The sequence below is a fragment of the Merdimmobilis hominis genome (assembly GCF_900104615.1).
Classification (GTDB): domain Bacteria; phylum Bacillota; class Clostridia; order Oscillospirales; family Ruminococcaceae; genus Merdimmobilis; species Merdimmobilis hominis.
In genome coordinates this window covers 1,178,172-1,233,716 of sequence record NZ_LT629939.1, presented here as the reverse complement: position 1 = coordinate 1,233,716, position 55,545 = coordinate 1,178,172, and the positions used below count along the sequence as shown (strand labels likewise).

Annotated in this window: 57 protein-coding genes; 34 read left to right on the top strand and 23 right to left on the bottom strand. The window is 58.6% G+C overall.

Translation table 11 applies throughout. The features are described 5' to 3' along the window. Positions 1-195 precede the first annotated feature (195 nt). Positions 196-1,140, top strand: a complete 945-nt coding sequence (locus tag BQ5353_RS06005; RefSeq protein WP_231358814.1) for an AEC family transporter — start codon at positions 196-198, stop codon at positions 1,138-1,140. 92 nt (positions 1,141-1,232) lie between these two features. Here the strand turns inward: BQ5353_RS06005 and BQ5353_RS06000 are convergent, their stop codons facing one another. Both BQ5353_RS06000 and BQ5353_RS05995 read right to left on the bottom strand, forming a co-directional pair. Further along, positions 1,233-1,946 carry a response regulator gene (locus tag BQ5353_RS06000; RefSeq protein WP_071427482.1) on the bottom strand — a complete coding sequence of 238 codons (714 nt, stop codon included), beginning with the start codon at positions 1,944-1,946 and terminating at the stop codon, positions 1,233-1,235. Beyond that, the gene (locus tag BQ5353_RS05995) at positions 1,939-4,623 is read right to left on the bottom strand and encodes a sensor histidine kinase (RefSeq protein ID WP_071428427.1); all 2,685 of its coding nucleotides are present in this window, start codon (positions 4,621-4,623) and stop codon (positions 1,939-1,941) included. Before BQ5353_RS05995 ends, BQ5353_RS06000 begins: the two co-directional genes overlap by 8 nt. A gap of 421 nt (positions 4,624-5,044) precedes the next feature. Between BQ5353_RS05995 and BQ5353_RS05990 the strand changes: the two genes are divergently transcribed. From BQ5353_RS05990 to BQ5353_RS05940, 11 genes are all read left to right on the top strand, one after another. Continuing rightward, positions 5,045-5,449, top strand: coding sequence for a DUF3842 family protein (locus BQ5353_RS05990; protein WP_054332276.1), 405 nt, complete (start codon positions 5,045-5,047; stop codon positions 5,447-5,449). Between the two features lie 230 nt (positions 5,450-5,679). Then, entirely contained in the window at positions 5,680-6,888 is a 1,209-nt protein-coding gene (locus tag BQ5353_RS05985; RefSeq protein WP_054332275.1) for an ABC transporter substrate-binding protein, read from the top strand. Between the two features lie 46 nt (positions 6,889-6,934). Further along, the gene (locus BQ5353_RS05980; RefSeq protein WP_054332274.1) at positions 6,935-7,963 is read left to right on the top strand and encodes a FecCD family ABC transporter permease; all 1,029 of its coding nucleotides are present in this window, start codon (positions 6,935-6,937) and stop codon (positions 7,961-7,963) included. A 1-nt stretch (position 7,964) separates the two neighbouring features. Further along, entirely contained in the window at positions 7,965-8,723 is a 759-nt protein-coding gene (locus BQ5353_RS05975; protein ID WP_054332273.1) for an ABC transporter ATP-binding protein, read from the top strand. Between the two features lie 22 nt (positions 8,724-8,745). Then, positions 8,746-9,462 carry a class I SAM-dependent methyltransferase gene (locus BQ5353_RS05970; RefSeq protein WP_071427481.1) on the top strand — a complete coding sequence of 239 codons (717 nt, stop codon included), beginning with the start codon at positions 8,746-8,748 and terminating at the stop codon, positions 9,460-9,462. 45 nt (positions 9,463-9,507) lie between these two features. Then, complete coding sequence (larE, locus tag BQ5353_RS05965) at positions 9,508-10,251, top strand: ATP-dependent sacrificial sulfur transferase LarE (RefSeq protein ID WP_071427480.1); 744 nt, start codon at positions 9,508-9,510, stop codon at positions 10,249-10,251. A gap of 17 nt (positions 10,252-10,268) precedes the next feature. Continuing rightward, positions 10,269-11,027 (top strand): nickel pincer cofactor biosynthesis protein LarB, encoded by a 759-nt coding sequence (larB, locus tag BQ5353_RS05960; RefSeq protein WP_054332269.1) that lies wholly within the window; start codon positions 10,269-10,271, stop codon positions 11,025-11,027. Beyond that, positions 11,024-13,042, top strand: a complete 2,019-nt coding sequence (gene larC, locus BQ5353_RS13440) for an ATP-dependent sacrificial sulfur transferase LarE (RefSeq protein ID WP_071427479.1) — start codon at positions 11,024-11,026, stop codon at positions 13,040-13,042. Before larB (BQ5353_RS05960) ends, larC (BQ5353_RS13440) begins: the two co-directional genes overlap by 4 nt. Positions 13,043-13,059: 17 nt before the next feature. Beyond that, entirely contained in the window at positions 13,060-13,818 is a 759-nt protein-coding gene (gene larB, locus BQ5353_RS05950) for a nickel pincer cofactor biosynthesis protein LarB (protein WP_054332269.1), read from the top strand. Next, positions 13,815-15,095, top strand: coding sequence for a nickel pincer cofactor biosynthesis protein LarC (gene larC, locus BQ5353_RS05945; RefSeq protein WP_054332268.1), 1,281 nt, complete (start codon positions 13,815-13,817; stop codon positions 15,093-15,095). Before larB (BQ5353_RS05950) ends, larC (BQ5353_RS05945) begins: the two co-directional genes overlap by 4 nt. Before the next feature lie 167 nt (positions 15,096-15,262). Next, on the top strand, positions 15,263-16,243 hold the full coding sequence (locus tag BQ5353_RS05940; RefSeq protein ID WP_054332283.1) for a DUF3658 domain-containing protein: 981 nt from the start codon (positions 15,263-15,265) through the stop codon (positions 16,241-16,243). Between the two features lie 43 nt (positions 16,244-16,286). Here BQ5353_RS05940 and BQ5353_RS05935 read toward each other — a convergent pair whose 3' ends face one another. Both BQ5353_RS05935 and BQ5353_RS05930 read right to left on the bottom strand, forming a co-directional pair. Further along, entirely contained in the window at positions 16,287-16,673 is a 387-nt protein-coding gene (locus BQ5353_RS05935) for a MerR family transcriptional regulator (RefSeq protein WP_054332267.1), read from the bottom strand. Positions 16,674-16,788: 115 nt separating this feature from the next. Beyond that, positions 16,789-17,937, bottom strand: coding sequence for an aldo/keto reductase (locus BQ5353_RS05930; protein ID WP_054332266.1), 1,149 nt, complete (start codon positions 17,935-17,937; stop codon positions 16,789-16,791). Positions 17,938-18,135: 198 nt separating this feature from the next. Between BQ5353_RS05930 and BQ5353_RS05925 the strand changes: the two genes are divergently transcribed. Next, positions 18,136-18,702: a hypothetical protein gene (locus BQ5353_RS05925; RefSeq protein WP_054332265.1), complete on the top strand. Its 567-nt coding sequence runs from the start codon at positions 18,136-18,138 to the stop codon at positions 18,700-18,702. A gap of 154 nt (positions 18,703-18,856) precedes the next feature. Here the strand turns inward: BQ5353_RS05925 and BQ5353_RS05920 are convergent, their stop codons facing one another. The 5 genes from BQ5353_RS05920 to kdpA form a co-directional block, all read right to left on the bottom strand. After that, positions 18,857-19,732 carry a hypothetical protein gene (locus BQ5353_RS05920; protein WP_071427478.1) on the bottom strand — a complete coding sequence of 292 codons (876 nt, stop codon included), beginning with the start codon at positions 19,730-19,732 and terminating at the stop codon, positions 18,857-18,859. Positions 19,733-19,734: 2 nt separating this feature from the next. Next, a complete protein-coding gene (kdpC, locus tag BQ5353_RS05915) occupies positions 19,735-20,337 on the bottom strand; it encodes a potassium-transporting ATPase subunit KdpC (RefSeq protein ID WP_054332262.1) in 603 nt (200 codons plus the stop codon). A gap of 91 nt (positions 20,338-20,428) precedes the next feature. Beyond that, positions 20,429-20,569 (bottom strand): hypothetical protein, encoded by a 141-nt coding sequence (locus BQ5353_RS12885; protein ID WP_154667584.1) that lies wholly within the window; start codon positions 20,567-20,569, stop codon positions 20,429-20,431. 101 nt (positions 20,570-20,670) lie between these two features. After that, positions 20,671-22,740: a potassium-transporting ATPase subunit KdpB gene (kdpB, locus tag BQ5353_RS05905; protein ID WP_054332260.1), complete on the bottom strand. Its 2,070-nt coding sequence runs from the start codon at positions 22,738-22,740 to the stop codon at positions 20,671-20,673. Positions 22,741-22,758: 18 nt separating this feature from the next. Further along, the gene (gene kdpA, locus BQ5353_RS05900; protein ID WP_071427477.1) at positions 22,759-24,582 is read right to left on the bottom strand and encodes a potassium-transporting ATPase subunit KdpA; all 1,824 of its coding nucleotides are present in this window, start codon (positions 24,580-24,582) and stop codon (positions 22,759-22,761) included. A gap of 292 nt (positions 24,583-24,874) precedes the next feature. Here kdpA and BQ5353_RS05895 point away from each other — a divergent pair, with 292 nt between their 5' ends. The 3 genes from BQ5353_RS05895 (at position 24,875) to trhA (ending at position 27,309) form a co-directional block, all read left to right on the top strand. Next, positions 24,875-25,114 carry a hypothetical protein gene (locus BQ5353_RS05895; protein WP_054332259.1) on the top strand — a complete coding sequence of 80 codons (240 nt, stop codon included), beginning with the start codon at positions 24,875-24,877 and terminating at the stop codon, positions 25,112-25,114. 163 nt (positions 25,115-25,277) lie between these two features. After that, on the top strand, positions 25,278-26,135 hold the full coding sequence (locus tag BQ5353_RS05890; RefSeq protein ID WP_071427476.1) for a cache domain-containing protein: 858 nt from the start codon (positions 25,278-25,280) through the stop codon (positions 26,133-26,135). Between the two features lie 523 nt (positions 26,136-26,658). Next, on the top strand, positions 26,659-27,309 hold the full coding sequence (gene trhA / locus BQ5353_RS05885; RefSeq protein WP_054332256.1) for a PAQR family membrane homeostasis protein TrhA: 651 nt from the start codon (positions 26,659-26,661) through the stop codon (positions 27,307-27,309). A gap of 58 nt (positions 27,310-27,367) precedes the next feature. Here trhA and BQ5353_RS05880 read toward each other — a convergent pair whose 3' ends face one another. The 6 genes from BQ5353_RS05880 to BQ5353_RS13395 form a co-directional block, all read right to left on the bottom strand. Continuing rightward, positions 27,368-29,422: a bifunctional diguanylate cyclase/phosphohydrolase gene (locus BQ5353_RS05880; RefSeq protein WP_054332255.1), complete on the bottom strand. Its 2,055-nt coding sequence runs from the start codon at positions 29,420-29,422 to the stop codon at positions 27,368-27,370. 28 nt (positions 29,423-29,450) lie between these two features. Then, positions 29,451-29,807, bottom strand: a complete 357-nt coding sequence (locus BQ5353_RS05875) for an Hpt domain-containing protein (RefSeq protein ID WP_054332254.1) — start codon at positions 29,805-29,807, stop codon at positions 29,451-29,453. A 438-nt stretch (positions 29,808-30,245) separates the two neighbouring features. After that, positions 30,246-31,700, bottom strand: coding sequence for a GntR family transcriptional regulator (locus BQ5353_RS05870; RefSeq protein WP_071427475.1), 1,455 nt, complete (start codon positions 31,698-31,700; stop codon positions 30,246-30,248). A gap of 173 nt (positions 31,701-31,873) precedes the next feature. Continuing rightward, positions 31,874-32,710, bottom strand: a complete 837-nt coding sequence (locus tag BQ5353_RS05865; RefSeq protein WP_054332250.1) for an Mrp/NBP35 family ATP-binding protein — start codon at positions 32,708-32,710, stop codon at positions 31,874-31,876. Continuing rightward, complete coding sequence (locus BQ5353_RS05860; protein WP_204211284.1) at positions 32,703-33,080, bottom strand: DUF134 domain-containing protein; 378 nt, start codon at positions 33,078-33,080, stop codon at positions 32,703-32,705. Before BQ5353_RS05860 ends, BQ5353_RS05865 begins: the two co-directional genes overlap by 8 nt. Positions 33,081-33,250: 170 nt before the next feature. After that, entirely contained in the window at positions 33,251-33,373 is a 123-nt protein-coding gene (locus tag BQ5353_RS13395; RefSeq protein WP_267888276.1) for a hypothetical protein, read from the bottom strand. 212 nt (positions 33,374-33,585) lie between these two features. Here BQ5353_RS13395 and BQ5353_RS05855 point away from each other — a divergent pair, with 212 nt between their 5' ends. The 11 genes from BQ5353_RS05855 (at position 33,586) to BQ5353_RS05805 (ending at position 42,312) form a co-directional block, all read left to right on the top strand. Beyond that, on the top strand, positions 33,586-34,407 hold the full coding sequence (locus BQ5353_RS05855) for an epoxyqueuosine reductase (protein ID WP_054332248.1): 822 nt from the start codon (positions 33,586-33,588) through the stop codon (positions 34,405-34,407). Between the two features lie 92 nt (positions 34,408-34,499). Next, positions 34,500-35,555, top strand: coding sequence for a lipid II:glycine glycyltransferase FemX (locus BQ5353_RS05850; protein WP_071427474.1), 1,056 nt, complete (start codon positions 34,500-34,502; stop codon positions 35,553-35,555). A gap of 156 nt (positions 35,556-35,711) precedes the next feature. Next, entirely contained in the window at positions 35,712-36,035 is a 324-nt protein-coding gene (locus BQ5353_RS05845) for a cyclic-di-AMP receptor (RefSeq protein WP_054332247.1), read from the top strand. Between the two features lie 24 nt (positions 36,036-36,059). Next, positions 36,060-37,025 (top strand): DNA polymerase III subunit, encoded by a 966-nt coding sequence (locus BQ5353_RS13390; protein WP_054332246.1) that lies wholly within the window; start codon positions 36,060-36,062, stop codon positions 37,023-37,025. Positions 37,026-37,152: 127 nt separating this feature from the next. Beyond that, a complete protein-coding gene (locus tag BQ5353_RS05835) occupies positions 37,153-38,019 on the top strand; it encodes a PSP1 domain-containing protein (RefSeq protein WP_071427473.1) in 867 nt (288 codons plus the stop codon). A 202-nt stretch (positions 38,020-38,221) separates the two neighbouring features. Further along, on the top strand, positions 38,222-38,392 hold the full coding sequence (locus BQ5353_RS05830) for a DUF362 domain-containing protein (RefSeq protein ID WP_054332245.1): 171 nt from the start codon (positions 38,222-38,224) through the stop codon (positions 38,390-38,392). Between the two features lie 222 nt (positions 38,393-38,614). Beyond that, a complete protein-coding gene (locus tag BQ5353_RS05825; protein ID WP_054332244.1) occupies positions 38,615-39,343 on the top strand; it encodes a tRNA1(Val) (adenine(37)-N6)-methyltransferase in 729 nt (242 codons plus the stop codon). Positions 39,344-39,347: 4 nt separating this feature from the next. Next, positions 39,348-40,169 (top strand): 16S rRNA (cytidine(1402)-2'-O)-methyltransferase, encoded by an 822-nt coding sequence (gene rsmI, locus BQ5353_RS05820; RefSeq protein ID WP_071428426.1) that lies wholly within the window; start codon positions 39,348-39,350, stop codon positions 40,167-40,169. Between the two features lie 86 nt (positions 40,170-40,255). After that, the gene (locus tag BQ5353_RS05815) at positions 40,256-41,248 is read left to right on the top strand and encodes an inorganic phosphate transporter (protein WP_054332243.1); all 993 of its coding nucleotides are present in this window, start codon (positions 40,256-40,258) and stop codon (positions 41,246-41,248) included. 77 nt (positions 41,249-41,325) lie between these two features. Continuing rightward, positions 41,326-41,763 carry a GNAT family N-acetyltransferase gene (locus BQ5353_RS05810; protein ID WP_054332242.1) on the top strand — a complete coding sequence of 146 codons (438 nt, stop codon included), beginning with the start codon at positions 41,326-41,328 and terminating at the stop codon, positions 41,761-41,763. 18 nt (positions 41,764-41,781) lie between these two features. After that, the gene (locus tag BQ5353_RS05805) at positions 41,782-42,312 is read left to right on the top strand and encodes a hypothetical protein (RefSeq protein ID WP_143117171.1); all 531 of its coding nucleotides are present in this window, start codon (positions 41,782-41,784) and stop codon (positions 42,310-42,312) included. 63 nt (positions 42,313-42,375) lie between these two features. Here the strand turns inward: BQ5353_RS05805 and BQ5353_RS05800 are convergent, their stop codons facing one another. After that, positions 42,376-42,858: a GNAT family N-acetyltransferase gene (locus BQ5353_RS05800; RefSeq protein WP_054332282.1), complete on the bottom strand. Its 483-nt coding sequence runs from the start codon at positions 42,856-42,858 to the stop codon at positions 42,376-42,378. Between the two features lie 746 nt (positions 42,859-43,604). On the opposite strand from BQ5353_RS05800, the gene BQ5353_RS05795 reads away from it, so the two are divergent. From BQ5353_RS05795 to BQ5353_RS05785, 3 genes are all read left to right on the top strand, one after another. Continuing rightward, positions 43,605-44,159 (top strand): pyruvate kinase alpha/beta domain-containing protein, encoded by a 555-nt coding sequence (locus tag BQ5353_RS05795; protein WP_054332240.1) that lies wholly within the window; start codon positions 43,605-43,607, stop codon positions 44,157-44,159. Positions 44,160-44,485: 326 nt separating this feature from the next. After that, positions 44,486-45,103 carry a potassium channel family protein gene (locus tag BQ5353_RS05790; protein ID WP_071427472.1) on the top strand — a complete coding sequence of 206 codons (618 nt, stop codon included), beginning with the start codon at positions 44,486-44,488 and terminating at the stop codon, positions 45,101-45,103. A gap of 17 nt (positions 45,104-45,120) precedes the next feature. After that, positions 45,121-45,777 carry a potassium channel family protein gene (locus tag BQ5353_RS05785; RefSeq protein WP_054332238.1) on the top strand — a complete coding sequence of 219 codons (657 nt, stop codon included), beginning with the start codon at positions 45,121-45,123 and terminating at the stop codon, positions 45,775-45,777. 86 nt (positions 45,778-45,863) lie between these two features. Here the strand turns inward: BQ5353_RS05785 and BQ5353_RS05780 are convergent, their stop codons facing one another. The 6 genes from BQ5353_RS05780 to BQ5353_RS05755 all read right to left on the bottom strand — a co-directional run bounded on the left by BQ5353_RS05780 (position 45,864) and on the right by BQ5353_RS05755 (position 51,105). After that, entirely contained in the window at positions 45,864-46,646 is a 783-nt protein-coding gene (locus BQ5353_RS05780) for a 4Fe-4S dicluster domain-containing protein (RefSeq protein ID WP_054332237.1), read from the bottom strand. A gap of 157 nt (positions 46,647-46,803) precedes the next feature. Further along, positions 46,804-47,208: a hypothetical protein gene (locus BQ5353_RS05775; protein WP_054332236.1), complete on the bottom strand. Its 405-nt coding sequence runs from the start codon at positions 47,206-47,208 to the stop codon at positions 46,804-46,806. Between the two features lie 22 nt (positions 47,209-47,230). Then, positions 47,231-49,045 carry an ATP-dependent zinc metalloprotease FtsH gene (gene ftsH, locus BQ5353_RS05770; RefSeq protein WP_071427471.1) on the bottom strand — a complete coding sequence of 605 codons (1,815 nt, stop codon included), beginning with the start codon at positions 49,043-49,045 and terminating at the stop codon, positions 47,231-47,233. A 4-nt stretch (positions 49,046-49,049) separates the two neighbouring features. After that, a complete protein-coding gene (locus BQ5353_RS05765) occupies positions 49,050-49,520 on the bottom strand; it encodes a MarR family winged helix-turn-helix transcriptional regulator (RefSeq protein WP_054332235.1) in 471 nt (156 codons plus the stop codon). A 168-nt stretch (positions 49,521-49,688) separates the two neighbouring features. Further along, positions 49,689-50,501, bottom strand: coding sequence for a glycosyltransferase family 8 protein (locus BQ5353_RS05760; RefSeq protein ID WP_054332234.1), 813 nt, complete (start codon positions 50,499-50,501; stop codon positions 49,689-49,691). A gap of 256 nt (positions 50,502-50,757) precedes the next feature. After that, positions 50,758-51,105, bottom strand: coding sequence for a winged helix-turn-helix transcriptional regulator (locus BQ5353_RS05755; RefSeq protein WP_054332233.1), 348 nt, complete (start codon positions 51,103-51,105; stop codon positions 50,758-50,760). 117 nt (positions 51,106-51,222) lie between these two features. Between BQ5353_RS05755 and BQ5353_RS05750 the strand changes: the two genes are divergently transcribed. From BQ5353_RS05750 to BQ5353_RS05735, 4 genes are all read left to right on the top strand, one after another. Continuing rightward, positions 51,223-51,816 carry a flavodoxin family protein gene (locus BQ5353_RS05750; RefSeq protein WP_054332232.1) on the top strand — a complete coding sequence of 198 codons (594 nt, stop codon included), beginning with the start codon at positions 51,223-51,225 and terminating at the stop codon, positions 51,814-51,816. A gap of 122 nt (positions 51,817-51,938) precedes the next feature. Beyond that, positions 51,939-52,766 carry a TraX family protein gene (locus tag BQ5353_RS05745; RefSeq protein WP_071427470.1) on the top strand — a complete coding sequence of 276 codons (828 nt, stop codon included), beginning with the start codon at positions 51,939-51,941 and terminating at the stop codon, positions 52,764-52,766. 60 nt (positions 52,767-52,826) lie between these two features. After that, positions 52,827-53,747 (top strand): helix-turn-helix transcriptional regulator, encoded by a 921-nt coding sequence (locus BQ5353_RS05740; RefSeq protein ID WP_054332230.1) that lies wholly within the window; start codon positions 52,827-52,829, stop codon positions 53,745-53,747. Between the two features lie 210 nt (positions 53,748-53,957). Next, a complete protein-coding gene (locus BQ5353_RS05735; protein ID WP_054332229.1) occupies positions 53,958-55,058 on the top strand; it encodes a tetratricopeptide repeat-containing glycosyltransferase family 2 protein in 1,101 nt (366 codons plus the stop codon). A gap of 71 nt (positions 55,059-55,129) precedes the next feature. Here BQ5353_RS05735 and BQ5353_RS05730 read toward each other — a convergent pair whose 3' ends face one another. After that, a complete protein-coding gene (locus BQ5353_RS05730; protein ID WP_054332228.1) occupies positions 55,130-55,405 on the bottom strand; it encodes a zinc ribbon domain-containing protein in 276 nt (91 codons plus the stop codon). Positions 55,406-55,545: the final 140 nt, after the last annotated feature.

The window sequence follows — 55,545 nt, the reverse complement described above, 5'->3', positions numbered from 1 at the left end:
TATAACACAAAATGCCCAGGTCTGGAAAATCCATCTGTCAATTTGCAGTGGAGAGGGTTCCCTCAAAAAATAAAACGGCACCTTTTTCATTGTGTTCTGCCGCCGGGAGTGCTACAATAATTGGGTAATGTGAGCCTGAAAGAGCGCGCCCAGTGCGCCGGGTATTTTTGAAGGAGGGTACAACGATTGGAACAGGTGATTTTAAGTTTTAACACCATCATGCCCCTGTTTATGGTGGGTGCGCTGGGTTATGTATTGATGCGGGTGAAGGTCATTGACCAGCATTTTGTGGATGTGGGGTCGGGCCTCTGCTTTAAGGTGCTGCTGCCCATTCTGTTGTTTAAGGAGCTGTACACCTCCAAAGTGCTGGACAATTTCAACACCAGGCTGGTTCTCTTCTCTCTGGGCGGCATGGTGGCCATCCTCGTTGGGTGTATTGTGCTGACTCCCATGGTGATGAAAGGGAGCTCCAAGGCGCGGATTGGCGCCGTTGCCCACGGCATTTACCGCAGCAACTTTGTGTTTATCGGCCTGCCCATCATGGAGAGCATGTTCGGTGCAGAGGGCACTGCCAACGCCTTGGCGGTACTGCCCTTTGCGGTCGCCCTTTTCAATGTGGGCGCGGTGATCATCTTCACCATCTTCGCGCCGGAGGATTCCGGGGTGGAGGGGGTCAGCCTGAAGAAGATCCTCAAAAGCATCGCCAAAAACCCGCTGATTATCGCCTTGGCCATTGCAGCGGCGTTTGTGATCACCGGGATCAAGCTGCCGGTTTTCCTGGAGAAATCCATCGTCAACATCGGCGCCACTGCCACCCCTATGGCCCTTTTGACCTTGGGCGCCCAGCTGGATTTCAAGGCGGCGGCCAAGAATTTAAAGGTCTCCGGCGCGGTGACCTTCCTGCGGCTGGTGGTGCTGCCCGGCGTCATGGTGGCCTTGGGTGCGCTAGTCGGTTTCCGGGGCGCAGAACTGGGCCTGTTGCTCATCCTGTATGGCGCGCCCTCGGCGGTGTCCGGCTTCGCCATGGCCAAGAGCATGAAGAGCGACGCCGCCCTCACCAGCGAGATCACCATCCTGACCACCTTTTTTTCCACCTTGTCCCTCTTCCTGGGGATTGTGGCCATCGGGTTTATCCAGTAAGGGGAGCGAAGTCTTCCCCGCGCAGCCTAGTATTTGCAGAAAAAGAGAAGGGGGAACAACGTTCCCCCTTCTCTTTTTTTGTGGTGCAGGGACTACAAATCCTCCCCTTGCTGGCGGATCATCCGGTAGCCGACCCCGATGTGGGTTTGAATGTATTGGGGATGGCTGGGGTCTGGCTCGATCTTTTTGCGCAAGGTCGCCATGAACACCCGCAGGGATGGGGTGTCGGACAATGTCGGGCTGCCCCACACTTCGTTTAAAATATAATTGTGGGTCAACACCTTGCCGGTGTTTTTGCACAGCAGGCAAAGGAGCTTGTACTCGATGGGAGTCAGGTGGATTTCCTGACCGCCCCGGTAGACGCAGCCGGCGGCGTAATCGATTTTCAGTTCTCCATTTTCATATACCGAACTCTGTGCATCTACCTTCCCGCTGTCGTACCGCACCCGGCGCAGGGCGACCCGCAGCCGGGCCAGCAATTCATCCACCGAGAAGGGCTTGGTCAGGTAGTCATCCGCCCCAGCGTCCAAGGCGAGGACTTTGTCGCTGTCCTCGTTGCGGGCGGAGATGACAATGATGGGCATGTTGCTCCAAGAGCGCACTTTGCGGATGATGTCCACCCCGTCTATATCGGGTAGGCCCAGATCCAGGAGCATGACGTCTGGGCGGTAGGAGACGGCGTCCAGCACCGCCCCGGCCCCGGTTTTGGCCCGGTGGAATTGGTAGTTTTGGGTTTCTAAGGTGGTGGCGATCAGGTTGCCGACGGCCACGTCGTCCTCCACCACCAGGATTTGCGGTTTATTCATGTGGATTCACCTCCGATGAATGCAGGGTAAAGGTAAAACGGCAGCCCTTTGGCAGGTTGTCCCGGACGTGGATTTCCCCGCCGTGGGCATGGATAATGGATTTGCATAGGGAAAGGCCCAAGCCCATCCCCCGGCGGCTGTCGCCCCGGTCGTTGCCCGCCGTATAGAACATCTCAAAGAGTTTGGCTTTGGCCTCATCGGGGATGCCGGGGCCGTCGTCAGCGACCTCCACCAGAATGTTGTCTCCTTGGCGGCGGGCGGACAGCTGGATGTGGGAACCGGGCGGGGTGTATTTGATGGCGTTGTTGACAATGTTGATGACCACCTGGACAATGAGCCGGGCATCCATATCCGCCATGAGCAGGTCGTCGGGAAGCTGGACCGAGATGGTGTGTTCCGACGCCTTGCGGTCCAGGTGGGCAAGGGCTTCTTGGAAGACCTCCTCCAGAAGCTCCGGCTGCTTTTGAATGGCCATGGCGCCGTTTTCAATCCGGGTGACCGACAGGAGGTTTTCCACCAGGTTGACCAGCCACATGGCGTCGTCATAGATGGAGGCGTAGAGGGACTGCTTTTTCCCCTCGGTGAGGACGCCGCCATTTTCCATCAGAATGCCGGCATTGCCGCTGATGCTGGTGAGCGGGGTGCGCAGGTCGTGGGAGATGGCCCGCAGCAGGTTGGCCCGCAGAGCCTCCTGTTTGGCAGCCTCTTCCATTTTCTGCTTGGCCCGGCTCATCCGGTCCTTTTCCAAGGCCAGGCCGCACTCGTCCAGAATGGCAATCATCAGGTTTTTTTCAAAGGATTCCGGCGGGGCTTTCTCCCCGATGGCGATGCCTGCCACCGCCAGCACTTGGCCGGAACCCCGCACCGCCATGTATAGGCATTGGGCGCTGGGGAGGGTCCCAGTGGTGGCGCCGGCGTGCTTGTTGTTGATGAGGACCCATTTGGCTACCGCCTGCTCCGCGGGGGTGAGGCAAGAGGCCAGGGAATCCCCGGGGTTTACAGGGAAGACCATAGGTTCATGTAAATCCCCATCCTCTCCCGCAGGGTAGAGGAGTACCGGTCGCTCCAGCAGCTTGATCAGCTGGGTGGCGGTGACCGAGAGGATTTCCTCCTGCTGTTCGGCCTTTTGCAGCTTTTGGCTGGTCTCCAGCAAGATCTGGGTCCGGTAGGCTTTCCAGGCGCTTTGGACGGCCTGCCGCTTTACCCGGATGGTCAGGGTACTGCTGAGAAAGGCCACTAGGAACATCACCCCAAAGGTGGCGATGTAGCCGGGGTCGCTGAGCAGGGTGAAGTAGGGGTAGGTGAAGAAGAAGTTGAAGATCAGCACCGAAAGAAGGGAAGCCAACAGGCTGTAAATCCGGCCGGAGGTGAAGATGGAGACGCACAGCACCCCCAAAATGTACACCATGATGACGTTGGCGGAGGTGAATCCGACAAAATCAAATAGAAAACCCATCCCAGTGCATATCCCTAGAATGCCCAGCATTTTGAGAAAATCCCGCGGCGAAAAGGGTTCCCGTGCTGGATGGGCGGGGGATTTGCGGGGCACTGGCTTTTGCTGCTGATCTGGGATGATGTAGACATCCAAGTCTGGGGCCAGGTCGCTGAGCTGATCCACCAGTGATTTTTTGCCGGGGAACAGCCCCCGCTTCTGGACGCTGCGGCCTAAAATGATTTTGGAAATGCCGCCCGCCCTGGCATATTCGGCGATCTGGACAGCGGGGTCGTCGCCGTAGACGGTGGTGATCTGCGCCCCCAGTTCCTCCGCTAGGCGGACGTTTGCCCGGAGCCGCCGGCTGGAATCCTCCTCCAGGTCTGTATCGGAGGTCTTGACGTACAAGGCGGTGAATTGGCTGTGGAACGCCTCTGCCATCCGAGCTGCGGTGCGGATCACCTTGGCGTTGGAGGGGGCGCTGGACAGGCAGATCAGGATGTGCTCACTGCTTTTGGGACGGCCCTCCAAAGGGGCAACGGGGGAGCGGCCCAACCGGTCGGCGGTGCGTCGCAGGGCGATTTCCCGCAGGGCAGCCAAGTTTTTCTGGGAAAAGAAGTGATCCAGGGCTTGGCGGGCCTGTTTCTCTCGGTAGATTTTGCCTTCCTCCAGCCGTTCCAACAGTTCAGCGGGCTCGATGTCCACCAGTTCCACCTGGTCGGCGGCGTCGAAGAGGGAGTCAGGGATCCGTTCGGAGACGGTGACCCCGGTGATGGAGGAAACTACGTCGTTGAGGCTTTCCAGGTGCTGGACATTGACGGTGGTGTACACGTGGATGCCGGCCCGCAAAAGCTCCTCCACATCCTGGTACCGCTTTACATGGCGGCTGCCCTCGGCGTTGGTGTGGGCAAGCTCATCCACCAAAATCAGCCGGGGATGTCGTTGGAGCGCCCCATCCAAGTCGAATTCCCGCAGGGTGATCCCCTTGTAAGAGAGTTCCCGGAGGGGCAGCTGCTCCAGCCCCTCTAGCAGTTCCATGGTTTCGGGGCGGGCGTGAGGTTCGATGTATCCAGCCACCACGTCTACCCCTGCGTTTTTGGCCCGATGGGCGGCTTGAAGCATGGCGTAGGTTTTCCCCACGCCGGCAGCATAGCCAAAAAAGATTTTCAGTTTGCCCTTGCCAGGGGTTTCCCCCTGAATTTCCTCCCGTAGGAAGAGCTGTGGGTCTGGGCGCTTTTCTTCCACAGCAGGCACCTCCCCTCCCGATTTCTGGCTGTAATTATTTGATATAAACTCGCACAAATTGGAAAAAGCCTGTTGGCGCTTTGTGCCGGGAAGGGCCTCGCCCTGAGAAGGCTTTTTCACGAATAGTCGTTTCCAGCGACTATTATAGCATAGGCGCCATGAGTACAGTGTTGGTTTTGTCCCCTGCCGTGTTAAGATTCGGTTAAGCCGGCACCTTAAAATAGGTATACAGCCCGGGCTGCGGGGAGGATTTCCCCCTTTAGGAAGGGGGAGAAAGGGTTTGTAAAGTTTTCCCAAAAATGCTATAATAAACCCATAACTGTCATTGGTGGCAGCGGGATAAAAAAGAGAGGAATCCCTCTTGACTTGGAGTGGACTCCAAGTGTTACCATAGGGCCATAGCGGAAGAGGAGGAATGGGGATGACGGTAGTCGTCATGGACGGACAGGGCGGAAAGATGGGTTCCATGCTCATCGAGCGGATCAAGGCGGGGGCAATCCCCTGTGCGGTCACCGCCATCGGGACCAACAGCATCGCCACCTCCGCCATGCTCAAAGCGGGGGCCGACGCAGGGGCAACCGGGGAAAACCCGGCCATAGTCGCCTGCCGGACGGCGGATGTGATCATCGGGCCCATCGGCATCCTGGCGGCGGATTCCTTGATGGGGGAAGTCACCCCATCCATGGCGGTGGCCGTGGGCCAAAGCGGGGCTAAGAAGCTGCTCCTTCCGGTCAATTTATGCAACAACATCGTCGTTGGGACCCAGTCCCTCCCCATGGCCAAGCTGATTGGGGAAGCGGTGGAACTGTTGCGCACCCTCTGCTGACACAAACCCGGCCCAAGAAGGGCCGGCGGGTCCCACAATGGGGCTGGATTTTCGCAAAGGGCTTTGTCTTTACCAACCGTTACGGCCTGCCGGACTCAAGAAATCGAAAGAACGCAAAAACAAGACCATGAAGGGCTTATTCTCTCAAGAAGGGAGCCTTTTGTGGCCTTTTTTATTGGAATGGGGCACTTCCCAGGCCGCAATGGCTTCCATAGAAAGGAAGGAACAACATGATAAAAAAATGGATTGCACTCTGCCTTGGCGCCCTCCTTCTCGTGGCGGTATTCTCCGGCTGTGGGACAGGGGAAACCCCCTCTGGCTCCCAGGGAAGCTCCCCCCAAGGGGAGCCCGCAGCTGAAGGGGAGATCGTCACCCGGGAGGATGGCTCCATCTCCTTTACCGACCTCTCCGGCCGGGCCATCACCCTGGAAAAACAGCCCGAGACCATCGCCGTGGCCAACTACTTGGTCAACTTCATGCTGGTGGGCGGGTCCCAGAGCTTGGATAAGGTCAGCGCTTTGGCCATTGACGGATGGCAGGACACCCGGTACGGGGAATACACCGTCTTTACCGAGTCCTTCCCCAAGCTTCTGGAACTGCCCAGTGTGGGCGGCTACCACAACGATGTGCTGGACGCAGAGAAGGTGCTGGCTCTTGCGCCGGACGTGCTGCTGATCAACACCAGCCAATACACCGAAAACGAGGCGTCCATCCCCACCTGGGAGGCCGCGGGCATCCAGGTGGTGACGGTGGATTACCACAAAATGAGCCTGGAGAACCACCTGCGCAGCACCCGGATCCTGGGTGCGCTGCTGGGCCGTCAAGAGGTGGCGGAGGAGCTGTGCCGCCGCTATCAAGGCGGCATAGACCTGGTCAATGAACGGCTCTCCACCCTATCCCCAGAGGAGAAGGCGGCGAAAGTCTATGTGGAGCTGGGCAACAACGGCGCCGGGGAATACGGCAACAGCTATGCCGGTACCTTATGGGGCGGTATCCTGGACAACCTGGGGGTGATCAACCTGGCAAACGGCCGGCTGGAAGGCGCTTATGGGGTGCTGGACCGGGAGTACGTCATCTCCTCCAACCCAGATTACATCTTCATCGGCGGGGCGATCTGGTCGGGGGACACCGGCGGCGACCAAATGCGGATGGGCTTTACCATCGACGAGGCATTGGCCCAGGAGCGGCTCCGGGGGTTTGCGGGCCGTGAAGAATGGAAGGGCCTCACCGCCGTTCAAAACGGCGACGTCTACGGGGTGGACCACGGAAGCCTGCGCAACATCGCCGACTATGTGTTCACCGAGTACATGGCCAAGTGTATCTACCCGGATCTGTTTGCCGACCTGGACCCAGAGGCCGAGATGCACGACCTGTATGCCACCTATCTGCCGGAGCTCCGCTACACTGGGACCTTTATGATCCAGTGGGACCGGCAGTAACCCCCAAAATGGGGAGCAATTTGTAAAACCGGGGGAAAGCCGACCTATGGGAAATAAGCCATCCATCTACCAATCCATCAACAGGCGGCGCAGGGGGATTCTCCTGCTGGCAGTGGCCGCCACTGTTTTCGCCTGCCTTCTAGACCTGTGCACCGGCTCCTCCGGCCTCACCTTTGGGGAGATTCTCCCCCTGTTGTGGGAAGGACCCAGCGCCGGGGGAAGCCAAGGGGCCATCGTCTGGCGGATCCGCCTGCCCATGACTTTGACCTGCGTCTTTGTAGGCGGCAGCCTGGGCCTTTCTGGCCTTCAAGTGCAGACCATCACCGGCAACCCCTTGGCCAGCCCTTACACCTTGGGCATCACCGCCGGGGCCAGCTTTGGGGCGGCCATTGCCATCACGGTGGGGTTCACCCTCTTCGGCCTCCAGTGGGCGGGGACGGCGGCCTTGGCCTTCCTGTTTGCCCTGGGGGTTTCCCTGGCCATCTACGCCCTGGGCAAGCGGCGGGGGCTTTCCACCAGCACCCTGGTTCTCACCGGCATTGTGATGAACTTCTTCTTTTCCGCCCTCAAGGAATTTTTGCAGTACCGGGCCTCGGCGGAGATCGCCCAGATCATCGCCAACTGGTCCTTTGGCAGTTTGGGCCGCTCCACCTGGGCTAGCGCCTCGGTGGCGGCAGGGATTCTTGCGGCCAGCTTCCTCCTCCTCTTGGGGAAGAGCTGGCAGCTGACCGCCCTCACCGCCGGGGAGGAGCGGGCCCGGAGTTTAGGCATCCCGGTGGACCGGCTGCGGCTCCAGGTCTTTGTCATCAGCGCCTGCCTCATCGCCGGGGCGGTGGGATTCATCGGCACGGTGGCCTTTGTGGGCCTGGTGGCCCCCCACTGCGCCCGGATGTTGGCGGGGGAGGATCAGCGGTACCTGATGCCCCTTTCCACGGTGCTGGGGAGCTTTTTGCTTCTCCTTTCCTCCACCGTGGCCAAATGGATTTCCACCGGGGCGATGATGCCGGTGGGGATTCTCACCTCCATCGTGGGGGTGCCGTTTCTGTTTGTACTTCTGCTGCGGGAGGAAGGTTGATATGTGGAGATTATCCCTGCAAGACATCGCCGTCCGGTACGGCCAAAAAACCGTGCTGGACGGGGTGAGCGCCCAATTCTCCGGCGGGGAGATGGCTGGGGTCATCGGCTCCAACGGGGTAGGGAAAAGCACCCTGCTCAAAGCGGTGGCCGGCCTTCTGCCCCATACCGGTTCTGCCCTGCTGCGGGAGGACTCGGGGGAGGTTGGCACCCGGCGGGACATCGCCTATGTGCCCCAGCTGGGGGCGATGAACACCCGCCTCACCGTCTTTGAAATGGTGCTTTTGGGCCTGATCGGCAGCCTGGGGTGGCGTGTCACCCCGGAGCAGGCAGCCCAGGTGGAGGAAGTCCTAGAGGAGCTGGGCCTCTCTGCCATCGCCCGGCAGCCCTTTTCCACCCTCAGCGGGGGGCAAAGGCAGCTGGTCACCATGGCCCAAAGCCTGATCGGGCGGCCCAAGGTGCTGCTTTTGGACGAACCCACCAGCGCCTTAGACCTGCGCCACCAGCTGATCGTCATGAACCTGGCCCAGGATTACACCCGCAAGACCGGGGCTATCACCTTGTTTGTGGCCCACGATCTGACCCTCACCAGCCGGTATGGGGACCGCATCCTGCTGTTGCAAGGGGGGAAGGTGCGGGCTTTTGATTCCCCCCAAGAGGTGCTCCGGCCGGAGCCTTTGGAGGAGGTTTACCAGGTGGGGGTCAGCTTACAGGCCACCCAGATGGGCTTTTTGTCGGTCATCCCCACAAAGCCCCTATAACAACAAAAGGAGAATGAAGCCCATGGAACGGCAAAAAGAGCGCATCGCTCACTACTGGGGCCAGCGGAGCGAAGGCTTCCGCCAGGCCCATCAGGGGGAGTGGGATTCCCCCACGGCCTCCGTCTACCGGGAGGTGATTTCCTCTCACCTGTCAAAACCCGGGGCAGCCATCTTGGACGTGGGCACCGGCAGCGGTTTTTTCCCCCTGCTCTTGAAGGACTTGGACGCCCAAATTACCGGCATTGACCTGACGCCGGAGATGTTGGAACAGGCCAGGGATGCCGTAAAGGAGCAAGGCGCGTCTGCCCGGTTTTTGCAGATGGATGCGGAACACCTGGTCTTTGAAGGGGAGAGCTTCGACCTTATCCTCACCCGCAACCTGACCTGGAACCTCCCCCGCCTGGGACAGGCCTACCGGGAGTGGTTCCGGGTGCTGAAACCCGGCGGGGTCCTCCTCAACTTCGACGGGGATTATGTGGAGGCCGACCGGAAAAAATCCCCCCAAGAGCTGGATAAATTCCACGCAAGCCAACCCATCACCCAGGCGATGCAGGCGGAATACCGGGAGATTTTAGAGGACTTGGCCGGGGGGCACCACCCCCGCCCCCAATGGGATGAACAGCTTCTGCGGGAGGCGGAATTTTCAAAGGTGGAGGTGGACATGTCCTTTGGCCGCCGCCTAGGCCAGGGGCCGGAGGACACCCCTCTTTTCTGCATCACGGCATACAAGGGCCGATAGGCCTGCAAATATATAAATAGACACTCCAAACAAGGAGGGAACAACATGGAACTCAGTGAATTTTTCCGGGAGAATCCCCGGGCGGCCCTGGGCTTTTCCGGCGGGGTGGACTCCGCCTATCTCCTTTGGGCCGGCCTCCACTGGGGGGCGGACATCCGGCCCTATTATGTGAAAACCGCCTTCCAGCCCCAATTTGAGCTGGAGGACGCCCTGCGCCTCGGCCGGGAGCTGGGGGTAGAGGTCACCGTGCTGGAACAGGATATTCTCTCCCATCCCTTGGTGGCGGCCAACCCCGCCGACCGGTGTTACCACTGCAAATCCGCCCTGTTTGGGGCTTTGGCCCAGGCGGCAGCCCAAGACGGCTATTCCCTGATCATCGACGGCACCAACGCCTCTGATGACGCAGGCGACCGGCCGGGGATGCGGGCGCTGAAAGAGCTTTCGGTCCGCTCCCCCCTGCGGGAGTGCGGCCTCACCAAAGGGGTGATCCGGGAAAAATCCAAGGAGGCAGGCCTTTTTACCTGGGATAAGCCCGCCTATGCCTGCCTGGCCACCCGGATTCCCACCGGGGTGCCCATCACCGGGGAAATCCTCCGGCGGGTGGAACAGGCGGAGGACCAGCTGTTCCGGATGAGGTACACCGACTTCCGGGTGCGGGTGCTGGGGGATGCAGCCCGGCTTCAGTTCCCGGAAAACCAGTTGGAACGGGCGTTTGGGGAGCGGGAGGCCATCCGGCAGGCTCTTGCGGCGACCTTCCCAGAGGTGCTCCTCGATTTAAAAACCCGGTAAAAGGAGAGAAAAAGACGATGAACCAGCAGATTTTGGGGCTTTTGCGGCAGGTGGAGGCGGGGACCCTCTCCGCCGAGGAGGCCATGCTTCATCTGAAGATGGAGCCCTTCGAAGAGGTGGGAAACTTCGCTAAGCTGGACCACCACCGGGCCCTTCGCCAAGGGGCGGCAGAGGTGATCTACGGCGCGGGCAAGACCCCGGAACAGATCCAACAGATCGCCAAGGCCATGCAGGATAGCGGCCAATCCACCATCTTGATCACCCGGATGGCCCAGGAGGCCGCAGACTATGTGGGCAAATCCCTTCGCCTGCGGTACGACCCTCTCAGCCGGGTGGGCATCGTCGGGGAATTGCCGCCGGCAGACGGCGTGGGCAAAATCGTGGTGGCCACCGGGGGTACCAGCGACATGCCGGTGGCGGAGGAGGCTGCCCTCACCGCCGAGGCTTTGGGCAACCAGGTGGTCCGCCTTTACGATGTGGGGGTAGCGGGGCTGCACCGGCTTCTCTCCCACCTGGAGGACCTGATGAGCGCCCAGGTTGTCATCGCCATCGCGGGGATGGAAGGCGCCCTTTGCAGCGTCATCGGCGGCCTGGTGGATTGCCCGGTGATCGGCGTGCCCACCAGTGTGGGGTACGGGGCTTCCTTCCAGGGGCTGTCGGCCCTGCTTTCCATGCTCAACTCCTGCGCCAGCGGGGTGAGCGTGGTCAACATTGACAACGGATTTGGGGCTGGGTATCTGGCCAGTATGATCAATCATATGGAGGGAAAACGATGAAAACTTTGTATCTGGAATGCAACATGGGCGCGGCTGGCGATATGCTGATGGCGGCGCTGCTGGAGCTGATCCCCGACCGGGAGGCCTTTGTGGAGGAGATGAATGCCCTGGGCCTTCCCGGGGTGCATGTGGCGCTGGAGCCCGCGGTCCGCTGCGGGGTCACCGGTTCCCATGTTTCGGTCACTGTTCACGGGACGGAGGAGGAGAGCGTAGACGTTCCCCTTGCTCATGAGCATCCCCATGTCCATGAGCACCCCCACGACCATGAGCATCCCCACGACCACGACCACGAGCACCCCCACGATCACGGCCATTCTCATGACCATGATCACTCCCATAGCCATTCCCATTCTGCTTTGGGGGATATCCGCCACTGGATCAGTCATCTGCCGGTAAGCGACAAGGTAAAGGCGGATGCGGTGGGGGTGTATACCCTGATCGCCGAAGCGGAAGGTCACGCCCACGGCATGCCTGTGGAGGAAATTCACTTCCACGAGGTGGGCACCTTGGATGCCGTGGCGGATGTGGTGGGCGTCTGCCTTCTGATGGAGAAGATCGCCCCCGACCGTGTGGTGGCATCCCCCATCCATGTGGGCTGCGGCCAGGTTCAGTGCGCCCACGGCGTCCTGCCAGTGCCCGCCCCTGCCACTGCCTATATCCTGCGGGAGGTGCCCATCTACGGCGGCAGCATCCAAGGCGAGCTGTGCACCCCCACCGGCGCGGCGCTGCTCAAATACTTTGCCGATTCCTTCGGCGCCATGCCGGTGATGGAGATCGAAGCCACCGGTTATGGCATGGGGACCAAGGAGTTTGAAGCCGCCAACTGTGTCCGCGCCCATCTGGGGCACACCTCCGGCCAGGTGGGGGAGGTTGCGGAGCTCTCCTGCAACCTGGACGACATGACCCCGGAAGCCATCGGCTTTGCCCAGGAAATCCTGTTGGAGGCCGGGGTGCTGGATGTGTTCACCACTCCCATTGGGATGAAGAAATCCCGGCCTGGGGTGATGCTCACCTGCCTGTGCCGCCAGGAGGACGGGGAGAAGTTTGCCAAGCTGATGCTTCGCCACACCACCACTTTGGGCGTCCGGGAGCACACCTGCCGCCGCTATACCCTGGAGCGGGAGGAGACGGTGGAAGAGACTGCCTATGGCCCGGTGCGGGTGAAGCATGCTCACGGCGACGGGGTGGAAAAGTCCAAACCGGAGTATGAGGACGTGGCTAAAATTGCCCGGGAAAAAGGGATGNGACACTCCAAACAAGGAGGGAACAACATGGAACTCAGTGAATTTTTCCGGGAGAATCCCCGGGCGGCCCTGGGCTTTTCCGGCGGGGTGGACTCCGCCTATCTCCTTTGGGCCGGCCTCCACTGGGGGGCGGACATCCGGCCCTATTATGTGAAAACCGCCTTCCAGCCCCAATTTGAGCTGGAGGACGCCCTGCGCCTCGGCCGGGAGCTGGGGGTAGAGGTCACCGTGCTGGAACAGGATATTCTCTCCCATCCCTTGGTGGCGGCCAACCCCGCCGACCGGTGTTACCACTGCAAATCCGCCCTGTTTGGGGCTTTGGCCCAGGCGGCAGCCCAAGACGGCTATTCCCTGATCATCGACGGCACCAACGCCTCTGATGACGCAGGCGACCGGCCGGGGATGCGGGCGCTGAAAGAGCTTTCGGTCCGCTCCCCCCTGCGGGAGTGCGGCCTCACCAAAGGGGTGATCCGGGAAAAATCCAAGGAGGCAGGCCTTTTTACCTGGGATAAGCCCGCCTATGCCTGCCTGGCCACCCGGATTCCCACCGGGGTGCCCATCACCGGGGAAATCCTCCGGCGGGTGGAACAGGCGGAGGACCAGCTGTTCCGGATGAGGTACACCGACTTCCGGGTGCGGGTGCTGGGGGATGCAGCCCGGCTTCAGTTCCCGGAAAACCAGTTGGAACGGGCGTTTGGGGAGCGGGAGGCCATCCGGCAGGCTCTTGCGGCGACCTTCCCAGAGGTGCTCCTCGATTTAAAAACCCGGTAAAAGGAGAGAAAAAGACGATGAACCAGCAGATTTTGGGGCTTTTGCGGCAGGTGGAGGCGGGGACCCTCTCCGCCGAGGAGGCCATGCTTCATCTGAAGATGGAGCCCTTCGAAGAGGTGGGAAACTTCGCTAAGCTGGACCACCACCGGGCCCTTCGCCAAGGGGCGGCAGAGGTGATCTACGGCGCGGGCAAGACCCCGGAACAGATCCAACAGATCGCCAAGGCCATGCAGGATAGCGGCCAATCCACCATCTTGATCACCCGGATGGCCCAGGAGGCCGCAGACTATGTGGGCAAATCCCTTCGCCTGCGGTACGACCCTCTCAGCCGGGTGGGCATCGTCGGGGAATTGCCGCCGGCAGACGGCGTGGGCAAAATCGTGGTGGCCACCGGGGGTACCAGCGACATGCCGGTGGCGGAGGAGGCTGCCCTCACCGCCGAGGCTTTGGGCAACCAGGTGGTCCGCCTTTACGATGTGGGGGTAGCGGGGCTGCACCGGCTTCTCTCCCACCTGGAGGACCTGATGAGCGCCCAGGTTGTCATCGCCATCGCGGGGATGGAAGGCGCCCTTTGCAGCGTCATCGGCGGCCTGGTGGATTGCCCGGTGATCGGCGTGCCCACCAGTGTGGGGTACGGGGCTTCCTTCCAGGGGCTGTCGGCCCTGCTTTCCATGCTCAACTCCTGCGCCAGCGGGGTGAGCGTGGTCAACATTGACAACGGATTTGGGGCTGGGTATCTGGCCAGTATGATCAATCATATGGAGGGAAAACGATGAAAACTTTGTATCTGGAATGCAACATGGGCGCGGCTGGCGATATGCTGATGGCGGCGCTGCTGGAGCTGATCCCCGACCGGGAGGCCTTTGTGGAGGAGATGAATGCCCTGGGCCTTCCCGGGGTGCATGTGGCGCTGGAGCCCGCGGTCCGCTGCGGGGTCACCGGTTCCCATGTTTCGGTCACTGTTCACGGGACGGAGGAGGAGAGCGTAGACGTTCCCCTTGCTCATGAGCATCCCCATGTCCATGAGCACCCCCACGACCATGAGCATCCCCACGACCACGACCACGAGCACCCCCACGATCACGGCCATTCTCATGACCATGATCACTCCCATAGCCATTCCCATTCTGCTTTGGGGGATATCCGCCACTGGATCAGTCATCTGCCGGTAAGCGACAAGGTAAAGGCGGATGCGGTGGGGGTGTATACCCTGATCGCCGAAGCGGAAGGTCACGCCCACGGCATGCCTGTGGAGGAAATTCACTTCCACGAGGTGGGCACCTTGGATGCCGTGGCGGATGTGGTGGGCGTCTGCCTTCTGATGGAGAAGATCGCCCCCGACCGTGTGGTGGCATCCCCCATCCATGTGGGCTGCGGCCAGGTTCAGTGCGCCCACGGCGTCCTGCCAGTGCCCGCCCCTGCCACTGCCTATATCCTGCGGGAGGTGCCCATCTACGGCGGCAGCATCCAAGGCGAGCTGTGCACCCCCACCGGCGCGGCGCTGCTCAAATACTTTGCCGATTCCTTCGGCGCCATGCCGGTGATGGAGATCGAAGCCACCGGTTATGGCATGGGGACCAAGGAGTTTGAAGCCGCCAACTGTGTCCGCGCCCATCTGGGGCACACCTCCGGCCAGGTGGGGGAGGTTGCGGAGCTCTCCTGCAACCTGGACGACATGACCCCGGAAGCCATCGGCTTTGCCCAGGAAATCCTGTTGGAGGCCGGGGTGCTGGATGTGTTCACCACTCCCATTGGGATGAAGAAATCCCGGCCTGGGGTGATGCTCACCTGCCTGTGCCGCCAGGAGGACGGGGAGAAGTTTGCCAAGCTGATGCTTCGCCACACCACCACTTTGGGCGTCCGGGAGCACACCTGCCGCCGCTATACCCTGGAGCGGGAGGAGACGGTGGAAGAGACTGCCTATGGCCCGGTGCGGGTGAAGCATGCTCACGGCGACGGGGTGGAAAAGTCCAAACCGGAGTATGAGGACGTGGCTAAAATTGCCCGGGAAAAAGGGATGACCTTTGCTCAGGCAAGCCAATTGGTAAAATAAAAAAATGCCGCCCGCCGCAGATGCGGCGGGCGGCACTCTTTCATCGCCTATCCTTCCGGCAGGAAGGTGTGGTACAATAACTACAGACAAAACCTCACCGCCATTCTTAAGTCTTGTGCAGATTTTATGGGATACGAAAATCAATGGAAACCGAAGGGGGAAGCATCGTGTTAGAGATCGTTTTTGGCAGCAGTGCCCAGGGCAGCCTGCGGGCCGCCCAAAACTATGGAAGAGGGAAGCGCCCTGGAACCGCTGTGGGGATTGGGGTTCTGTATCGAGATGGGGAAACGCCTTCCCCTGAGGAGTTGGAGAAGGCGAGAAAGCAGGCAGAGGAACGGGAGCGCCAGACTTGGGAAAAGGGTGCTCCTCTCGGGGGGACGCCGCAGGACATTTTCTGCTTTGATCTTGCCCTGAGCGTGGGGGATATTACAGAAGAGATACCCGGTCCCCGCCGCCAGCAGGCGATGGAAGAACTGTACAGTGCCGCTGCTCCAAAAGATTGCCGCAAGGAGGTGGAGGCGCAGCTGCGGCGGGCCAATGAAGGGTTGGAAGCGGCAAAGAGGCGGGCTTCCCAGGGGGAAGCTGTCCGCATTTGGTACAGCAGCCAGCCCGATGAAGTCTGCGGGATGCACTGGTTTTTAAGCCAGCTGGCCCAATGGGGGAGGGGCTGCGGGCCGGTGGCCTTGATCCGGCTTCCCCCCTGGGTACAGCGGGAGGATGGGGTGGTAGTCCGGAAAAGCGGATGGGGCCAGGTAAGGCCCGAGGAATGGAGTGGGTATCAATCTCTAGCCCAAACGGCCCCTTCAGCCTTTATCCAGGGCTGTGCCGCCCGGTGGCGGGAGCTGCAAAAGGAGAACGGGCCTTTGCGGGGGATGCTCAACGGCCAGCTGGTCAGTTTGCCGGAGGATGTGTACGACAGCTTTATCTTCCGGGAGATCGAAGCGGAACCGGAGGTGTTCCGGGAGGCGGAGGTCATTGGGCGGGTTCTGGGAAAGTACCAGCTGGGCATAGGGGACGGATGGATCGCCACCCGCATTGAGGGGATGATCCGCGCCGGGATGCTGGAGCCGGTCACCCAGCCGGAGCAGGGGATCCCCTACCGGCGGCAGCTGCGAAAGCGCCCTGGCTCCTGCCGCTCATCGAAATAAAACCGCGGAGGGTATACCCTCCGCGGTTTTATTTCGATGAGTTTTACCCTTTAAACTGGGCCATGGTGTTCTCCCAGTGGGGGTTCCACTGATCGTAGCGCTCGATCTTGTTTTCCAAAAGCTGCAAGGTGGCAAGCATCTCCTCGGTTTTGGCCTTCAAAAGATCCCGCTGTTCTATGAGAAGCTGTTTGCGGGCCTCCTGGGTACCATTCCCCCGTTGGTATAGGGAGACATATTCGATCAGCGCTTCCACCTGGACCCCGGCACGGCGCATACATTTGATGAAGGACACCCAGTTGCAGTCCTCCTCCGAATAATCCCGGAAGCCGGACTTGTTGCGGGTCACACTGGGGATAAGCCCCACCCGCTCATAGTACCGCAGGGTGTCGGCGGAGATGTCATATTGTCTACTCACTTCGGCTATGGTCATAAATCCTTCTCCCTTCTCCGTTTTGTTACCGGCCCAACTCTTTTAGGGCCCGTTGCTTTTTGCCAAACGAGCACTCCGATTCCACGGAACTTTTTATTTTGCCACAGTCAGGTGGTTATTTGCCGAACAGCACTTTGGCCTCCTGCATGGATTGAATCACCGGCACACCGAAAGGACAACGCTTTTCACAGGCGCCACAGGCGATACATTCCCCGGCGTGGTGGGCAAGAACCTCATAATGCTCCCGCACCGTTTCGGGAACAGTCCCTTGGGCTTTAGCCAGGTTGAGGAATTTATTCACCATGGCCACATCGATGCTGCGGGGGCAGGGCGCACAGTGGCCGCAGTACATGCAGTGGCCTTCCCAGCTGATGTTGGGGAAGGTGGAGAAGGTAGCGGCGTAATCCTTTTCCTCCTCCGAAGCGGACTCATAGGCGATGCTTCCCCGCAGCTCCTCTACCGAGCGGGCGCCGGCCAGCACGGTGGCCACGCCAGGACGGGTCAAAGCGTAGTGAAGGCACTGTATGGGGGTCAGGGCCTTGCCCGCCGGGGATAGGGTCTCGCTGAGCAGATCCCCGCCGCCAAAGGCTTTCATCACGGTAATGCCTACCCCCAGCCGCTGGCAGGTCTCATAGAGGGCCACCCGGGAGGGGTCAAAATTGACCATAGGGGAGGTGTAGTTGTCGTTGCTGTACAGTTCGGTGAGTTCCCTTGTGCCGGGCTGCAGGTCATAGCAGGGGTTGACACTGAACATCAGCACATCGATGAGGCCGCTGTTCACCGCCTCTAAGGCGGCAATGGGGTTGTGGCTGCTCATGCCGATGCAGCCGATGGCCCCAGCGGCTTTCAGCTCCTTCGCGTAGGCCATGACTGGGCCGTTTGCCACCTCGTTCCAATCTTCCAGGGTATCCACATAGTGGATCATCCCCACATCAATATAGTCGGTGCCCAGCCGTTCCAGCATGTCGGAAAATCCGGCTTTTACTTCTTCTATGCGGCGGGTCCGCTTGTACTGGCCGTTCTGCCAAATGGTGCACAGATGCCCTTGCAAGATAAATTTCTCCCGTCGGCCGGCCAGGGCCTGGCCCAGGGTGCTGCGGGCCTCTGGGTTGGAGGTGTATAGGTCTATGTAGTTAATGCCGGCCTCTTCACAGAGGTCGATCAAATCTTTGGTGAGGGCCCCGCCCTCCTCGATAAACCCTTCGCAGCCAATGCCGATTTCACTCACCTGTAAGCCGGTGCGGCCAAGTTCCCGATAGTTCATAAAAATGCCCTCCTTATTCCTATTGTCTCTATTCTATATCTTGGAGTAGGCTCCAAGTCAAGGGGTGAAGCCTATTTTGGTGGGCTGCCCGCCAATTTCTGTCGGAATTGCCTCCCTTCCCCGGGAATATCCGGCAGATTACCCGTTGACAGGGGATCGTTTTGTTGCTACCCTATCCCCAAAAGGAGGGGTATCCATATGAAACGGTTTTGGCTCACTTTGCTGGCGGCGGGGATTTTGGTGCTGGGAGGCTGTTCGCGCCGGGGTGAGGATTCTCCCTCCTCCCAGGTATCCGGGGCCGCGCCTTCCGGGGAAGGGGTGATCCGGACGCTGTACATCGGCAGGGGGGAAGATTTCCAGCAAGTCCCCCACACCTTTGAGGGGGAACCTACCCCAGATGCACTCATCGCCGCCATCGCCGAAGAGACGGGGTGGAATCTGGCCTTGGCGGAGCCGGTGACCAGTGGCAAAGGCGGGATGAGCGTGCTGTTTTCCAAGGAGAGCGCCCTGTTCACTGGGTTTCCAGACCCGCAGAAGGAAGAATACGCCGTGGATGGTCCCCAGGATTTGGCTTTCCACATCCTGGACAGCATCCAGCGGACCCTCCAATGGAACACCATCAATCCCCAGCTGGGGGACCCAGCCAACCTGGATGTTTACTTTGCAGTTGGGGGGAATGAGCCGCTCTCTTGGCTGGAATGGGGGATCGAGCTGCCGCTGGAGGAACCTTACCCTGGTTCGGCGGCCCTACAGCGGGTGGAGTAAAGGGGTTCGGGATGATAAAACAAGCGTGTACGCTGGTATGCCAGCGTACACGCTTGTTTTTATACAAAAAAGAAGAAGGGGCAAAAAAGAGCCCGGGCTTGGTGCAAGCCCGGGAAAAAGACAGGATAAAATGGGAAGTGAGTGTGAGATCAGCTTATTTCCAGTCCAGGGGAAATAGAAGTTTTAAGAAAATTTTTTCCGCCGGGCCGCCCTTGACCAGGTCGAACCGGAGAATCTGTCCTTGGGCATCTGTCACCTGGAAAAAACCCTCTTGCCGCTGGATGGAAAAGCCCAGCTCCTCCAGCACAACCCGCAGGGCCATCTCCCACTCCAGGAGGTGTGGGGCCTCACCGGAGCAGTAGGCGTCCCACAGCCAGTCAAATTCCAACGGCTGCACCCCGTCGGCTAAAAACGTTTGCCAAAGCTGTTCCTTCTGGGCGGCGGAAAGCAGGCCCAGAAGAGCCGGCTTCTCCGCCTCCGACCAGGCCAGATAGCAGAAGGCGCTCCCTGTGGTGGGAAGAAGGGAACATCCTGTGAGGAAAGGTTCCAGCTTCCGGGAGAGGGCGGCCAGCGGCGCCTGGGGGGAAAGTTGGGAGCACACCTGGGCAAGGGAACTTGCGGTATCAGCGGATTCTGTTTCCAGCTGTAGGCAGAGCCCCTCCATGGAATCAAAGGGCCGGCCAGACACCGAATGAAGGCGGATGATCCCCCGGCCCCCCTCCCGCCGGATGGTCAGTTGGCCAGTCTCCCGGTCGCCGGTTGTCCCGTAGAGGGACAGCGGCCAGTGGTCGGAAACCGCGGCAATGGTGTCGCCGAAGGAATCCGCCAAGTCCTTCCAAGAATAGGCCACATCCCGGTAGAGCAGCAGGAGGGTGGGCCGCCCGTCCTTGTACAAGGGGAAGGGCTGGGTGGAGAACAAATCACTGACACTGCAGACCAGCCGGAGCAACCGGTCGGTGGGGGAGGCCTCCACAAGGGACGGCGAAAGTGGGAAGGTCTTTTCCAGAGCAAGGCGGTAGGGGTACAACATGGTTACCCCTCCTTCAGGATGCCGTCTAGAGCCAGGTTGACCTGAAGGACATTGACCCGGGGTTCCCCGAAAATCCCCAGGAAGCGGCCGGTGGTGTACTGGTCAATGATCTTCTGTACCTCTTCTTCCGAAATCCCCCGCGCCGCCGCGATGCGGGGCACTTGGTAAGCGGCGGCGGCAGGGGAAATCTCCGGGTCCAGGCCGCTGCCGGAGCAGGTGACCAGATCCACCGGGATGGGCTGGTCCGCCATGGCTGGGTTGGATGCCCGCAGGGCTTCTACCCGCTGAGCGACCAGTTCCTCCATCTCTTCCCCGGCGGGGCTCTTGTTGGAAGCCCAGGCATACATCACCGGCTGGCCGTCCTCATCGGTAAAAGAGCTGGTGTCCACTGTCATAATCCGGCCCCACAGGTGGCCTTCATCGGCAAACGGCTGGCCCAGCAGCTGGGAGCCGTAGGTTTTGCCGTCGATTTCAAGGATGCTGCCATTTGCCTGCCACGGAAAGAATACCTGGCCAATGCCGGTGACAAGCAGCGTGTAGGCGAGGCCGCAGACAACACTCATGGCGGCCAGCATACCGGTGGCGCGAATCAGGATTTGTTTCATAGGGAAAGAACCTCCTTTGGGGCCGGCCGTGGGAAAGAGGGCCGGCACACTGGTTGGGTGAATGGGTGGAAGGGGAGCTTGTACCCGTCGGTTACAGCAGGGCGGCAATCACGGTGAGAGGATATACTAGCACCATGGCAGCTGCGGTGAGGGCGGCTACGGTGCCGGAGCCCAGCAAGAGGAGCAGGGCGGGCAAGGTGATATAAGGGCAAACGTCCAGCCCCCGATTCACCAAGAAGATCCCCCGCTCTCTGCAGGTGCGGAACCATCCCCGTCTGGGACATTCCAGGGGCAAAGCGCAACCGTTGGAGTACATAGGAACAACCCCTTTCTTTACAGCACCCCCAGTAAGGGGGCGACGATACAGTCGATGAGTTTAATGGCGGCAAAGGGGACTAGGATGCCCCCCACACCGTAGACCAGCAGGTTGTGGCGCAGGAGTTTCCCGGCAGGGACCTCCTGATAGGCCACCCCTTTCAGGGCCAGGGGAATCAGCGCAACAATGATCAGCGCGTTGTAAATCAGCGCGGAGAGGATGGCGCTGGACGGGCTTTGCAGCCCCATGATGTTCAAGGCGGCAAGGCCGGGATACAGGCTCATGAAAATAGCCGGAATAATGGCGAAGTACTTGGCGATGTCGTTGGCGATGGAGAAGGTGGTCAGGCTCCCGCGGGTCATCAGCAGCTGTTTGCCGATCCGCACGATGTCGATTAGCTTGGTGGGGGAGGAGTCCAAATCAACCATGTTGCCCGCCTCTTTAGCCGCCTGGGTGCCGGAGTTCATAGCCACGGCCACATCGGCCTGGGCCAAAGCGGGGGCGTCGTTGGTGCCGTCACCAGTCATGGCTACCAAATGGCCTTGGGCCTGGTACTGGCGGATCATGTCCAGCTTGGCCTCAGGGGTGGCCTCTGCCAGAAAGTCGTCCACCCCCGCCTCCGCGGCGATGGCGGCGGCGGTCACCGGGTTGTCGCCGGTGATCATAATGGTGCGGATGCCCATCCGCCGCAGGTCGGCGAATTTTTCTTTCACACCGTCCTTGACGATGTCCTTTAAGTGGATGACCCCTAGGATCTTGTGATTTTTGGCCACTACCAGGGGGGTTCCGCCTTGGCGGGCCACCTGGTCTACCAGATTGCGGCATTCCTCGCTGTAGACCCCTCCAGCTCCTTCCACATAGGCCCGAACCGCGTCAGCCGCGCCTTTGCGGATCTCGCCGCCGTCGTAGTCCACGCCGCTCATCCGGGTTTGGGCGGTGAAGGGGACAAAGGTCAAGTGCTGGTCGGAGAGTTCCCGGCCCCGCAGGCCAAATTTTTCTTTGGCCAGGACCACCACCGACCGGCCCTCGGGGGTCTCGTCCGCCAGGGAAGAGAGCTGGGCAGCGTCGGCAAGTTCCTGTTCCGGGCAGCCGTCCACCGGTAAAAAGGCGGTTGCCTGCCGGTTGCCCAGGGTGATGGTGCCGGTTTTGTCCAGCAGAAGGACATCCACATCGCCGGCGGCTTCAATGGCCCGGCCGCTCATGGCCAGTACGTTAGCCTGGTTCAGGCGGCTCATGCCGGCGATGCCGATAGCTGACAGCAGGGCGCCGATGGTGGTGGGGGCCAGGCAGATCAGCAGCGCCACCAACCACACCACCGAGGTGGGATTGGCGATATCCGCCAAGGCGGCGGAGAAATGGGAATAGGAGTACAGGGATGCGGTGACCAAAACAAAGATGATGGAAAGGGCCACCAGCAGGATTTCCAGGGCGATCTCGTTGGGGGTCTTTTTCCGGTTTGCCCCCTCCACCATGGCGATCATTTTATCCAGGAAGCTCTGTCCGGCCTCCTGGGTCACCCGGACTACCAGCCAGTCGGAGAGTACGGTGGTGCCGCCGGTGACAGCGGAACGGTCGCCGCCCGCCTCCCGGATGACCGGGGCCGATTCGCCGGTGATGGCGCTTTCATCCACACTGGCGGCCCCGTCCACCACCTCGCCGTCTGCGGCGATCTGCTCCCCGGCGTTTACCAAGAACAAATCCCCTCGTTTGAGGGTGGCGCCAGGGACGTCAAAGAAGGTGCTGTGGTTGTGGACATCCTCCAATTTGTGGGCGGATACATCCTTTTTTGAGGCCCGCAGGGAATCCGCCTGGGCTTTGCCCCGGCCCTCTGCAATGGCCTCTGCAAAGTTGGAGAAGAGGCAGGTCAGCCACAGGATGACCGCAATGGCCAGAATAAACCCGCTGGTGACAATGCCGTCGGAGATACCGCCCAAGGAGAGGGCAAACAATACGGTGGTCAGCAGCGCGGAGAGGTATACAAGGAACATGACAGGGTTTTTGACCTGTTCCCGCGGGTCAAGCTTGGTGAAGGAATCCTTCAAAGCCCGCATCAGCATGGAACGGCGGCCGGATTTTGTCTCTTTCATAGTGGAATTATACCTCCCTTAACCGATCCCGATCATTTGGGTGAACTCGGCGATGGGCCCCAGGGACAAAGCTGGGAAGAAGCTCAATGCGCCGACAATCAGCACGATCAGGATGAGAAGAAATACAAACATGGGGTTGCAGGTGGACAGGGTGCCGGCGCTGGCGGCAACCTTCTTCTTTTGGGCCATACTGCCCGCGATTGCAAGGGTTGCCACCATGGGCACAAGCCGGGCGAAGATCATCACCAGCCCTAAGCTACAGTTGAGAAAGGGGGTGTTGCAGTTCATGCCGGCGAAGGCGGAGCCGTTGTTGCCGCCAGCGGAAGAATAGGCGTACAGGACTTCGGAAAAGCCATGGGCTCCGGCGTTGTTCAGGCTCTCTATGGTGGAGGGGAGCAGGGTCGCGATGCCGCTGCCCACCAGGATGGCGATGGGGGTGGCAAGGCAGACAAGGACGGCCATCCGCATCTCTTTGGGGCCGATTTTTTTGCCCAGGTATTCGGGGGTGCGCCCCACCATCAGTCCGGCGATGAAGACGGTGAGCAGCGCAAAGCCGATCATGCCGTACAGGCCGCAGCCTACGCCGCCGAAGATGACTTCGCCCAGCTGCATCTGGAGCATGGTCATCATGCCGCCGATGGGGGTATAGCTGTCGTGCATCGAGTTGACCGACCCATTGGATGCAGCGGTGGTAAAGGCCGCCCAGGTGGAGGAGGTGGTGATGCCGAAGCGGGTCTCCTTGCCCTCCATGTTGCCGCCGATGTTGCCTTCCCCGGCGGCGATGTCAACCGCGCCGTTCTGTGCCAGTTGGGGAGTGCCCGCCTGTTCGCTTGCGCCGATAACGCCCAGTGCGATGACCAGCAGGATAAACATGGCAAGGAAGATGGCGATGCCCTGCCGTTTATCCTTGATATTGCGCCCAAAGGTGAAGCAGAGGGCCGCGGGAATTAGCAGAAGGGAAATCATCTCCAGCAGATTGGAGGCGGGGCTGGGGTTTTCCAAGGGATGGGCGGAGTTGTTGCCCAGAATGCCGCCGCCGTTGGTGCCCAGCTGTTTGGGGGATACTTGGCTAGCCTGGGGGTAGAGGGGAACTATCTGTTTGGTGATAATTTGAGCATCCTCTACCAAAGCGCCGTCCAAGGTGACAGTGCCGGCCTCTGGGTCAATTTCCGCACCGGTGATCACGTTGCCTTCTGCATCTACAGCGAGAGGCTCCAACAAATCCACGGTGATGTTGCCGCCCAGGGATTGGGGCACGCCCAAGCCCACAAGGGCAATGGACATCACCAAAGACAGGGGGAGCATCACATACAGTACCGACCGGGTCAAGTCCACCCAAAAGTTGCCGATGGCGCTGGCCTTGGTGCGCACGAAACCGCGGATCAGGGCGAACAGCACGGCGATGCCTGCGCCTGCGGAGACAAAGTTCTGGACGGTCAAGCCCATGGCCTGGGAGAAGTTGGAGAGGGTGACCTCCCCGGAATAGGACTGCCAGTTGGTATTGGTGGCGAAGCTGGAGGCGGTGTTAAAGGCCAGGTGCCAGCTCAGCCCCTCCATGCCCTGGGGGTTCCAAGGCAGCAGGTCTTGGAATTTTAAGATGAGGGTAAGTACAAAAAGACTGATAAAGAAAAACGCAAGGGAACAAGCAGCGTATTTTTTCCAGCCCATCTCTTCATCCTCGTGGATGCCCAAAATACGGTAGAAGCCTTTTTCACAGGGCCGCAGGATTTTGGAGAGGAACACCGGCTCGTTGTTCATGACTTTGCCGATATAGCTGCCCAGCGGGATAGCCAGCGCCACCAGGATGATTAGGTACAGTGCATATTGGATGAGTGCATTCATGGTTTATTGATCCTCCTTCATCAAGGTCCAGGCCAGGTAGGCCAATACGGCGACTGTTGAAATCCCAATGCCGCAGAGAATGAGTTGCATCAAAATCCCTCCTTTATCAACGGTCAAATCATACCGCAAAAGAAATAAGAGTGCCGTTAGAACAAAAGCTGTCCGCATAAATGTTAAATTAAGAAGCCCACAGGATGCCGTGCGCCTTAATGCGACTTTAACGCCTTGGAGGGGAATGCTCACACCATCGTTACATGCAATCCAGTACAATAGAGTCAAAGGATGTGATTGTATGAAGACATTGCTGTTGTTGGGGTGTCTGTTTTTCAGTGTTATGGCCGGCTATTGGCTGATGGTGAAGCTGGACGGGTTCCTCGCCCGCGGAGGGATCCGCCCCTATTGGGATGAGGAAGAGGAGGAGATGTCCGGCGGCGCTGTATACCAAGCGGAGGAATCCCGGCAGAGGGAAGAGGATTGGGATCCGGAAGCTGACCATGTCCCCTGGGGGAATCTGCACACCCGCCGGCAATAGGGAAGCTTCGCCTTTTTCCATTCATTTCCCAGGAAAACAAGGCTTTTGATTGTTTTTCCACAGGTGCTTTGGTATAATAAAACCGAAGAAGATCCGGCCGTGGAGGCCGTCTTTTGGAAACCAAAGCCCCGGTGTGGGGGAATTTGTAAAAGGAAGTGGATTTATGCTCGATAAAATCCTGTATTCCAAGCAGTTAAAACGCATTTTGGTGCTGTTTACCGCCCTATCGGCCCTCTGCCTTATCCTGTCGCTGACCTATCCCTTGGCCCGCAAAGCCCAGGCAGTCAACCAGGTGGGGGAGAGGAGCCTTTCTTCCATGACCTCTTTCTCGCTGGCTATGACCTATTACAGCGATGAGGAGATCAGCCGCCTCGCCCGGGAACCGGGCATGGATGACAGCTATAAATCCCTCTGTGGCCTTTTGACTTCGGTAAAAGATGCATATGGATACAACCGGGTCTACCTTTTGTATAAAGGGGTGGGCGGAAAACTGTATACCCTTTTGGACTCCGGCTATCGGGACAACGCCCGGGAAGGGGTGGACTACAACGGCCCTACCACCCAGTATAAACCGCTGAGCGGCAAGGCGAAATCCGCCATTGACAAGGTGTTCTCCAAGAAGGAGCCTCGGATCACTGCCGGGGGCATCGCCGAGACGGTGGATGGGGTCAAGGTGGTGAGCAGTTATGTGCCGGTGTACAGCCGCTCCGGGGAGATCATTGCCGTGTTGGGGGTGGATGCCGGCCTTTCCTCCGGGATGGTGTTTGACCGGGTGGGGGTCATCGACCTCAACTGGCTGGCGGGAATTTCGGCCATCTGCGGTGCGACCGGTGTGCTGCTTCTTTACTTCTGGGTGAAGCTGATTCGCCGCCGGGCCAAGGCCGCTGCAGAACAGGCGGCCCAAGGGGTGGAAGCTCCAGAACCTCTCCAGCTAGCAGCGGAGGACCCCGCTCCAGAGGAGCCGGAGGCAGAGCAGCCTTCGGAGGATGCCCCCGACGGGGAGGATCCGCCTCGGCCATAAGATTAATCAAAAAGCGCCCTCCCCATAGCGGGGAGGGCGCTTTTCTGCGATGTTTTGCTGCTGGCCCGCATGGCAAGTGGCCGGCTGAGGCAATACGGGGAGTGAAAAAGTTTACATTCCATGGTTTTTCGGTGGGATAATGGGGCCCGTATTTCCATAAGGTATTTACCGTGGTCAGCGAGGCCCGCCACCGGATAACTCTATAAAAAGCCCATTGGGGGGCCCAATTTAGACGAAACGGGGCTTTCGGGTTTGGAGGAAGCCCTCAGAGGGCGGCGGTTCTTTTGAGTTATGCAAAGTTCCAGAGGAGAGCCCCCAGGGGGATGAAGACCCTTCAGGGAGGGGACAGTTTGCAGAGGATTTTCCCCCACCAGCTTGCATAAGGGACAAATGGGATTCCCACACTACTTCTGTAGCCTGAACTTTTCGACAACGGGGCGTTTCCCATTGCTTTTTTTCAAGATTGTGCTATGATATATCCTATAATCTGGTTTTTAAAATTATGTGAGTGGAGGTGCCGAAGATGTCTCACTATTTACAACATGCTAGGGACCCTATTAGCAGTTATACCCATTTTATTGGTGCACTGCTCTCTGTTCTGGGGACTGGCGTATTGGTTGCCGCCAGCATATCCCGCCAGGTGGGCTGGATGACCGGGCTTTCCGCAGCGGTTTTCGGCCTGTCCCTGGTGGCTTTATACGCCACCAGCGCCACCTACCATTTTGTCCATGGGACTGACCGGGTGATTCTGCGGCTGCGCAAGCTGGACCATTCAATGATCTATGTGCTCATTGCCGGTTCTTACACCCCCATGCTGCTCAATCTGTTGCAGCCGCCCAAATCCTACTTGTTTACAGCGGTGATTTGGCTGTGCGCCGTGGTGGGCATCGCAGTGAAGCTCTTTTGGTTCTCCGCGCCCCGGTGGTTTTCCACCGCCCTGTACATCCTTATGGGGTGGGCGATCGCCTTTGACCTGCCGTCCCTAGGGGCCCTGCCTGCCGGGGGGATTGCCCTTTTAGCTGCCGGGGGAATCTCCTACACCATCGGCGGGGTGATGTACGCCGTCAAAAAGCCCAACATCAGTGCAGATTTTGGGTTCCATGAGCTGTTCCATCTCTTTGTTATGCTGGGCAGTTTCCTCCACTTCCTGGTGGTGTTCTTTTATATCCTATAGTGGCAGACAAAACAGCCCCCGCAGGACAACGGTGTTCCTGCGGGGGCTGTTTGCGTTTTTAATTGTCCATTGGGGAGAGAACCGACAAAAATCCTTGGATGGATTTGTCATACAGCCGGTACTGGTTCCGCCCACTCTTTTTAGCGGAATAGAGGGCTTGGTCTGCGCAGTGGAACAGCCGCTCGTACGCCTCCCCGTTTTCCGGGCAGAGGGAGATCCCCATGCTGATGGAGATTTGAAAATCCTTGTATTGGCCGGTCAGGGTGTGGAACACCCGCTGGATTTGAGGCATGGCGTCGCTCTGGCACTCGGCAAAAATCAGGAATTCATCCCCACCCACCCGGGCGGCGATGTCGCCCTGCCGAATGTTCTGGCGCATCCGCTGGGCCACATATTTGAGCACCTCATCCCCGAAGATGTGGCCAAACTGGTCGTTGGCTGACTTGAAATAATCCACATCAAAGAGGATCATGGCAAAGTTTTTGCCCTCATTGGCGGCAATTTTAGCTTCAATGGCTTCCCGGGCCGCCCGGTGGTTGTACAGGGAAGTCAGGGAATCCTGGGCTGCAAGCTGGCGCAGGTTGGCCAGCTCCAGCTGCTCTTCGTGGATGTCGATGAACTTGCCGATGACAGTGGAGTAGTTGGCCCGGTCTTCGCTGTCCCACAGGGTGCGGGCTACCACTTTGAACCATCGGGGTTCCCCTTGGACCGACAAGCAGTAACTCCCGCTGACAATGGGGTCGGTGGGAGTGGTGCCGCGCAGAAGACAGATAAAGCTTTGAAAATCCGCAGCGGGGAAGACCTTCTGGAGTTGTTTGCTCTGCTTGGGGTGGGCGATCAGCTCCGGAAGGGCCAGGTATCTGGCCCCCCATTCCGAAACCTCCAGCAGGTCTGAGTGAATGTTATATTCGAACTGGACCTCCTGGGACATGGAGGCGAAGAACCGGTATTTGATCCGCTCCTGATCCAACAGGGCCAGGGTGCGGTTGGAGGCCCGCAGTTCGTTGCTTGCGATCAGCTCGGTGGCGATGCTTTGAATCTCCATGGAGGACATGCCGCTGGGGGAGTTTACCCGAACCTCTTCCTCAATATGGCTCCCGGCATCCACCAGACATTCCAGCAGGATGGGGTTAAAAGCCCCGCATTCCCCCCGCAGGATCATCCGCATGGATTCCTCGTGGGAATAGGCGGGTTTGTATACCCGTTTGCTGGTCAAGGCGTCATAGACGTCTGCCAAAGAGACCACCTGGGCGGCGATGGGGATGTCCTCCCCTTTGAGACCGTCGGGATACCCACGGCCGTCATACCGTTCATGGTGCCAACGGCAGATGTCATGGGCCACCCGGATCAGCTCCTCCTCTTGGAGGTTGGGGGCATTCTGCAAAATCTGTGCCCCGATGGCACAGTGGGTTTTCATAATGGCAAATTCCTCATCGGTCAGCCTGCCCGGTTTGTTGAGGATATCCTCCGGGATGGAGATTTTGCCGATGTCATGGAGGGCCGAGGCGTTTACAATCAGGGCAATTTTGGAGGAGGTCAGGTTGTACCGGCTGGTGCGGGCCACCAGTTTTTTCAGCAGAAGCTCGGTGATCACCCGGATGTGAAGGACGTGCAGGCCGCTCTCCCCATTGCGGAACTCCACGATGTTGGAGAGGATCTCCACCATCAAAAAGTTGTACCGCTCTTTTTCTAAAATCTGTTCGGTCACCATGCCCTCCAGGTTTTTCTGTTTGGTGTACAGCATGATGGTGTTGCAGACCCTTCGCTGAACCGTCTTTTCGTCAAAAGGACGGTTGATGTAATCGGTTGCGCCCAGGTCGTAGGCATGGTCAATGTAGCTAGAGGAGGTCTCCGCCGATATGGTGATCACCGGGATGCTGTGGATCCAGCCGCTTTTGTTCATAATGGTGAGCACTTCAAAGCCGTCCATCCGCGGCATGACGATATCCAGCAGCACCAGCGAGATATTGGTGTGGTATTTGCCCAAGAGGGCGATGGCCTCTATGCCATCGCGGGCCTCTAAGATGTCGTATTCGGCAGACAGAATATCCGCCAACAAAGATCGGTTCATTTCGGTGTCATCAACAATGAGGATACGGTTCCTTTTTTCCATCCACTACACTTCCTCTATGGTTCGCCCTCTAGGCTTGGGACAATCCCTGAATTGCGGCGAGAATGGTGTTGTAATCGCCTTCCAGTTGGGCGAACAGCGGGCCGATATCCTCGGAGGGAGGCCCGGCGCGGAGCGCTTCGGTGACTGCGCTGCTGGACTCTGCCAGTGGGGTCAGCCCCAGGTTCATGCTGATGCCCTTTAGGGAGTGGGCGGCCCGGAAAGCTTCTTCGTACTGATTTTCCGCCAGCGAATGGCAAAGGATAGAAAAGCTTTGGTCTGCGGGGAATTTTAAGAGGAACCGGCGGATGCGGTCTTCATTCCCCAGCCGGCGGATCACTTCGTTGTAATCGGCGCCGATGGCGGCGTAGTATTGCTGAACAGTCATTTCGTCACCCTCCATAGGACAGAGATTCGGGGATTGGGCTGGGTCCTTGTACAAGGTATGCAGTTCCCAGGGCAGAGTTCCTATGCCCATAGGCTTCCCCAGGCAATGGGGCGCCTCGGGATAGAAGGCACGGCCCGTCCTTGGCAAAAGCATTGGCCGGCATGGGGGCGCTGTGGTGATACTGGCATCTTCTGTAGGCCATCCTGTGGCAATAAGATAAGCAGGGAAAAACGAGGGCTTTTCCCTGCCTGTGCTTGCTGTCTTTATGGAGCGGGTTTTGCCCCGCCAATACCTGTTTGTGTAAGTCCACAACCATTATATCAAAAGAGGCTCCTATTTAATAGGGTTATTTTAAAAATATATTTTCTAAAAGCTCCCCGAATAGCGAAAAAACCGCCCTTTTGGGCGGTTGGAGGAAAGGTGGAAGTGGGGATAATATCACGGTTTGGGAAGCCCTTCTACCAAGACAATGGGCTTCACGCCCCCCGCCCCGTGCTGGAGCAGCAGCGTCCTGCTGAACAGGAGAAGGGAATCAAAGTGCCATTTGGCCTCCCAGCAGAAGGCGTCCAGATCACGCCTCTCCAGGTACAGGGCCAAAGTGTCGGCGCAGTGGCAGTACATCCGGCTCTTCTCCGGGCTGCCAGCCAGGCAGGAAAGGGGATGGCCCCACACCAGCTGTTCCAACAGGCGGGCATACAGCTCCCGAACCACCCCATTGCCGGAAGCGTCGATCATCAGTTGGCAGAACAGCTCGGTGATGGCATTCCAGCGGCCGGAGGCGGCAATTTCCCGCAGGTTGGCGGCGGTGGAGGCCAGCTGTTGCTCCCCGATTTGGGGGAAAGTGTCCCGGATGATGCCGGGGGCGGTGAGGCTGAAAATCTGTAGGGCCTGCAGGTACTTAGCCATCATGGTGCGCATGGTGTAGGTTTCCAAGCCGTTGGCCACCGTTTCCGGGTCGAGGGGGACCGGCTTGGTTCCCTTGCCCCCTGAGGGCTGGGTCACCCCAATGCTGTTCATCACCCCGGTGGCCCGGCGGATCGTGCTGCGGCTCACCCCAAACTGATCCGCCAGGGTGTTGATGGGGGGGAGGCGCTGCCCCATGGGCAGTTCCCCCAAGGCGATTTGATGGATCAGTTTGTAAACCACGCTGTACACCTGACGGGGGCGGCCCCGGTAAACCTGCCACTCAAAGGAAACCGGCTGTACATCCGGGGGCTGGGGGCTGTCGTGGAAGGAGGCGTACAGGCGAAGGGCGTTGTCGTCCAGGTGTTGGCAGATCTGCCGGCGCGCCTCGGCATGGTTCCCCTGCCGGCAGAGGCCGAGGAGGGAGAGAAGGCTGCCGCAGCTGCACAGGAACCCGCCGTCCTTTTCTCCTCCCCGGGCGGAAAAAGGATAGGCCTGGAACAGTGCCAGGTCACAGAGCAGGCCGGTGAGCATGGGGTTGCCCAAGGGGTGGAGCATCTCCTCCAGCAGGTAGATGCTGCCTATAAAATCCTGGTTGGAGGGGTCATCCTCCCACCGGGAAAGCCGCTTTGCATCCTTTTCCGGGAGGAGCTGAAGGGCGGCCAGCAGGATGTCTGCGGACACCATGGACTCGAAGGCGTAGATGTCCCGGATGGCGTCCCTGCGGGACCAGAAGTGGACGGCGTAGTTTTGCTCAATCTCTTCCGGGGTGAGACGGGCAACCACCCGGAACCGTTTGCCGTCCATGGCGATCCAGCCCTGGCTTTCCAGCATGGCGAGGGCCTGCTGCACCGGGCGGATGGAGACATGGAACTTGTCGGCCAGATCCCAAATGGGGGGAAGGGATTCCCCATGGGACACCACCCCACACTGGATCATCATAAGGAGATACTCATAAATCCACTGATACAAACTGATATCTTCTTTCATGGCTGTTCCAACCCTCTTCCACATAGCTGTCGTTCCGGCAGGCGCGCCGGGGATCATCGGGTCATTGCGGGAAACCGGGGGCGTTGTCCTCTTCATGGGGGCAAGGGGGAGCTACTCCCGCCAAAATGCAGCAAAGACAGCCCCCTTTGTATGGGAGCTGTCTTTGCAAGGGTTTAGTCGCCCAAATGTTCCAACAGGTCGGCGGCGCCGTCCAGCCAATCCCCTTCGACCTCTTCGATCCGGCCCTGGTCACAGGCGCTGGCGATGGCAGGGTCGATGGGAAGGCGGCCCAGTACATCCAGCCCATAGGCGGCAGCCACATCCTCTAAATGGCTTTCGCCGAAGACATGGATGTGTTTGCCGCAGTCTGGGCACTGGACATAGCTCATATTCTCAATCAAACCCAAGATGGGGATATTCATTTTTTTGGCCATGTTGACCGCTTTGCCCACGATCATCGAGACCAGCTCCTGAGGGGAGGTGACGATGAGGATGCCATCCAGGGGGATGGATTGAAAGACGGTCAAGGGAACATCACCGGTTCCCGGAGGCATGTCCACAAACATAAAGTCTACGTCGCTCCAGATCACATCGGTCCAGAACTGTTTTACCGTATTGGCGATAATGGGACCCCGCCACACCACTGGATCAGTCTCATGATCCAACAGCAGATTGACCGACATGATGTCCACGCCGGTCTTGGTTTTGGTGGGGAGAAGGCCGAACTGGCTGGCCATGGCTTTTTCGTGGATGCCAAAGGCCTTGGGGATGGAGGGGCCGGTGATATCCGCGTCTAAAATGGCGGTGTTGTAGCCCCGGCGGTTCAGAAGGACCGCCATCAGGGAGGTCACCAGGGATTTGCCGACGCCGCCTTTGCCGCTGACTACGCCGATCACCTTGCGGATGGAGCTCATCTCGTGGGGGGACTCCAAGAAATCCTCCGGCTTCATCTGGCGGGAGGGGCAGTTCTGGGTGCAGTTGCCGCAATCGTGGTTGCATCCTTCACTCATTGGATTTCAACTCCTTACCTATTTGCAATTCATTTGGGTAACACCTGGAACAGGAATGGGGGCATCCCTGGCCGCTGGAGGCCAGTTGGTAATTGCCGCCTTCGATGACAATGGGGCAACCCTCGCACAAGGCGCCGGCCACCTTTTGGCGGGCGCGGTACAAAATCCGCTGGAAGGTCCCGCGGGAGACCTCCATCCGCTGGGCGGCGCTGTCCTGTTCCAGCCCTTCCAGGTCGCACAGGCGCAGGCTTTCCAGCTCTTCCAGCCGCAGGGTCACCGGTTTGCCGCAGGGGCGTTTGGGGGTGAAAACCCGATTGTCTGGGGCGATGCACACCCGCCTGCATTTGGTTGTCCTGGGCAGAATGTCCACCTCCTGACCGCAATACTTGTGGAATGGGGGGCATATTGTGCATATGCCCGGTTCCACTCCCCTCAATTATACCGGCTCCGGCAGAGGGTGTCAACCACAGGAAACATGGCGGCGGCCAGAGTAAAAAGAAGCCGGTTCCCCCAGAATAAACCAGGGGACCGGCGAACTATTTACCAGTGAAATTTATTTTTGAGATAGCGGTAGGCGGTCTGCACCGCGGCGAGGATCACGGCAAGCCACAAAAATTTTGTGATAAAGGTCGCAAGGTCGATGACGATAGACAACAGATCCAATGCCTTGGCCCTCCTTTCCTTATTCATCATACCGGGGGGGAAAATCTTTGTCAAGGCAAAAGAGGGCGAATTGGGGCGGAAAACCCGCCAAAACTTCCCATGGAGGAAATCCCCTGGAAACCGGCGGGCAAAAAGCGGCCATTCACAGAAAAAGGGTGGAAAAGGGCGGCCAAATATGCTACAGTAAGGGATGATCCAAGGGGGGAAGGCATATGCTGAAAGAGATTGTCACCGGCGGGGGAATCAGCCAATTTGGCGTTGCCGCCTTCGCCGACTGCCTCCCGCTGCTGCCCTGCCGGGGGGCGGCCCGCATCCCAGCGGGAGCCAGGTCGGTGATCGTCTGCCTGCTCCCCTATTATGTGGGGGATTACCCGGAGCGGAATATCTCCCGGTACACCTTGGCCGACGACTACCACACCATCGGCCGGGGGATGTTGGAGGAGATAGCCGCCCGTCTGGGAGAGGCCTATCCCCAGGGTTCCTTTGCCTGCTTTGTGGATTCCTCCCCCATCCGGGAGGTCTATGCCGCCTATCTGGCAGGGCTGGGGGTCATCGGCCGGAACGGCCAGCTAATCCACCCGGAATTCGGTTCCTATGTGTTCATCGGGGAGATCGTCACCGACCTGGAGTTTCCCCCCTCCACCCCCTTGCCGGGGGGCTGTTTAGGCTGCGGGGCCTGTGTCCGGGCCTGCCCTGGCGGGGCCCTCAAAGGGGATGGCACTGTGGAGGAAAGCCGCTGCCGTTCCTATATCACCCAGAAAAAGGGGGAACTGTCCCTTTGGGAGGTACAGGCCATCCGCCAAGGGGGGATGGTTTGGGGCTGCGACCTGTGCACCGACGTCTGTCCCCACAACAAAGGGGCCCGTTGGTCGGACATCCCGGCCTTTTATCAAAATGTGGTTCCTATCCTCACCCGGGAGAACCTTGCCGTTCTAAAAAAATGCAAGGCGCTGGGGTTCCGGGGGAAAGGGGTGCTGGAACGGAATTTGGCTATCCTCACTGGGGAGTATCCGCCCCAGGGGGGGAAAGAATAGGAAGAAAGACACCGCCAAGGGAAACCCAGGCAAAACAATACAGCAGCGCCGCGGCTTTGCAGCGGGCATTTTTACAAGGAGGGGACCGTTCCATGGAAATTATCACACCCGCCCAGTATGGGGAATATGACGCCTTTGTAGCCAGCCATCCCCAATCCAGTTTTACCCAGTGCACCGACTGGCAGAAGGTGAAAAACAATTGGGGATATGAGGCGGTGATCAGCCGCAGCGCCAGCGGGGAGATTGTGGGGGCCATGGGGGTTCTGATTCAAAAGATCCCCATGATCGGCACCAGCTTTTTGTACGCCCCTCGGGGCCCGGTGTGCGATCTGCACAACAAGGCCATCCTGCTGGATCTGAAAAACGGCGCCGATGAACTGGCCCGCCGGTACAATGCCCACGCCATCAAGTGGGACCCGGATATCCTCTTCACCGACACCGAGGCAGTGGAGAACCTAAAGGCGTTGGGTTTTGTCCAGTCCTACGGCCCCGATGGGTTTGAAGGCATCCAGGCCCGGTTCAACTACCGGCTGTATCTGAACGGCCGCACCGAGGATGAGGTCTTTGCCGCCCTGACCCAGAAGACCCGGTACAATGTCCGGGTAGCCCGGAAACACGGGGTGGAAATCCAGGTGGTGGGCAAGGAGCGGCTGGATGATTTTATGGGTCTCATGGAGACCACCGGCCAGCGGGATGGCTTCAACATCCGGCCCAAATCCTACTTTGAGCGGATGCTGGACTCTTTGGGGGAGAAGGTGCGGCTTTACATGGCCTTTTATGAGGGGCAGCCCATCTCCGGGGCCATCACCACCAACTTTGGAGGCAAGACCTGCTATGTCTATGGCGCTTCGGACAACGCCCACCGCAATGTGATGCCCAACTACCTGATCCAGTGGGAGATGATCCGCTGGGCCATTGAAACCGGCTGCTGGGTTTACGATTTCCAGGGGGTCTCCGGCATTCTGGAGGAGAGCCACCACATGTATGGCCTCTACCGGTTCAAACGGGGGTTCAACGGCACCCTGGATGAGCTTGCCGGGGAGTTCGACTACATTTACCAGCCCCTCAAGGCCAAGATGGTGGACCAGGCCATCGCCTTAAACGGAGCCATGCGCACGGTGAAGCGGAAACTCCAACACAAAAATTGATTTAGCCTCCGGGCAATGTGTTTAGGGCTTGATAAAATATGGGTATAATTTGTTAAATTTGTGCAAAAGCTGTGGCTTTCCTCTTCAGAATGTGGTAGAATAAAGCCATAGAGGAACACAGAGATGTCCTCATCCATTGATAAAGGGGGTCCCATTATGAAATTGATTCTTGCAATTGTATCCAATGACGACAGCCAAAAAGTGCAGATGGCTTTGACCAAAGAGAGATTCTCGGTCACTAAACTGGCGACAACCGGTGGCTTCCTGATGTCCGGCAACACCACATTTATCTGTGGTACAGAGGATGAGAAGGTTCCCCAGGTCATCGAAATCCTGCGCACCCACAGCCAGAAGAGAACCCAGATGGTTCCCTCCTCCGCATCCTACGGCGTCGGCATGTTCACCTCCTTCCCGGTGGAAGTCCAGGTGGGCGGCGCTACCGTCTTTGTGCTGGATGTGGAGCAGTTTGTAAAACTCTAACCGCATAGAATGGGAGAAGCCCAGTTGAATCAGGATTTTTATTACAACGATAGAGCACTCAAAACGCTCGCCGCGCTGACCGCCGGCGGGCGTTTTCCCCATGCTGTCCTGTTGGAGGGGCAGGAGGGCTGCGGAAAGAAGACCCTGGCCTTGCGCCTGGCCGCCGCCATCCTCTGCGAAGGGGAAGGGGAGAAACCCTGTGGGGACTGTGGGCCTTGCCATAAAGTCCTCTCCGGCAACCACCCCGACGTGATGGTGGTGGGGGAAGAGGGGGGGAGCCGTTCCTTCCACATCGACGCCATCCGCCAGGTGCGGCTGTCCGCCTATGTGAAGCCCAACGAGGGGAAGGCCAAGGTCTATATCCTCTGCGACGCCCAGAACATGACCGTCCAGGCCCAAAACGCCCTTTTGAAAATCATCGAGGAGCCCCCGTCCTACGGGGTGTTCCTCCTCACCTGTGACAACCGCTCCAAACTGCTGCCCACCATCCTTTCCCGGGTGGTGACTATCCCGGTGGCAACCCCCACGCCGGAGGAGTGTCTGGCGGTGCTGCCGGGGCTCCGCCCGGACCACACGGAGGAGGAATACCAGTTCGCAGCCACCCTTTCCGAGGGGAGCATCGGCCGGGCTCTGGCCGCTTTGGATGACCCGGGAGCCTTGGGCGCCGAGCGGGATGCGAAACAGCTGCTGGACCTCCTCTTCCAAGGGGAGGAGTACCCTATGCTCGCCTTATTGAGCCGGTATGAAAAGGATCGGGAAGGGTTTTTGCGGCTTTTGCAGGCGGCCAAGGATCGGGTGGCGGGGCAGTTGACGGGGCAGTACCTCGCCCCTGGAAAGTCCGGCCAAACCCGCCAGATTACACCGTTGCAGGGAATGCGGATCGTTGGTATAATAGAAAAAGCCCAGCAAAAGGCGGCCCAGAATGTCAATTTGACCTTGCTGACCACCCAATTCTGCGGGCGGCTCAAGGCGGCCCTGCCCAGGGGATGACCTTGCGTGGAAAGCGGGCCCCCACAGGGGCCCCAGAGAAACTGAGAGGATTCTGCCGGAGGTTTCCGGCTTCCCCAACAGGGGGATGGAATAGAGATGGGGCAAACGCCCAAAAAGGAGGAAGGAAATGGCAGAAGTGATCGGCGTTCGCTTTAAGAACGTTGGCAAAGTATATTATTTTGACCCCAATGGCAACAAGATCGCCAAAGGGGCCCATGTAATCGTGGAAACAGCCCGGGGTGTGGAATGCGGCGAGGTGGCTGCGGGCAACCGGGAAGTGGAGGAACACGAGATTGTAAAACCCTTGAAAAAGGTGATCCGGGTGGCAACCAAGGCCGATCTGGACCAGGTGGAACGCAACCGCCAAAAGGAAAAACAGGCGGCGGAGGTCTGCCAGAAAAAGATCCAGGAACACAAGCTGGATATGAAGCTGGTGGACGTGGAATACACCTTTGACAGCAACAAAATCCTGTTTTACTTTACAGCGGATGGCCGGGTGGATTTCCGGGAATTGGTCAAGGACCTGGCCTCGGTGTTCCGCACCCGGATTGAGCTGCGGCAGATCGGGGTGCGGGATGAAGCCAAAATGTTGGGGGGATTGGGCGTCTGCGGGCGGCCTTTCTGCTGCTCCACCTTTTTGGGGGAGTTCCAGCCGGTTTCCATAAAAATGGCCAAAGAGCAGGGCCTTTCCCTCAACCCCACCAAAATCTCCGGCACCTGTGGCCGGTTGATGTGCTGCCTCAAATTTGAGCAGACCGCCTACGATGACCTGCTGCGCACCACCCCAAAAGTGGGCGCCACCGTCAATACCCCCGACGGGCGGGGCACGGTCCAGGAGGTCAACCTGCTCACCGGTGTGCTCAAGGTGCGGATGGACAAAGCCATGGACGCTGCGCCCCACATCTTCGACAAGAGCGAGGTCCGCGTCATCCGGGATGGGCAGATCAAGGTGAAGGACGACGAAGCCAAAGCCCTCAAAAAGCTGGAGGGGTAACCTAGCCGAGGGTTTTATGAGAATCTATTTTTTTAAAGGCCGCAGCCCATGGGCTGCGGCCTTTTCCAGTTTTGTGTGGCAGGGTGCAGCGGGCGGATGATTGAGAGAAAGCTAATTCATTCACAAATATTTTATGGAAGATTGATTGATTTTTTCCCGATCTATGGTACAATGAACTTGAACATTTAAGGAGGTGTAACCCATGGCATATGCAATTTCTGATGAGTGCATCAGCTGCGGCGCATGCGAGGCTGAGTGCCCCGTAAACGCGATCTCTGCTGGTGACGGCAAATATGTGATCGACGCAGCTACCTGCATCGAGTGTGGCGCTTGCGCAGGTGTTTGCCCTGTTGGCGCTCCCAGCGCTCAGTAGGCTCCGGTTCGCACATAGGAAGATGGGTACAGCCCCACGCTGTACCCATCTTTTTTTGACCCATTTCCCAATGGATGCTATAATGGCCACAGGGAAGCGGATGGCAGGGAATTTCTGCCTGGCCCTCTTGCTGGGGAGGGCATGGGAAGCCTTTGAAAAGCCGGCGGCCCGAATACTTACTGAATTTATGGGGCTGGCCCGCGGCCCGAAAGGAGAAATGGCATGGAACTGGATTTCCCCCACCATTATGAAGCTTTAGGCGACCGGACCCTCTGCGTCACCCCCGACCACAAATTCGGCACCGACGCCTTTCTGTTGTCGGATTTTGCCGCGCCCCGGCGAAAAGACCTGGCCTGCGATTTGGGCACCGGGTGCGGCATCATCCCCATGCTGTGGTTCCGCCGGCCGGAGGATGCCCCTAAACTGGCCTTTGGGGTGGACATCCAGCAAAAGGCCATTGCCCAGCTGACCGCCTCGGTGGAGAAAAACGGCCTTGGGGGAAGGCTTATCCCCATCTGCGCGGATTTGAAGGATCTTCCGCCCCAGCTGGAGTCCGGCCGGTTTGACCTGGTCACCTGCAACCCTCCTTACAAAGTGGAGGGAGGGGGAATCCTAAGCGAGTGGGAGAGTGAAAAAATCGCCCGGCATGAGACACAGTGCAGCCTTGCCGATGTGGTGGCCGCTGCGGCCCGGCTTTTGAAGTTTGGGGGGCGGTTCTGCCTCTGCCAGCGGCCGGAGCGGCTTTGCGATGTCCTCACCTTGCTTCGTCAGCAGGGTTTGGAACCCAAGCGGGTGCGGTTTGTCCAGCAGCGGCCAGGGTCGGCCCCCTGGCTCTTCCTCTGTGAGGGGAAGAAGGGGGCAAAGCCTTTTTTGCAGGTGGAGGCTCCTCTCCTCATCGAGGGGGAGGACGGCTTCTCAGAAGAACTACTGAAAATCTATGGGAAAAGGTGAAACTATGGGTAAATTGTATGTGGTGGGCACCCCCATCGGCAACCTGGGGGACCTCTCCCCCAGAGCGGCGCAGGTCCTATCCGAGGTGGACTTCATCGCCGCGGAGGATACCCGGGTGACCATGAAGCTGCTCTCCCACCTGGGGATTAAAAAGCCGATGATCAGCTATTATGAACACAATCTGCGGGAGAAAGGGGAGATCATCCTCTCCCGGCTGCTGGGCGGGGAGAGCTGCGCCATCGTCACCGACGCGGGGATGCCCTGTATTTCCGACCCTGGGGAGGATTTGGTGGCCATCTGCCGGGAGCATGGGGTCCCCATCGAGGCGGTGCCCGGCCCCAGCGCCGCCGTCACCGCCTTGGCGGTCTCCGGCCTCAAAACCAGCCGCTTTGCCTTTGAGGGGTTTTTGTCGGTGAAAAAAACCAGCCGGTTTCAGCATCTGGAGTCGGTGAAGGACGACCCCCACACCCTGATTTTTTATGAGGCGCCCCACAAACTCCTTTCCACTTTGGAGGACATGAGCAAGGTGCTCGGGGACCGGCAGGTCTCCATCTGCCGGGAGTTGACCAAGCTCCACGAGGAGGTCATCCGCACCACCCTGCCAAAGGCGGCGGAGTATTACCGGCAGGTGACTCCTAAAGGGGAGTTTGTACTGGTGATCGAGGGGGCTAAGCCGGAGGAACATCCTCTCTCCTTTGAGGACGCCTTGGAATTGGCCCGGGGCCTCATCGCCGGGGGAACCGGCATCAGCCAGGCGGCCAAAGAGGCTTCCCGGGAGACGGGGTTCAAAAAAGGGGACCTGTACAAGGCACTGCTGGGTGAATAAACAAAGACTAAAAATGGGACGGCCCGCGTATGATGCAGTACGCGGGCCTTTTTGTTGTCCGCGATTGAAAACGAGGAGGAGCGGACATGGCTCTTTTAAAGCTTTGGACCTTGTGCCTGGTGCTGGCCGTGGTCTTTGTCAACGGCTGGACCGATGCCCCTGGGGCCATAACCGGTGTGGTGGCCTCCGGTGTGCTGCCTTATAAGCGGGCGGTGACCCTGGCGGCCGCCATGAACCTGCTAGGGGTTGTGGCCATGACCGCCCTCTGCCCGGCGGTGGCGGACACCATTTCCGGCCTAGTCAACTTTGCCGCGGTGGATTCGGCCCACTCCCTGGCCGCACTGGCGGGGGCGATGACTGCTATCGTGCTCTTTGCGGTGGGGGCTTGGTGGTTCGGCATCCCCACCAGTGAGAGCCACGCCCTTATCGCCGGAACCATGGGGGCGGCCTATGCCCTCAACCAAGGGGCGGGGATCCATCTGGGCGGTCTCATGCGGGTGCTTGCGGGCCTGGTTCTCTCCCTGGTGCTGGGCTATCTCCTGGGCTGGGGGGTTCAACGGCTGTTTCTCCCGTGGGAAAAGCATCTGGGCGACCGGTTTTATGTCCGGGGGGAGGTTGGCTCCGCCGCCTTGATGGCCTTTTGCCACGGCGCCCAGGACGGGCAGAAGTTCGCTGCGGTGTTCCTCATCGCCGACTGGATCGCCCGGGGGCTCCCCAGCGGCCGGGTGGAGCTGGCGGGCAACTGGCAGGTGGTGGCCCTCACCGCCTTGGTCATGGCCCTGGGCACCTACACCGGCGGAGGCCGCATTATCCGCAAGGTGGGGGAGAAAATGGTCCGGCTGGATCACAAATCCGCCCTCTACTCCGATTTGGCGGGGTCGATCAGCCTGCTTTTGACCACCCTGTGGGGGCTTCCGGTCTCCACCACCCACACCAAGACTGCCGCAGTGCTGGGGGTGGGTGGCAAAACCGCCGACCGGAGGGTGTTTGGCCAGATGGTCTTTGCCTGGCTGCTCACCTTCCCCGCTTGTGGGGCGTTGGGGTATTTCTGCACGCTGTGGTTCCTATCCCTGCTGTAGGGTTCCTTTTTTATCCCGATTGTGATAGGATGAAAGAAAATAGCCGGAATTCAAACAAAACAAGGAGGAATGGAATCATGAGCGAAATTGTGGTGCGCGACATCCAATGGGGAACTAAGGAGTATGAAGACGAGCTGGCCCTGCGCAATGAGATTCTGCGGGTGCCCTTGGGCCTCAACCTGTACAAGCAGGATCTCTCCCAGGAGAACACCTACTGGCATGTGGGAGCCTTTGACGGAGGCCGCCTGGTGGGGACGCTGCTGTTCATCGACCGGGGGGAGGGTGTCACCCAGATGCGCCAGGTGGCAGTGGATGAGAGCTGCCGCCGCCAGGGCGTCGGCCGGAAGATGGTGGCTTACGGCGAAGAGTTGATGAAGGGGAAGGGCTTCTCCACCATCGTTCTGGACGCCCGGAAGGTGGCGCTGGACTTCTACCTCGCCCTGGGGTATCAGGTGACCAGCGAAGAGCTGATCCTCTCCGGCATCCCCCATTTCAAGATGAAAAAAGAGCTGTAGCGGCAAGGGGGCAGGAAAATGAGACGAATATGGATCTGCTTGTTTGCCCTTGCAGTGCTGCTGGCCGGATGCGCTCCCCAGCAGGGGGGAGAGGCCCCGCCCATGTCCTCTCAGGCGGAAGCGCCGGCCCAAGTGGGCGGCGTTTCGCTGGACGGCTTTGACACGGTGGGCTGCCATTTTGAGCCGGGGGATTTCCGCTACCCCTTTTCCCTGGATGCAAAGCAGCAGGAGGAACTGCAGTCCCTGCTTCAGCCCGATCAATGGGTGGAAGCTGCCCAGGAGGAGGGGCCCCAATACGGGCTTTCCTGTGTTTTGACCGCCAAAAGCGAGGAATACACCCTGTATGTCTTTCCGTACCCGGAGAAGGAGAAGACCATCCTCAAATTGGAGCCCATCGACCCGCCGGACGATGGCTCTGGATCGGTCTCCTTTTTCGCGCCAGCCCAGGTGGGGGAGGATGCCAAAGAGTTTATGCAGCCCTTTGAGGAGCAAGCGTCTGCCCAAAGGGGGGAGGACGCCAAAGAGCTTATGCGGCCCTTTGAGGAGTAAGCGTCTACCCAAAGACCGTAGATAAAAAACCGGGAACCGGCCTTTTGGCCGGTTCCCGGTTTTTTAATGCAAATGGGGGGGTTCTCCCAGGCGCTTTTCCATGACAAAGTTGACAAAAACCTGGCCGTTGTGGGGTTTGCGCTGCTCCTGCACCACCCGATAGCCCCGCTTCTCAAAAAAGGGCCGGGCGGTGATGGAAGCCTCGGTGCAGACCGAAGGGAGGGAAAGCTCCCGGGCTTTGCCTTCGATCCAACCGGCCAAAGCGGTGGCGATCCCCTGGCGCTGGAAGTCCTTGTGGACAAACAACCGGTCGAAGTACCCGTCAGAGGCCAGGTCGGCAAATCCGGCGACCGTCCCTCCCGCCACAGCAACGACTGTGTAGTGTGCAGCCAGGGATTGGGCCCAGCGGTCCCGGTCCGGCTGCTTGGGGGCCCAGGCATCCAGCTGGCTGGGGGAATAATCCCGCCGGTTGACCGCGTGGACGGTCTCATAAAACAGCTCCAAGATAGCGTCCAAATCCTGGGGCTGGTAGGGCCGAAGTTCCATGGAACGCTCCTTTCTCCCCTTGGGGATGAAAATTGTATTCCCAGTATACCGCCGATGGAGGAAGGAGGCAAGGGTTTTCCCCAAAAATGAAAAAGGACCGCGAACCCTCCTGGTAGGGCTCCGGTCGTTTTCCGCCGTGTGCGGACGTGAAATCTATCTCATTATTTCTCGCTGGGATAGTATTCTTCATCCCCGAAAATCAAATCGTCGATATCACCGCTATCCGGTCCGCAGTAGAACATTTTCATCATAGTCATTCCTCCTTTCCTTTTTGATCTATACTTAGTATACGGGATAAATGTGTGCATTTTATGTTGTTTTGGTAAACTCTTTGCCGCTTATTTCAGAAAAATTTTTGAAAGAAGGGGATTTTTCCCGCCGGGGGTGGGTGCGCCGGAGAGAAATGAAGGAAGGGTTTGCGCGGCTGTGGCCGCCCTGGGATCATAGGGGAGGGATCTTCTGCCGGGCGGCGTGTCCTCCTGGGCAGTAGCCCCACCGAAATTTTTCCAGGATTTGTACAGACTTTGTGCTATAATAATCGCAAGAAGCAATGATTTTTGAAAAAGCCTTTGTCCATTGCCACGGGCAAAGCCTATGGCGTGTAAAGAATTGCTGTGGGGGTGGAATTCCTCCCAATTCTTTGTAGGCGAGGCCCTTCCCGCCGCAGAGCGGCGCCCGGCTTTTCCCAGATAGAGCCACAGTAGCAGCCCGTGGGAAAAACAGACCTATGTAAGGAGGAGTTTTGCATGTATTTTGAAAAGCCCGGCAAACAGAATACCGAGGAGACAGTGAATATTGCCCTTCAGGCCGCTAAGGAGCTGGGGATTGACACCATTGTGGTGGCTACCAACACCGGTGACACCGCCGACTTGCTCAAGGATGCCGCCCGCTCCGGCCTGCATGTTGTGGCGGTGAGCCACTGTTTTGGATTTAAAGACCCGGAAGTCCAAGAGATGCCCGCCGAGCGCAAAGCCGCCTTGGAGGCCGCGGGCATCCAGGTTTACACTGCCACCCACGTCCTCAGCGGGGCGGAGCGGGGGCTGTCCGCCAAATTCGGCGGGATTTCCCCCATCGAGGTGATGGCCTATTCCCTGCGGATGCTGGGCCAGGGCACGAAAGTGGCGGTGGAGTGTTCGGTGATGGCGCTGGACGGCGGGATGATCCCCTATCAAAAACCCGTCATCGCCATCGGCGGAACCGGCCGCGGCGCAGACACCGCTCTGGTGCTGCGGGCTGCCCACGCCGCTAACATTTTGGATACCAAGATCGACCGGGTGCTCTGCAAACCGGTGCTGCTGTAGGGTTCCCTCCAAGCTCGTTTGACACTTCAAGGGAAACTCCAGAAAAATAACATGGAAGGCCATTTTTAGGTTTGATAGGCAAGGCGGAGGTTTGCAGCCTCCGCCTTGCGGTTTGTGGAGGCAATCCCCATGGAGGTTGCCGGCAGCTGGCGGCAACCGGCACAGCCGGGTTATTATTTTTGTATAAAGAATTCTCGTTATCCCTTTTAACATCAAAAGAAATTCGATATAATAACCCTGTATTGTGGAAAAGAATCTGGCGCCTGCCGCCCCATCCCCAATGAGAGGGGAGGCTTTTCCATCTGCCTACAAGGAGGACTTAGAACATGAATATCCTGGTGATTGGCTGCCGGACCATGGGGTCCCATCTGGCTTCCATCCTCTCCCGGGAGGGGCACGATGTCTCGGTCATCGACAAAGACGAACAGAACTTTGAACTGTTGGACAACGATTTTTCCGGACTCACCGTGACGGGGCTGGCTATTGATACGGAAGTGCTGCGCCGTGCAGGCATAGAGGTTTGCGACGCGGTGGCAGCGGTCAGCTCAGACGACAACCAGAATATCATGGTCTCTCAAATCGCCAAGGAGGTCTTCAAGGTTCCTCGGGTGCTGACCCGCATTTACGACCCCCAGAGGACCCAAGTGTTCACCAGCTTCGGCCTGCACACCGTCTGCCCCACCAATTTGGCAGTGGATGCCATCCACGCCATCCTCACCGACAGTGGTGAAGTTCAGCAGATGACCTTTGACAGTTCCACCCTTTCCTTCACCACCGTGCCCATGCCCCGGGAGTGGGTGGGCCGGCGCTCCAATGAGGTGAAGGATACCTTAGGTGTGTTGTTCGGGGTGCTGCACCCCGATGGCAGCATGGATCTGGCAGGGGAAAAGACGGTGAACTTGACCGCCCAAGACCGGTTGGTCTTTACGAAAGTTGTGGATTGAGAAGGGAGGAGACCCCGGTGAAAGTGATTGTAGTAGGCGGTGGAAAAGTGGGCTATTTTCTGGCCCAGACGCTGACCGAGCACGGGCATGAGCCCCATATTGTGGAGAAAGACAAACACCTCTGCGCCAAAATTGCCAACGAGCTGGATTACCCTGTGGTCTGCGGGGACGGCACCTTAATTGAGGTGCTGGAAGGCGCTGGCGCCCGCGACGCAGAAGGGCTGGTGGCGGTCACTGGCCGGGACGAAGACAATTTGGTGGCCTGCCAGCTGGCTAAACAATACTTTGGCATTAAAAAGACGGTGGCCCGGGTCAACAACCCTAAAAATGCAGCGATTATGAAGCGGCTGGGAGTGGATATCCCGGTCTCCAGCACCGACAGCATCGCCCGGTTGCTGGAGCGGGAGGTGGATGCCTCCGCCATCAAACAGCTGGTCTCGGTCAACCGGGGAAAAGCCTCCATCAGTGAGCTGGAAATCCCCAAGGAGAGCCCCCTCCACGGCAAGACCCTGGGGGAACTGAATATGCCTGCCAGCTCGGTGATGATCTCCATCACCCGGGACGGGGAGTTGATCATCCCCCGCGGCAACACCCAACTATTGGGCGGGGACAAGGTGATGGTGCTGTGCAGCAACGACACCATCACCCAGTTGCGGAAGCTATTTATGTTGTAGGTTCCCCTTTTGCAGAACAGAGGGGATGGATAGAAAAAGAGAGGACGGTCGTCCTCTCTCTTTTTTTAGGCGGTTTGCTTGAGGATTTACAGGTAGAATTCCGGCTGGTGCTCCCCTACAAAGTTCTCCTCCATCATCTGCTGCAGGGCGGCAAAAGCGGGAGAATCGAAGTGCTTAGCGCCCGCTGGGCAATTCTTCACGCAGGCGCAGCAGCGGATGCAGTTCTCCGGGGCTATGATGGTACAAAAATCCTCGCGGGAGATGATCTGCATCGGGCAGCCTTTGGCACAGATCCCGCAGCCGATGCAGTTCTCTTTGGTGGCGGGGTACATAGGATCTCCGCCGCTGGGCTTGCGCTCCTTATAGGGGCGGTTGCCGGGGATCTCCGGCCGGGAAAGGTCGTCTTTCGCCAGCTTCGCTTTGAGTTGTTCCCCGAAGGCTTTTCCCTCGGCCAGTTCTCCTTTGCTGGGGCGGCCTGTGGCGACCTTGGCGGTCATGGAGTGCTCCGCCACAAACACTGCCCCGGCCACCGGCAGGAACCCGTCTCCCGCCAGGATGTCCCCCAGCTCCAAGAGGGCGTCCTCATAGGCGCGGTTTCCGTAAACCACCACAGGGCAGGCGGCTGCACCATTCCCCTGGAGGGAACGGAGATACGGCTCCACAAAGGCTGGGATCCGGCCCCCGTACACCGGCACCGAGGCAATCAGCAGCTCACCGGAGGAGAAGGGGGCGCTGTGAGGCTCCCGCCAGGAGGTGGTGATGTCCTCCACTTCCACAGGGCAGTCAAAGGCGGAAGCCACGGCTTTTGCGGCGTTTAAACTGCTGTGGGTGGGGCTGAAGGTGATGATTCGAATGGATTGTACTGTCATAGGGAACCCCTCTTTCCTGTGCCGGCAGCCCGGTGGGCGATGCTCGGTTTAGATGCTTATATAAAATGAGTATACCTCGGATTGGCGGTGTTGTAAAGTGTCCTGTTATCGGAGAAAAAACAACTGGGAGGGGCTGTACAGCCCCTCCCAGGACGGATTAGGTTTTCCGGATGATCTCTTGGTGGCAGCGGGGACAGGTGATCCGCACCGTACCCCGGCCTTTGGGAACCCGCAGGGTTTGGCCGCATCCCGGGCACCGGAAATACCGGTGGTCCCGGTCCCGCAGGCGGTTCCACCCACAGGCGATCTTCTGTTGAATGGGGTTCCAATAGCGCAGGAACTTCTCATTTTCCGCCCAGCGGCGGGAGGTGTCCCGGGAGAGGGTCCGCCACAGCGCCAGGAGGAGCAGGGCAGCACAGAAAAGGCTGACCAAGGTGAAAAATCCATTGCGGTGGTACCGGGGGAGGAACAGGGAGAGAAAACAGGAGAGGGCCGCCATAGCGATGGACAACTGGTCCAGCCCGTAGCGCCCGTTCCAGCCCCCGGGGAAAAATCGGTTCATGCAATCGTCTCCTCCAAATGGTTTAACGGTTTAGGATCTCCATGAATTCCTCGCCGGTGATGGTCTCCTTCTCCAGCAGGTAGCTGGCCAGCTCATGGAGTTTCTCCTGGTTCTCCTTGAGGATCTCCACTGCCCGGGCGTGGGCGTTTTTGATCAGGGCCAGCACCTGGTCGTCAATCTTGGCGGCGGTCTGGGGGGAGCAGGTCAAAGAGGCGTCTCCGCCCAGATACTGGTTGTTCAAGGTCTCTAGGGCCATCATGTCAAAGGCGTCGGTCATACCCAGGCGGGTTACCATCGACCGGGCAAGGCGGGTGGCCTGTTCAATGTCGTTGGAGGCGCCGGAGGTCATGGTGCCGAAGATCAACTCCTCAGCCGCGCGGCCGCCGGTGAGGGTGGCCAGTTTGGAGTAGGCTTCCTCCCGGGACATGAGGAATTTTTCCCCTTCGTCCACCTGCATGGTGTAGCCCAGCGCGCCGGAGGTGCGGGGGATGATGGTGATTTTGTGGACAGGGGCGCTATCCGACTGTTTGGCCGCCACCAGGGCGTGGCCGATTTCGTGGTAAGCGACAATCTCCCGCTCCTTGGGGGAGATGACCGCGTTTTTGCGCTGGTATCCGGCGATGACCACCTCCACCGATTCCTCCAAATCGCTTTGGCTGACCAACGTCCGGCCGCTGCGCACCGCCCGGAGGGCGCCTTCGTTGATGATATTGGCCAGTTCTGCGCCGGATGCGCCACTGGTTGCCAAGGCGATGGCCCGGTAGTCGATGTCCGGTTCGGTGAGGATTTTTTTGGAGTGGACCTTGAGGATGGCCTCCCGGCCGGCCAGGTCAGGCAGCTCCACCGGGATGCGGCGGTCAAAGCGCCCCGGCCGGAGGAGGGCTTTGTCCAAGGTGTCCGGCCGGTTGGTGGCCGCCAGGATGACAACTCCCTTTTTGCCGTCGAAGCCGTCCATCTCGGTCAGCAGCTGGTTGAGGGTCTGCTCCCGCTCGTCGTTGCCGCCGATGCCGCCGTTGTCCCGCTTTTTGCCGATGGTGTCGATCTCGTCGATGAACACGATGCAGGGGGCTTTTTCCTGGGCCTGTTTAAACAAGTCCCGGACTTTGGCTGCGCCCATACCCACAAACATCTCCACAAATTCCGAGCCGGAGATGGAAAAGAAGGGAACCTGGGCTTCCCCAGCCACCGCTTGGGCCAACAGGGTCTTGCCGGTGCCGGGAGGGCCTACCAACAGGGCCCCTTTCGGCATGGTGGCGCCGATGGCGGTGTATTTGGCAGGGTCGTGGAGGAAGTCCACAATCTCCTGTAGGGATTCTTTGGCCTCATCCTGGCCGGCCACGTCGGCAAAGGTCTTGCCAGTCTGGGCGGAGACGTAGATTTTTGCGTTGCTTTTGCCGAAGGTCATGGCATTGCCGCCCATCCGCTTTTCCATGCTCTTCATCAAAAGCTGCCCCAAGCCCATAAATAGGAGGATGGGCAGCAGGTAGGAGAGAAGCAAGGTGATGATGGGGGAGCTTTTTTGGGGTGCCGGTGCGTTGAAGGAGGGGACTTTATCCTTCAAACGCTCCACTAGGTTGGGGTCGTTCATCTCGCCGGTGATGTACCAGCGGGCTTCGCCGTTTTCATCTTTTCCTTTGAAGAGGATTTCCCCGTCCTCGATGGTCACCGACTCCACCTTGCCCTCCTCCACCTGGGAGAGGAAGGTGCTGTAATCCACATCGGTGACCTGGCGGCGGACAAAGTAGGGCATCACCATGGAATTGAACAGGATGACCGCCAGCATGACGATGGCGTAATAAAACAACAGGGGTTTCTTGGGGGATTTTTGTTCTTTCATCGGATCATTCTCCTTCTTGGGTGATGTGCTCCAGGACGGAGCGCATCCGCTTGAGCAGGCTATCCAGCCGCCGCATGCCGTCTACGACCAACTCCAGTTCCTGGGTGTCCTCCGGCTGGAAAAGTGGCTGAATCTGCTGTTCAAAGGCGGTTTCCAGCTGGGTGGCTGCCTTCTTCCCCTGGGGGGATAAGGTGACCCAGACCACCCGCTCGTCGGTTTCGCCCCGGCGGCGGGTGAGGTATCCAGCCTCTTCTAAATGCTTACATAGTGGGGTGGCGTTGGTCTTGGTCAGGCACAAGGTGCGGGCTAAGTCCCCCATGCGGCAGGGGCCTTTTTGTGCAAGCTCCAGAAGAAGGGCCGCTTGCTGGGGGGTCAGACCGTTCTGCGCCGCCACCGAGGAAAACAGCGCGTTGGCATTTTCGGCGATGGATCGCTGCAGGTTCCAGATTGCTGTTTTAAACTGCAAAACATCCATGGCAAACTCCTTATAAAATAGAATAGTTATATTCTATAATATTTTGCCTCAATGTCAATGTGGAGGGGTAAAAATTCACAGAAACTTCCCCTTTGGGATACAGTTTGCCCCAAATTTTTAAAAAATGGACAAAGCCGCCTGCGGCCGCGGCGGCTTTGTGGGATGGCCCTATTCCTCCAAGCCCATTTTCTGGGCCACTTCCTTATAAAAAATCCCCACTTCCCCCAGATACAAGGGATTCCAGGGTTTATTGGCCCCGCAATAGTGGATGATAGCGGTATTTTTGCGCATCCAACCCAGGTTGATTTTACCCAGGGAACCCACCCGGGTGGCACCATAATACCGCGCATCAAAATTGTAGACCATGGGGTCCAGAAGGATGGTGCGGTCGTGGTACAGGGCGTTGAGCACATCTTGGTCGGGCAGGATCAGCTTTTCCCGGTTTTCCTCGATGTACCGCAGGGGGGCTTCCAGATCCTGGGTAGCCCGCAGCTCTTTGAGGTTCATCAACAGCACCCCAGAGTTGAAGTATTCGCTGTCATCCGGCATGTCCAGCCGGTGTTTAAACTCCACTTGGGTCAGCGGGTTGATGGAACTGGCTGCTGCAAAGTAGTGATCCCCCATCTCCATGTTGTACAGGGGCGCCAAAGGGAGGTTGACAATCATATCCGGGTCCAGATAGAGGGCCCTGTCCAGGGATTGGGGCAACAGCCGGGCAGAGAAGATGCGGTAGTACATCTCCTTAGGGAAATGGAACAGCACTGGGGCATCCGCTAAAAAATCCTCCGGGATGGCCACGCCGGTCACTTGGCAGCGTTCATCCGGCACCAGGGTGCGGATGTACTGGAGATTCTCCCCGGTGAGGGAGGAGTGGAGAATGTACAGGCAGACCTTCTCCCCTGGGTTGGAATCCAGGAGGGACCGCAGCATGACACACAGAGGCCGGAGGTAGTTTGCATTGATGGAAACAACGATGTTCATTCAATTTGCTCCTTTGTTGGGTGTGTGCGAGGTATCGGATGGGAGAATAGCGTGTCCCGGGGAAAGACCCCTAAGGGGCGAAAGCCTTCTCCTTTCTTTTATTATAGCCAACTCCCCAGCCGGAATATGGATAAACTGTAACTTTTTTCAAAGGGAACCTTAAAATTCGCGGGGATTCGCAGTTCCCTTAGGGGAACCGGGCGACAGGGAAAAATAAGGCCGCAGAAGAAACCGGGCACCCCAGTGGTTTTGTGTGCTAATAGGATCTTCCGCTGTGGTCGAGCCCCCACTGGCACATGGCCTCCATAATGGGGAGAAGGGAACGGCCCTTGTCTGAAAGGCTGTATTCCACTTTCGGCGGGATTTGGGGGTACTCTTTGCGCAGAACGAGGCCGTCCGCTTCCATCTCTTTGAGTTGCGCGCTCAGGGTTTTGTAGGTGATGGTGCCAATTTTCCGCTGCAATTCATTGAAACGGATTGCTTCGTATTCCACCAGCCAGTAGAGAATGACCAGCCGCCATTTCCCACCGATCATCGACAGGGTATAGCCAAAAGGGGTGTCGGTCAAAGACTGGATTCGTTTTTCATAGGGTTCCATACTCATATAGGACACTTTCCTTTTCGATAGTATTTGTCAAAAAAGTGCGTACTTGCTTCTTATCCATTGCAAATATAGAATAACAGAAAGCACTGAAATTCACAACGAGAAAGGAAGAGGGATATGAAGAAGATACTGGTTATTGTGGGCGGTGGACGGCCCCGGGGGAACACTGCCCAATTGGTGGACGCGTTTATCCGCGGAGCACAGGAGGCTGGGCACCAGGTGGAGAAGGTCTCCCTGCTCCAAACTGAGGTCAAAGGCTGCCTGGGCTGCAACGCCTGCCGCTATGGAAAGCCCTGCGTCCAGAAGGATGGGTTCCAGGGGGTTGCCGATAAAATCCTGGCCGCCGATCTGATCGCATTTGCCTCGCCGCTGTATTTTTGGACCATATCCTCCCGGTTGAAGGCACTGATTGAGCGGTTCTACGCCATCGCCCAGAAGGATCCCAACCCACCCCTCGGCCGTTACGAGAAGTACCCGGCCAAAGACTGCGCCCTGCTGATGACTGCAGCGGACAATTATTTTTGGACCTTTGAGCAGACGGTGTCCTACTACCGCTTTGCCCTGGTCAACTACATCGGGTTTCACGACAAGGGGATGGTTTTAGCCGGAGGGTGTGGCAGCACCAATGGGCAGCCACAGATCGGCCATACCAGCCATCTAGAGAAAGCCTATGCCTTTGGAAAATCCCTGTACCGGGACGAAACAATATAAAGATGCCATCGCGGGGGCCGTTTTGTAGGACGGCCCCGTTTTCCGTCGTCCCCTAGGCGCGCCGCCTTGACTTCCTCGCCGGGAGCAGGTAGTATGAAAACAGTGCGGCAAGGAGGTGCCCTATGAGCTTTTTCGCCTTAAAAACCGTCGCTGTCCTATCCATGCTGTTCGACCATGTGTACCACCTCTTCCACCTGGAACTGTTTGACCAGCCGCTGGAGGCGTTTGGCCGCTGGGCGGCCGAAAGCTTTCCCGGCCCGGTGGGGGATGCCCTCTCCTGGTTTGCTGGTTTCCTCATTTTAGCACTGCCATATTTAGGGCGGATCGCCGCTCCCATCTTCCTTTTCTGCATCGCCAACGGGTACCGCCACACCCGCAGCGTAAAGCGTTATGCCCAGCGAATCTTTTTGTTTGGGGCGCTGGCGCAAATCCCCTATTTCCTCTATCTGAAAGCCTGGGAAGCACGGCTGGGGGAAGAGCTGTACATCCCCTTGAATTTCATGTTCACTTTGGGGTTGGGTCTCCTCTCCATTGCCCTGTATGAGCGGGAGAAGGAACAGAACCCCTCTCTGGCCCTTCTTGCCGCTTTTCTGCCCATCGCGGCGGCGGAGTTCTTCCGCACCGAGGGCGGAGGGATGTATGCCATGCTGGTTCCCGCCTTCTATCTGACCATGGAGCTTCCACTGCAAAAACGGGCAGTGATTTGGATGCTCTTCTTCCCTGTGGCCCAACTGGGATATTGGATCTGGTTGTTCCAGGGGCCCATCACCGGTCCCCCGTTGGCGGAGACCTTTTTATATGCAGTGGGCCCTTGCCTGGGGGTGGCGGTCGCCCTGTTCTACAACGGGGAGAAGGGTCATGCCACAAAAACGGCCCAGTATGGGGTGTACGCTTTGTATCCCGTTCATTTTTTGGTGCTAGCACTGCTGGGATTTTGGATGGCCAGCTGAGTTTTCCACAACAAGTCAACAACTTGTTGAAAGTTTACCAGCAAAAGGGAGGGATCACCTGTGCAGGGCAACCGGCTGTTTCAAATAATCTATCTCCTGCTGGAGCGGGGGGAGATGACCGCCTCCCAGCTGGCGGAGCGGTTTGAAGTCTCCACCCGGACCATCTACCGGGATGTGGAGGCCCTCTCCCAAGCGGGGATCCCCATTTACTCCACCAAAGGGAGGGGCGGCGGCTTGGGTTTGCTGCCCGGTTTTGTATTGGACAAGTCCCTCCTGACCAAGGAGGAGCAAAACGACATCCTCTTCGCCTTGCAGAGCTTGCAGGCCACCGGCGGTACGGACAGCCAAGAGATCCTCTCCCGGCTGGGGAGTTTGTTTGGGGACAGTGCCGCCAATTGGATTGACGTGGATTTTTCCTCCTGGGGCAGCGGCCCGGTGGAGCGGGAGAGGTTTGCCCTGCTGCGGCAGGCCATCGTCGGCCGGAGGGTGCTCCAATTCTCCTATTGCGGTATGAGCGGCCAGCGGACCCAGCGCCGGGTGGAGCCAGTGAAACTGCGGTTTAAATATGGCTCCTGGTATTTGCAGGGATACTGCCGGGAACGGCAGGCGTTTCGCACCTTCAAAATCTGCCGGATGGAGGAGCCCGCCCTTTTGGAGGAAAAATTCTTGCCCCGGCCTCTCCCGCCGGAGGTGGAAGAACTGCCCTCCAGCTGGGGAAAAACAATCGAAGTGCGGCTGCGGTTCACCGAGAAGGCAGCCTTCCGGGTGTATGATGAATTCCCGCCGGAAAAGGTGACCCATCTGCCGGAAGGCGGGTTCCTGGTGGTGGATCAGTACCCGGACGACGGGGGCATCTGTGGGTATCTACTCTCCTTTGGGCGGGAGATGACGGTGCTTTCCCCGCCGGAACTCCGCCGCAGACTGGGGGAGGAGGCGCAAAAAATCCTGGAAAACTACGGCGGCCCGACCCCTGGCAACTAAGACAGCAGCCAAGCTGCTGTCTTTTTGTGTCTTAGGTTTATCTTCCCCGGGGGAGGCTGGTTTTATAGCTGGGGCAAGCCTTCCAGGGACTTTGCTCTCTGCCCTTGGCAGTCCGCCAGGGAAAAAGCACCGGCCGCTGTCACATTTTTCGTCCCTGAGCATAGGATAGAGTGCGGCACTGCCGCAAATCCACGGGGAGAGGACAGGACTATGATCACCATCAGTTTGTGTATGATTGTCAAGAATGAGGAGGAAACCCTTGGCCGCTGTTTGGACAGTGTCCAGGGAATCGCCGATGAAATTATTGTGGTGGACACCGGTTCCACCGACCGCACTCAGGAGGTGGCCCGGCAGTACACCGACGCCGTCTACCCCTACCAGTGGACGGACGATTTCGCCGCCGCCCGAAACTACGCGTTTTCCAAGGCGACAGGGGACTATCTCTTGTGGCTGGACGCCGATGATTTGCTGCTCCAGCCCGACCGGGAGAAGTTCCTCTCCTTAAAAGAAACCCTTTCCCCCCAAGTGGACCTGGTGATGATGCGGTATCATGTAGCCTTTGATTCCGCTGGCAACCCCACTTTCTCCTATTACCGGGAACGCCTGTTAAAAAATCACGCCGGTTTCTTGTGGGAAGGCAAGGTCCATGAAGTCATCACCCCCAGGGGGGTCATTGTATATTCGGACATCGGGGTAACCCACCGGAAGACCCGATCTGGCGACCCGGACCGCAACCTACGCATCTATGAAAAAATGCTGGCGGATGGGGAGAAACTGGGGCCCCGGCAACAGTTCTATTATGGCCGGGAGCTGGTGGATCACCGGGAATATGCCAAAGCCATCCAAGTTCTGGAGCTCTTTTTGCTGGAGCCAGCCGCCTGGGTGGAAAACAAACTGGATGCCTGCCGCCTTCTCAGCGGCTGCTACCGGCAGTTGGGGTGGCAGGAGGATGCCTTGTTTGCCCTCCTGCGGGGGCTGGCCCTCGCCCCGCCCCGAGCGGAACTCTGCTGTGACCTGGGGGCCTGGTTCCTGGGGCAGGGGCGGTTTGAAGAAGCGGTTTTCTGGTACCAAACCGCCCTTTCCCGCCCGCGGGAGGACCAATCCGGCGGGTTCGTTTCCCCCGACTGCTATGGCTTTCTGCCGGCCATCCAGCTGTGTGTCTGCCTGGACCAGCTTGGCCGCAGGCGGGAAGCCGCCGCTTACAATGAATTGGCGGCAACCTATCGCCCAGATTCCAAAGAGGTGGCCCATAACCGCGCTTATTTTGCCTCTTTGGGGGAGGAACCCGAAACAAACAGCCTGAGCCTCTAAAATAGATTGTGAGCAAATGACAAGCAGCCCCGGATTTCCTAGGAAATCCGGGGCTGCTGCTGGGTTAAGAGCTATTTGCTCCAGCGCTTGAGGGTGGGGAACCAATCCATCATCTGGCAGCGGGCCTCCTCCCGGTCGGTGTAAAGTCCGGTGTCCTTGGTGGCCTCCAGGCAGAAATCAATCATCTCCTCCATGGTGCAGTCGGCAAGGAATGCCCCGCCCCTGTAGCAGTAGGCACAGTAGTCGCCGTTGGGGCTGCCGTCAACATTGGTGCCGAAATCCTCTTCTTTTTCCAGGGGCATGCCGCAGCTTTGACAAAAAATCATCTTGTTCTCTTTGTTTTCCATATGATTTCGCTCCTTTCTTTTGATGCCTTTAGTATATTGCAGGAAATATGACAGCTGTGTGTCATATAAAAAGCCCGGTGAAAAAATTTAGAAGGATTGATTTCAATACGGCTGCCAGACCCGCCGCGAACCGGCGGTTG

Excerpts from the sequence above, each read along its gene's own strand:
- BQ5353_RS06000 (WP_071427482.1), bottom strand. The coding sequence starts at position 1,946 with ATGAATAAACCGCAAATCCTGGTGGTGGAGGACGACGTGGCCGTCGGC.
- BQ5353_RS05990 (WP_054332276.1), top strand. The coding sequence starts at position 5,045 with ATGACGGTAGTCGTCATGGACGGACAGGGCGGAAAGATGGGTTCCATG.
- BQ5353_RS05985 (WP_054332275.1), top strand. The coding sequence starts at position 5,680 with ATGATAAAAAAATGGATTGCACTCTGCCTTGGCGCCCTCCTTCTCGTG.
- BQ5353_RS05980 (WP_054332274.1), top strand. The coding sequence starts at position 6,935 with ATGGGAAATAAGCCATCCATCTACCAATCCATCAACAGGCGGCGCAGG.
- BQ5353_RS05975 (WP_054332273.1), top strand. The coding sequence starts at position 7,965 with ATGTGGAGATTATCCCTGCAAGACATCGCCGTCCGGTACGGCCAAAAA.
- BQ5353_RS05970 (WP_071427481.1), top strand. The coding sequence starts at position 8,746 with ATGGAACGGCAAAAAGAGCGCATCGCTCACTACTGGGGCCAGCGGAGC.
- larE (WP_071427480.1), top strand. The coding sequence starts at position 9,508 with ATGGAACTCAGTGAATTTTTCCGGGAGAATCCCCGGGCGGCCCTGGGC.
- larB (WP_054332269.1), top strand. The coding sequence starts at position 10,269 with ATGAACCAGCAGATTTTGGGGCTTTTGCGGCAGGTGGAGGCGGGGACC.
- larB (WP_054332269.1), top strand. The coding sequence starts at position 13,060 with ATGAACCAGCAGATTTTGGGGCTTTTGCGGCAGGTGGAGGCGGGGACC.
- larC (WP_054332268.1), top strand. The coding sequence starts at position 13,815 with ATGAAAACTTTGTATCTGGAATGCAACATGGGCGCGGCTGGCGATATG.
- BQ5353_RS05935 (WP_054332267.1), bottom strand. The coding sequence starts at position 16,673 with ATGACCATAGCCGAAGTGAGTAGACAATATGACATCTCCGCCGACACC.
- BQ5353_RS05930 (WP_054332266.1), bottom strand. The coding sequence starts at position 17,937 with ATGAACTATCGGGAACTTGGCCGCACCGGCTTACAGGTGAGTGAAATC.
- BQ5353_RS05925 (WP_054332265.1), top strand. The coding sequence starts at position 18,136 with ATGAAACGGTTTTGGCTCACTTTGCTGGCGGCGGGGATTTTGGTGCTG.
- BQ5353_RS05920 (WP_071427478.1), bottom strand. The coding sequence starts at position 19,732 with ATGTTGTACCCCTACCGCCTTGCTCTGGAAAAGACCTTCCCACTTTCG.
- kdpC (WP_054332262.1), bottom strand. The coding sequence starts at position 20,337 with ATGAAACAAATCCTGATTCGCGCCACCGGTATGCTGGCCGCCATGAGT.
- kdpB (WP_054332260.1), bottom strand. The coding sequence starts at position 22,740 with ATGAAAGAGACAAAATCCGGCCGCCGTTCCATGCTGATGCGGGCTTTG.
- kdpA (WP_071427477.1), bottom strand. The coding sequence starts at position 24,582 with ATGAATGCACTCATCCAATATGCACTGTACCTAATCATCCTGGTGGCG.
- BQ5353_RS05895 (WP_054332259.1), top strand. The coding sequence starts at position 24,875 with ATGAAGACATTGCTGTTGTTGGGGTGTCTGTTTTTCAGTGTTATGGCC.
- BQ5353_RS05890 (WP_071427476.1), top strand. The coding sequence starts at position 25,278 with ATGCTCGATAAAATCCTGTATTCCAAGCAGTTAAAACGCATTTTGGTG.
- trhA (WP_054332256.1), top strand. The coding sequence starts at position 26,659 with ATGTCTCACTATTTACAACATGCTAGGGACCCTATTAGCAGTTATACC.
- BQ5353_RS05880 (WP_054332255.1), bottom strand. The coding sequence starts at position 29,422 with ATGGAAAAAAGGAACCGTATCCTCATTGTTGATGACACCGAAATGAAC.
- BQ5353_RS05875 (WP_054332254.1), bottom strand. The coding sequence starts at position 29,807 with ATGACTGTTCAGCAATACTACGCCGCCATCGGCGCCGATTACAACGAA.
- BQ5353_RS05870 (WP_071427475.1), bottom strand. The coding sequence starts at position 31,700 with ATGAAAGAAGATATCAGTTTGTATCAGTGGATTTATGAGTATCTCCTT.
- BQ5353_RS05865 (WP_054332250.1), bottom strand. The coding sequence starts at position 32,710 with ATGAGTGAAGGATGCAACCACGATTGCGGCAACTGCACCCAGAACTGC.
- BQ5353_RS05855 (WP_054332248.1), top strand. The coding sequence starts at position 33,586 with ATGCTGAAAGAGATTGTCACCGGCGGGGGAATCAGCCAATTTGGCGTT.
- BQ5353_RS05850 (WP_071427474.1), top strand. The coding sequence starts at position 34,500 with ATGGAAATTATCACACCCGCCCAGTATGGGGAATATGACGCCTTTGTA.
- BQ5353_RS05845 (WP_054332247.1), top strand. The coding sequence starts at position 35,712 with ATGAAATTGATTCTTGCAATTGTATCCAATGACGACAGCCAAAAAGTG.
- BQ5353_RS05835 (WP_071427473.1), top strand. The coding sequence starts at position 37,153 with ATGGCAGAAGTGATCGGCGTTCGCTTTAAGAACGTTGGCAAAGTATAT.
- BQ5353_RS05830 (WP_054332245.1), top strand. The coding sequence starts at position 38,222 with ATGGCATATGCAATTTCTGATGAGTGCATCAGCTGCGGCGCATGCGAG.
- BQ5353_RS05825 (WP_054332244.1), top strand. The coding sequence starts at position 38,615 with ATGGAACTGGATTTCCCCCACCATTATGAAGCTTTAGGCGACCGGACC.
- rsmI (WP_071428426.1), top strand. The coding sequence starts at position 39,348 with ATGGGTAAATTGTATGTGGTGGGCACCCCCATCGGCAACCTGGGGGAC.
- BQ5353_RS05815 (WP_054332243.1), top strand. The coding sequence starts at position 40,256 with ATGGCTCTTTTAAAGCTTTGGACCTTGTGCCTGGTGCTGGCCGTGGTC.
- BQ5353_RS05810 (WP_054332242.1), top strand. The coding sequence starts at position 41,326 with ATGAGCGAAATTGTGGTGCGCGACATCCAATGGGGAACTAAGGAGTAT.
- BQ5353_RS05805 (WP_143117171.1), top strand. The coding sequence starts at position 41,782 with ATGAGACGAATATGGATCTGCTTGTTTGCCCTTGCAGTGCTGCTGGCC.
- BQ5353_RS05800 (WP_054332282.1), bottom strand. The coding sequence starts at position 42,858 with ATGGAACTTCGGCCCTACCAGCCCCAGGATTTGGACGCTATCTTGGAG.
- BQ5353_RS05795 (WP_054332240.1), top strand. The coding sequence starts at position 43,605 with ATGTATTTTGAAAAGCCCGGCAAACAGAATACCGAGGAGACAGTGAAT.
- BQ5353_RS05790 (WP_071427472.1), top strand. The coding sequence starts at position 44,486 with ATGAATATCCTGGTGATTGGCTGCCGGACCATGGGGTCCCATCTGGCT.
- BQ5353_RS05780 (WP_054332237.1), bottom strand. The coding sequence starts at position 46,646 with ATGACAGTACAATCCATTCGAATCATCACCTTCAGCCCCACCCACAGC.
- BQ5353_RS05775 (WP_054332236.1), bottom strand. The coding sequence starts at position 47,208 with ATGAACCGATTTTTCCCCGGGGGCTGGAACGGGCGCTACGGGCTGGAC.
- ftsH (WP_071427471.1), bottom strand. The coding sequence starts at position 49,045 with ATGAAAGAACAAAAATCCCCCAAGAAACCCCTGTTGTTTTATTACGCC.
- BQ5353_RS05765 (WP_054332235.1), bottom strand. The coding sequence starts at position 49,520 with ATGGATGTTTTGCAGTTTAAAACAGCAATCTGGAACCTGCAGCGATCC.
- BQ5353_RS05760 (WP_054332234.1), bottom strand. The coding sequence starts at position 50,501 with ATGAACATCGTTGTTTCCATCAATGCAAACTACCTCCGGCCTCTGTGT.
- BQ5353_RS05755 (WP_054332233.1), bottom strand. The coding sequence starts at position 51,105 with ATGAGTATGGAACCCTATGAAAAACGAATCCAGTCTTTGACCGACACC.
- BQ5353_RS05750 (WP_054332232.1), top strand. The coding sequence starts at position 51,223 with ATGAAGAAGATACTGGTTATTGTGGGCGGTGGACGGCCCCGGGGGAAC.
- BQ5353_RS05745 (WP_071427470.1), top strand. The coding sequence starts at position 51,939 with ATGAGCTTTTTCGCCTTAAAAACCGTCGCTGTCCTATCCATGCTGTTC.
- BQ5353_RS05735 (WP_054332229.1), top strand. The coding sequence starts at position 53,958 with ATGATCACCATCAGTTTGTGTATGATTGTCAAGAATGAGGAGGAAACC.
- BQ5353_RS05730 (WP_054332228.1), bottom strand. The coding sequence starts at position 55,405 with ATGGAAAACAAAGAGAACAAGATGATTTTTTGTCAAAGCTGCGGCATG.